This is a genomic window from Streptococcus sobrinus DSM 20742 = ATCC 33478 (genome assembly GCF_000686605.1).
GTDB lineage: Bacteria > Bacillota > Bacilli > Lactobacillales > Streptococcaceae > Streptococcus > Streptococcus sobrinus.
In genome coordinates this window covers 1-41511 of the sequence record NZ_JMLC01000020.1, presented here as the reverse complement: position 1 = coordinate 41511, position 41511 = coordinate 1, and the positions used below count along the sequence as shown (strand labels likewise).

Sequence of the window (41511 nt, the reverse complement as noted above, 5' to 3'; positions counted from 1 at the left end):
ACCTATCAGGGTACTATCTTACATAGTGATCAGGGCTGGCAGTATCAGCACGCTTATTACCACCATTTCCTAAAAGAGCATAAGATGATACCATCCATGTCCCGTAAGGGTAACAGTTTAGATAATGGTATGATGGAATCTTTCTTTGGGACTTTAAAATCCGAAATGTTCTATGGCTTTGAGAAGGACTTTCCATCCATTGAGGCCTTAAAGCTCGCTATCTCAGACTACATTGATTATTACAACAATAAATGCATTAAATTAAAACTAAAAGGACTGAGTCCTGTGCAATACAGAACGCAATCCTTTACTTAAACTATTATGTCCAACTTTTTGGGGTCACTACAATCCTCTAGGATCTTTTAATTTATACTCAATACAAATCAGGAAACAGAGATAGAAAAAAATATCAGCTACTAACGAGACATTGCCTGATTGCAAAAACCGCTAGCCTTGCAAGCCAAGATTTTTCAAATCAAACCTTAGATTTGTTTGCTGATCTGATTCGAGATGTTCAAAGAGCCTTATTTGCTTGCCAAGGCTCCCATGGGGTCCCAAGGTGCCAGTACCTTTGGTTCAGCTTGATAGGCAGCCAATTCTTCCTTGGTCAAAAATTCCTTGCGGACAACGATTTGGTAGGTATATTCGTCCATCCAGGCATCGGTAGCTACGAAGTAGCCATCCTTACCAACCTTTTCACCCCAAGAATTTTCAACCTTCCATTTAATGGGTTGGCCTTGGGCATCCAAATCAACACCGGTCAGAACCATGGCGTGAGTCATGAGACTTTCGCTGTAATCCAAACGGCCAGCCTTATCTTGCTTGAGATCAATATCCAGAGCAGTTTCAAAGTCGTAAAGGTCAGCAGCCATAACACCTGACTGGCGGTTGCTAAATTGACCAACATCTGAACCAAACCAAACGGTTTCACCAGACTTCAGTTGGGCGATAGCTAATTCCTTGAAGCGTTTCATATCCAGATTTAGATAGCGAACTTGACGACTACCAAGGACATTACCCAGTAATTCTACCGTATAGGACCTCCCATAAGGCTTGTCGGCTGTTGGAGCATTAATGATGGATACATAATCGTCCAGCTTGAGGCCAACATACTCTTGGTAAAATTCCTGAGGAGTAATGCCATTGTCCTTGTGATAGTTATCATCCTTATCGCGATAAGCAAAGTCAAACTTACGGGGTGGTAAACCCAGATTAACAGCCAAGAAATTGAAAATCTCTTGCAGGAGTTCTTCCTTCTTAGCTTGAACCACCACCTCATCAGCACCAGTTGCAATCAATTCCCGCAGGATTTGAGCATCCTGATGCAAGAGCTTATTGAGATACTGGTTGAGTTCACGACTGTTGCTAGATGAAATAGATTCTGGATAAACGGATTTTGGTACGACCCCGTATTTTTCAAAGAGGGCGACAACCATATCCCATTGTCCCCCATCTTGTTGCGGAACATCCAGGAGGAACTTAACTTTGCGGCTGCCCAGTTCTTGGTCAGCTGTAGCAATGATTTGTTCCAAGAACCAGTTAGACTTTTCATACTTGTCCCAGAAGAAGGTATGGGCCTGAGAGAGCTCAAAATTTTCCAGCTTGAAATCTGAAATTAATTTGTGGCGGAAGGTGTTGAGGGCCGCAAACATCCAGCAACGACCGGATTGCTTTTGGTTGGCAACCTCATCCTTGGTCAAATCAATCGAGTAGGCAAAGTCATTATTCTGACTAGCCTCACGTTTTTCTAAAGACTTGAGCAGACCAGCATGGCTGACAGCATTTTCAACCGTCCGAAGCTTGAGATTAGCTTCAAAGTCGGCAAACAACTTGTCCGTAAAACTTGTTTCAATTTTTGACATAGGGCACTTCTTTCTAAAGCTCAATGAAAATCAAGGGTTGCCGAGGCAACGAGCTGCAGGCTGTACTGACGTACGGCAAAACGAGTTAACGACGGATAGTTTTGATTTTCGAAGAGTGTAAAAATTTATTTCTCATCTATTATAATACAAGCCAAAGAATATGCAAGCCCTTGCATCAACTCAATCCAAGAGCTGATGACAGCACGCCCGGTACCTTCCAATTATCAACAGAGCTCGACAAGCATTTCAAAATAATAATCAAACATGGTATAATGGCAAAGTGGCCGTTATTATCCCCAGTTTTTCATGAATTTGAAAAAACTGGAACTCACTAGCTTAAGGGACCAGATGAGCAAGAACATTTGGTTTAGGACATTCGTCCATAAACACAACCAGCATCGTCTATTCCCACCTTTTTCCATCACAACAAAAAGAAGTCGCCAATGCCTTTGACAACTTCTAAAAGTGGTCACGATTGGTCACCATTTTAAAAACCTTAGGGGTAAAACCCTTGATACGAAAGGAATCTCGAAAATCTTATGATGAATATGCAAAATATGATGAAGCAGGCTCAGAAGCTTCAAAAGCAAATGGAGCAAAAACAGGGAGAATTGGCTAGCCAAACCTTTACTGGCAAATCAGCCCAAGACCTGGTTGTTGCCAGCTTCACCGGCGACAAGAAATTAATCAGCATTGACTTTAAGGAGGCAGTTGTTGACCCAGAAGACATCGAAACCTTGCAAGACATGACCAGCCAAGCAATCAATGATGCCCTGGAGCAGATTGATGCAGCGACCAAGAAAACCATGGGAGCCTTTGCTGGTAAATTGCCTTTCTGATAGGCTATCAATCAGGTTAGGCACACCCCTGCCATATACAGATAGAAACACCGCCGGACGAGAATCCAGCGGTGTTTTTGTTTATTCTACTTCTTCTCCTTGGCCAATTCCAGACAATAGGATTTCTTGTGGCAATGAGGGCAGGTCAGCTTGCGAGTTCTGGGAGCACGCCCTGCCCAAGCAAATTCTTTAAAACTTGGCTCAAAGAGCTGATGACAATTTGGACAAAGATAGACATACTGCCTTCTGAAATAAATGACTAGCCCAGTAAAGAAGATAATGAAAATTACCATTTCTGTCCATTGCAACCACGAAGGTTGAGGAACAAAGAGCATTAGGGCGATATAAGCCCCTGCAGAAATTATCATTGAAGACCACCACTTCAATTGCAAACGACGCCAATTCTTTTGATTATCCATGACTATGGTCATATCCGAGACTAGCTTTAGGCTTTGGCCAGATTGGCCCTTGAGCGTGTCAAGTAGCTTGACAGAGCTGTCAAGTTGACTTTTGCGTTTAGCCATATCCTGCTTTAGACTAGCAATATTATCCTCCAGCAACATGGTTAAAACCTGACTAAGCATTGCTTCTGCCATAACCTTCTTGATTTGCTCAATTGAGAAATCTAGGTCTCGCAAAAAGCAGATGATTTGGAGTTGTTCGAGATCGCTTTCTGAATAAATCCGCCGACCACCTTGGCTCAATTGGGAGGGCTCAAGAATACCACGCTTGTCGTAATACTGAACCGTTCGGACAGAAACACCAGCCAACTTAGCCAAGTCACCTGTGGAATAAGTCTGAGACATGACTGTCACCTCCTTTTAGATATGATACAAAGATTAAAACAGGCTAGTAAACTAGAGCGGGCACCCTAACAATTCTAGCTTGTTTTCCTTTGTTCATCTGCTATTTTAGGGCATGACCCAGCGTCATTAGCAAGCCCTGACCCTAGGTGATTTTTATTTTTTTCCACTTAATCTTCAAATAAGCCCCCCAAGGCAGCAAAAGGATTGTCGCTTACCACTTCTTCTTGCTGGTCCAGATAACTTTTATTCTCATCTAGTTCTAAGAATTTTTCATAGACTAGGGCAGTCATGCGAGCATCCTCCAGGCTGTCATGATTGCGACCGGAAATTCCTAAAAATTCAGCCACCGTATGCAACTGCAAATTGGCAATACCATTCAAATCCAGACTGCGCCGTTCAAAGGCCTGATCAAAGACATCAACCTTATAATGGTCGGCCAAATCCAGATTATTTTCAGTTAGAAGGGGCAAATCACTCTTAAGGGCATTGTAGCCAATCAGAGAAGTCTCACCAATAAAGGTCCGAAAATCTGCCAAAACCTGCTCCAACTTAGGGGCCTTGGCAATTTTATCGGCCGTAATTCCTGTCAAGCCATTGATAAAACTTTGCAAGGGTACCGAACTGTAGGCATAGCTGTCAAAATGAGCAACTTCCTCATGGCCAGCAAATTTAACTGCCGATACTTGGATAATGTGGCTAACCCCAGCTACGGTGTTGAATTCCAAATCAAAAGCGATATAATTTTCTAATTTTTCCATGATTGTCCTTGAAAAAAAGGCTAGAACGTCTGTTCCAACCTCACCTATAAAACATACTTCACTCTTCGAGAGTCAAAAATAATCAAGAGACAAAACAAATCCACAATTTTGTATTTGAATTTGCTACAAGAACCGTCAGCGCAGTTCTTTATGTCCCTCACTAACTCCAAAAGGAAAACATCATAATCGGCTTTCCTTTTCTTGAATCACGTCGGGCAAAATATTAACGACCAAAGATACGAGCAAAGAAGCCCTTCTTGGCTTTTTCTTGCTGAATCTGAATTTCTTCAACCTGATTGCGAGCTTCATCCAGTTCCAATTTGAGATTTTCGCTATCTTGCATAGCTGTCAAGGTCAGCTGTTGTTGCTGATCCAGCTGTTTATCTTTTTCTGAAATCTGCACATCCTTGATATTAAGCTGTTCATTCATGGAAGCCAGCTGGACATCCTTAGCTTTGAGTTGATTATAGAGACGTTCAATCTCTGCATTCTTCTCATCAACTAATATTTCCATCAGCTCCCGTTGCTTGGTTTCTTCGCTGACCGGCTCATCTTCAAAAATGGTCTTCTTGTAAATTTCTTCCAGCTTGATTAGGCCATCTCGGTTAACAACCGTCACGCCCTTTTCATTTTTCCCGACAAATTCTTCAGGTAAGGATTTTACCCGATTGTTGACGGCTTGGCGACTGACACCAAGAATCTCAGCTAATTCACTGACTGTTTTTTCAATAGCCATAAGGTCCTCTTTTTATCCGAAATTTCTCCTAAAATAGTATCATAATAGGCTTTGGCTGTCAATTTCGATAAAAGGAAAGCATTTAAGGCTTGAAAGTTTAGGAATTATCCAAAGTGACATAGCTTCCTTTAAAATTTTTAAATACACTTTTCTAAAAAGTCACCTTTATCAGCTAAAGTCGCTGGGTTACTTGTTCCATAATCAAATCTCTTACCAAAAAATTCTTGATTATTATCCTGAACTAACTCTAAATTACACCTTCCAGTCTCCTTGTTATACATAATTGTACTACCTAACTTAAAAGTAGCAATACATTCACCATTAAGTAATAAAACTGCTTGTTCTACTTTATCCAGACGCTTTGGATTAATTTTCCAATTACCACTTAATTCTTTTTTTAACCATGTAAAATCTGCATTTTTAGCGTCCAGTTTGTTTGTTTTTAATACTAAGATTTTCATAAAGAAACTCCTTTTCAAAATTATTAAATAATTGATTTACTAATTTAGTATATAAGTATTTTATGGTTTTGTCAATAACTTTATAATATTTTCCGAAAATATTCATTTTATTCCCTTACATGCTATAATAAAGTCATGACAAAAACTGAATTCGATACCATCATCATAGGCGCTGGACCTGCAGGCATGATGGCAGCCGTTGCCTCTTGCTCCTATGGCTTTTCCACACTTTTGATTGAAAAAAATAAACGACTGGGTAAAAAATTAGCAGGCACTGGCGGAGGCCGTTGCAACGTGACCAATAGTGGTAGCCTTGATGACCTAATGGCTGGCATTCCTGGCAATGGTCGCTTCCTCTACAGCGTTTTTTCCCAGTTTGACAACCACGATATTATCAACTTTTTTGAGGACAGTGGTGTCCCCCTCAAAGAAGAAGACCACGGACGTATGTTCCCGACAACTGATAAATCTCTTACCATCATCCAAGCCCTGGAAAATAAAATTAGAGAACTTGGTGGCAGGATTCTGACCCAAACCGAAATAGTCTCGGTTAAGAAGCAGGATACCACCTTTATTCTCAAATCGGCCGAGCAAACTTTTAGCTGTCAAAAACTGATTGTCACAACAGGAGGTAAGTCCTATCCCTCAACTGGCTCGACTGGCTTTGGTTACGAGATTGCTCGCCATTTCAAGATGACAGTTACCCCCTTGGAAGCTGCTGAAAGTCCACTGTTAACCGACTTTCCCCACAAGGCCCTACAAGGAATTTCCCTAGATGATGTGACCCTAACTTACGGTAAACACAAAATTACCCACGACCTGCTCTTCACCCATTTTGGCCTCTCCGGACCAGTTGCCCAAAGGCTATCTAGCTTTGTCTCCGGTGGTGAAGTTGTCCAGCTCGACCTCCTGCCCAAGTCGACAACCCAAGAGCTCGAGAACCTGCTAGATCAGGAACGTGAAAAGTCTGTCAAAAATGCTTTGAAGCCCCTCCTCCCAGAACGACTATCTGACTTTCTTGCTCAAGGTTTTCCAGAAAAAGTTAAACAGCTGACAGCACAAGAAAAAAAGAGTCTGATTCAAAAAATCAAGACCTTACCTATTAAAGTCACAGGCAAGATGTCTCTGGCCAAATCCTTCGTCACCAAGGGTGGCATTAACCTCAAGCAAATCAATCCCAAGACTTTGGAGAGCAAAACCGTTCCAGGACTGCACTTTGCCGGCGAGGTCTTGGATATTAATGCTCATACCGGTGGCTTCAATATTACAGCAGCTCTCTGCACCGGCTGGGTGGCCGGTAGTCCTCATTATTAAGAGGGAGTAATTCGGTCTTTTCTTAAATAAGTTAAAAATTAAGTTTTCTAACAGTTTTAATTAAGCGTGTTTTTAGTAGGATTGAATATAATAATCTCACAATTCTTCTTATTCAAACCCTTTGCAGCCCTAGCGGCTGCTTTTTTTATTTAATTTAGAATACTAGGACAGCAAACACTGGAGCTAGTCTATGCAGGGACATTTGCTTGTTTCACAAGCTTGAAACCTTGTTACTCATCACAGCTGACAAGAACCTAAAAAAGAGCAGCCTCATCAGCCACTCTAATTTCTTATAAAATTTCTTTTAATTGATCGATATCTTCCCGGGTTGTAGACCAACTGGTGGCCAGCCGAATGACGGTCTGGTTATCGTCATATTTTCCCCAGAAGCTATAGACTAATTTTTTCCCTAATGCTTCTAAGCGATTATTTTCAACAATGACAAATTGTTGGTTGGTTGGAGATTGGTAAAAGAATTGATACCCCTTATCCTGCAAAATATTCTTGAGTTGGGCGGCCAGTCGCAGGGCTTCTTTCCCGATTTCTAAATAGAGATTATCGCTAAAGAATTGGTCAAACTGAATGCCCAAAATCCGTCCCTTAGCTAGGAGAGCACCGTGTTGCTTAACCATGGTGTTAAAGCGTTTAGGCATATTGGCATGGGGGAAAACGACTGCTTCACCGATAAGGGCACCCATCTTGGTCCCACCGATATAGAAAACATCTGTCAACTGGGCAATGGTTGGCAGGTCGAGGTCAGTAGCTTCAGCCGCCAGACCATAGCCCAACCTAGCTCCATCTAGGAAGAGAGGAATTTTATAAGAGCGACAAAGTTGAGCCAGTTCTGTCAACTCAGCCTTGCTATAGAGGGCCCCATATTCAGTCGGGTGAGAGATATAAACCATGCCTGGATAAACCATGTGCTCTTGATTTCCATCCGCATAGAAATCCTCCAAGGTCTGTTTGACATCCTTGGCAAAAATTTTCCCATTTTCATGCGGAAGCGTCAGCACCTTGTGACCGGTGTATTCAATGGCCCCCGCCTCATGGACAGAAATGTGACCTGTCTGAGCAGCGATAACCCCTTCATAGGGAGCCAACATGGTATCAATGACAACCTGGTTGGTCTGGGTTCCCCCAGTTAAGAAAAAGACCTGGGCATCTGGTGCCTGACAGGCAGTCTTAATCTTCTGGCTAGCCCTCTCAGTATAGGCATCAAGACCATAACCCGCAAGATTTTCAGTATTTGTTTTGGTCAAGGCCTCCAAGAGTTTGGGATGAACTCCCTCATTATAGTCGTTTTCAAAATGAAGCATAAGATTCCTTTCATCATTGTTCATTAATCTTGCTTGGGCAATCCAGTTGCTCAGACTCCTATTTTAAATCAGAAAAGTCATAGAGTTGTGGATAGTTATGACATTCTGGATTCTTGGGATGACAGATTTCCCGCCCGAAGAGGATCATTGCTTGATGAGCTGGTAGCCACTTTTCTCTTGGTAGAATCTCCATCACTCGCTTTTCCACGTCTAGAGGGCTGGCTGACTGCTCCACAATATCATGGTGCTTGCAAATCCGCTCGACATGAGTATCAACCGCAAAGGCTGGGATACCAAAACCAACGCTGAGAACCACATTGGCTGTCTTGCGACCAACACCTGCCAAACTCTCTAATTCCTTTCGCGTTTGCGGCACCTGACCGCCAAAATCTTGAACTAATTGTTGGGCACATTTTTTCAGGTACTTGGCCTTATTACGATAGAGACCTAGGCGAGAAATATAGTTGGCTAGGTCCGCCTCACTAGCTTCCGCCATAACTTCGGGCGTCGGAAAGGCAGCAAAGAGGGAGGGGGTTACCGTATTAACGGCAGCATCCGTCGTTTGGGCGGACAGCATGACCGCCACCAATAATTCAAAATGATTGGCAAAATTCAAACTGGGCTTGGCATCGGGATAGAGGGCTATAATTTCCTCAATTACCTTTCTGGCCCGTTTCTTTGATAAAACCATTGACACCTCACTTTCTTGTCCCTATTTTACCACAGCTACTTCCTTCTAAAAAATTAAACGCATGAGAGCTAAGCTGACAATTCCGGTCAGAACAGCATAGAGTAGATTTTTCGTCCGAATAGCGACAAATAAGGTTGGCAAACTAGCCAATGCTTCCCAACCATTCAACTTAGGGAGGTGTCCAACCTTGCTACTAAAGAGACTGGATAGGGTCAGAGCAAAAAGAATGGTCACAGGTAGATATTTCAAAAAGTGGACAACAATGTCCGGTAAGCCTCGGTATTTAACCAAGACAAAAGGAGCAACCCGAGGAATCCAGGTCACCACAAAGCCCAATAAAATTGCTAGTAAAACAAAACTAGTGTTTGTCATCCAGAAACACCCCCAAGCTACAGCCGATTAACGTCGACAATAAAACCGCCAAAGAAGAGCTCACAAGAGTCACCAAGAACAGGTACCCGGCGGCCACGGCCAGTAAAATTAGGAAGAGTTTTTTGATCCCTTCGGAAATCATGGCATCAAACTGGAAAACCAAAAGCCCTATGAACATGGCAATCAAAGCAAAATCCAACCCCAGAACTTGGGGATTAGGAATCAGCTTCCCCATCAGGGTTCCGATTACGGTTGATAGGAACCAAGCCGTGTAGCCAATTAAATTATTGCCATGCATCCAAGCAGCGGTAATAGACTTGTTGTGGACATGCTCTCCCAGAAGAACACCGTAACTCTCGTCAGTAATCAAGGTTGCCATAAGAATATTTTGCAAGAAGGGAGTCTTGGTAAAAATAGTCGTAGCATGCAGGCTCATCAACATATTGCGCAGATTAACTAAAAAAACTGTCAGGGTGATAGTCAGCAAATCAGCCCCTGAGACAATCATGGCCACCATGGCAAATTGGGCTGATCCCCCATAAATGAGGAGACTCATCAGACCAACTTCAAGCGCCGACAATCCTGCAGAAGAAGCAACCACTCCAAAAGCAATTCCTATAGAAATATAGCCTAGGGCTGTTGGTATGGCATCCTGCAGTCCTTCTCTAAATCCTTTTTCTTGCATACCGTCAACTTCTTTCAATTTTTAGAATATTCTATCATTGTAACAGATAAGAAAACCCGCGACAAGAGTCTCGGGAAAGAGTCACACGCCATAGGCATGAAATAGATATTTCTGAACAATAATATAGATGCGTTTTTAACTATCTCGATGTTTCTCTATAGTAAAACATCAAAAGTTTTAATTTATGTTGAAAAATCCGAATTACAGAAAGCATTATTTTCTCTTAAAAAATCTCCTGTGCATTTGTCGTGGGAAAGAGTAATGCTTAAGGCTCCCTTTCGACTGGCCTTGGCAAAAGTCAATCACCTGGCCAAAATCAAGGAAAGAAGCTAATCGGTTAAGCTTTCAAATGCCAAACTTGGCTTAGCATTAAGATCCAAGCTGGCAAAGTTTTTCTTTTCAAACTCAATTGCCGCTGCCAGGGCAATCATTCCAGCATTGTCACCGCAGAGGCGTAAGGGAGGAATCCGCACATCAATTTGTTCGGGAATTTCCTCAGCTAGGCGCTCTCTAAGACCCTGATTGGCTGCAACACCACCAGCAACAACTAAGGTCTCAACGTGGTAAAGTTCCAGAGCCTTCTTGGTTTTAGTCAGCAAAATATCCAAAATGGCCGCTTGAAAAGAAGCCGATAAGTCTTCTTTCGTCAGATTTTGCCCCTTTTGTTGGGCATTGTGGTGCAGATTAATAAAAGCCGACTTAAGGCCCGAAAATGAAAACTCCAGATTATCTTCCTTAATCATGGCCCTAGGAAAATCATAAATATCTTGACCTTGGTGAGCCAGGCTGTCAATTTCCTTACCAGCAGGGTAGGTGAGGCCCATAACTCGGCCAACCTTATCATAGGCCTCACCTACCGCATCATCTCTGGTTTCCCCAACAATCTTATAATCGCCAGGTTCCTTGACATAGACCAATTCGGTATGGCCACCTGATACCAAGAGAGCTAATAGAGGATAGGTCAGAGGACCCGCCTCCCTAGCTGCCATCAGGTGACCAGCCATGTGGTTAATAGGAATAAGAGGAAGACCATTGCTCCAAGAAAAGGCCTTAGCTGCCGCCATTCCCACCAGGAGAGCTCCAACCAAACCCGGGCCATAAGTTACTGCTACAGCATCCAAGTCTTGAGCCTCAAGGCCAGCCTCACTCAGAGCATCCTGAATACAAAGAGTAATCACCTCAACATGGTGACGGCTGGCCACTTCTGGTACCACGCCTCCAAAGCGCTTATGACTCTCAACCTGACTGGCAATAATATTACTCAACAGTTCTGATTCATTTTTTAAAAGGGCGACACTGGTCTCATCACAAGAGGACTCAATCGCCAATATATATCTATCTTTCAACATTATTCAACCTCACAACTACCATTTTGCCAGACTTGGCCTCTCATTTTTTAGCAGCTCGCTGCATAATTAAGGCATCCTCAATCGGATTATGATAATAGGCCTTTCGTTTGGCGACACGGGAAAAACCAAACTTCTCATAAAGCTCTTGAGCAGGGATATTGGAGACCCTAACCTCAAGAAAAATATCCTCTGGTCGATTGATCAATTCCCGCATGAGCTGACCAGCCAGACCTTGTCCTTGGTGGGCCTTCTTAACAGCTAGATTAGTTACCTCTAATTGTCCAACCAGATTCTGAATGGATAAAAAGCCAACAATCTCAGGGCCATCATAGACATAAAAATAGTCGGTATTGTTCTGGGCTAAATCCGCCCGCACCTGCTCCAGACTCCAAGGAGATTGGTCATAGACATCATCGAGAATGTCATAAATGGCCTGGGCTAATTCTTCCTCTTTCATTTTAGACTCGCTTGATGTAATCGTCGGAATTATTTTCTTGATGGGTCTTGAGCCAATTTGCCTCTGCCTCAACTCGCTTGAGATAATTGGGAACAAAGGCATGAATATCAACTGCTGGCAGACTTTGTCCCAAACTCCCCAACAATCCTGCAGAAGGCAGAGTTTCAATAATCTTTGCTTGAGGTAAAGCAGCTTCAATCTCTTGACGAAACTTTCCTGCTTCCCCAACAAAGATTACTTCTGGATACGTCTTGGCAAAGTCCAGAACCTCCACCAAACTAGCATGCCGCTCCGGTGAGACCAACTTTCCATCCTCATAAAAACCGACATAAACATTCTGACGCCTTGAATCAATCAAAGGAATGACCAGGCCACTAGCCTCGATGTCACACAAGGCCTGCAAACTCGAAAGACCCACCAAATCTATTCCTAGACTGTAAGCCAGAGTTTTAGCAGTTGCCACTGCTACTCGAAGACCTGTATAGGAACCTGGCCCTTGTGCTACCACGATTCTCTCCAAATCACTGGGGCGCCAGCCAGCTTGAGCTACCAAAAAATCAATGGTGGGCATCAGGCTAATACTATGGTTCTTTTTAACCGTTAAGGTCATTTCAGACACAATGTTCCCCTCCTCCAAAAGAGCCACCGATAGGGGCTGGTTTGAAGTATCAAAAGCTAATATTTTCATGATTTTCCTCTCGTTAAATTCCTTATTATTTTATCATAAAAACCAGTCCATGACACCTTGGGCTCCCTAATCTCAGGCTAGATTCCTTTTTACTAATCCCTCTTTTTATGGTATAATCTCGGTAGTTATAAATGTTCAGGTCAAACTACTACACAAGACAATTTAATAGAAAATCATCAAATCAGTACTAAGACTGATTTGATTGGTCCTTTTAGTGAAACCTGACAATTCAGAAAGGAAAACCATGATTTATAAAGTTTTTTACCAAGAAACTAAGGATCGCAACCCAAGACGCGAAACTACTCAAGCTCTTTATCTTGATATCGATGCTAAAGATGAACTCCAAGGTCGAATCAAGGCTCGCAAATTGGTTGAAGAAAAGACCAGCTACAACATCGAATTTGTCGAACTGCTATCAGATATGCACCTCAATTACGAAAAGGAATCTGGTTCCTTTAGCCTAACGGAGTTCTAATATGTCAAATATCAATTTAAAACCCGAAGAAGTCGGGGTTTATGCCATAGGCGGACTGGGAGAAATCGGCAAGAATACCTACGGTATCGAATATCAAGATGAAATCATCATCGTTGATGCCGGTATCAAGTTTCCAGAAGACGACCTCCTTGGTATCGACTATGTTATCCCTGACTATTCCTACATCGTGGAAAATGTGGATCGGATTAAGGGTCTGGTTATCACCCACGGTCACGAGGACCACATTGGTGGTATTCCCTTCCTGCTTAAGCAGGCCAATATTCCTGTTTATGCCGGACCTTTGGCTTTAGCTCTTATCCGTGGAAAATTAGAAGAACATGGTCTCCTGCGCGATGCCAAACTTTACGAAATCAATGACAACACGGAGTTGACTTTTAAGAACCTCAGCGTTACCTTCTTCCGGACGACCCACTCGATTCCAGAACCTCTAGGAATTGTCATCCACACCCCACAAGGAAAAATCGTCTGTACCGGTGACTTCAAGTTCGACTTCACCCCTGTTGGTCAACCAGCAGATCTTCATCGGATGGCTGCACTTGGTGATGATGGCGTTCTCTGTCTCCTATCCGACTCGACCAATGCAGAGATTCCAACCTTTACTAATTCGGAAAAAGTGGTTGGTCAATCCATCATGAAAATTATCGGTGGCATCCACGGTCGGATTATTTTCGCTTCCTTCGCCTCAAATATTTTCCGGCTGCAACAGGCTGCCGAAGCTGCCGTTAAGAACGGTCGGAAAATCGTCGTTTTTGGTCGCTCAATGGAAAAAGCCATTGTCAATGGGATTGAACTTGGTTATATCAAGGTTCCTGATGGTACCTTCATCGAACCCAATGAACTCAAGAACTACCATGCCAGCGAAATCATGATTATGTGTACCGGTAGCCAGGGAGAATCCATGGCAGCCTTGGCTCGGATTGCCAATGGCACCCACCGGCAAGTCACCCTACAACCAGGGGACACCGTTATCTTCTCCTCTAGCCCAATTCCGGGTAACACCACCAGCGTCAACAAGCTGATTAACACTATCCAAGAGGCTGGTGTTGATGTTATCCACGGCAAGATTAACAATATCCATACCTCAGGACACGGGGGCCAACAAGAGCAAAAGCTCATGCTCCGTTTGATTAAGCCAAAATTTTTCATGCCAGTTCACGGTGAATACCGGATGCAAAAGGTCCATGCTGGTCTAGCTGAAGATACAGGTATTCCAAGAGATAACATCTTCATCATGGAAAACGGTGATGTCCTTGCCCTGACCAAGGATTCTGCCCGTCGGGCCGGTCACTTCAATGCCCAAGACATCTATGTTGATGGTAATGGTATCGGCGACATCGGTACCGCTGTCCTGCGGGACCGTCGCGATCTCTCCGAAGATGGTGTTGTCTTAGCTGTTGCTACCGTTGATTTCAAGACTAAGATGATTCTGGCAGGTCCAGACATCCTCAGTCGTGGTTTTGTCTATATGCGTGAATCTGGCGACCTTATTCGCCAAGGTCAACGCATCCTCTTCAATGCCATCCGGATTGCCCTCAAGAATAAGGAAGCCAGTATTCAAAGCATCAATGGTGCTATTGTCAATGCCTTAAGACCTTTCCTTTACGAGCAAACCGAACGAGAGCCTATCATTATTCCAATGATTCTAACCCCCGACAAAGAAGATGATAAATGAGAAAGGAGCACACGGCTCCTTTTTATTTACCCCATTTTCCAAGGTCTCTTATAATCATCAAGCTCCAAAAGCTGATTTTTGGTAGTTCCTTCGCTTCTAAGTTTCTAGGCTCAGACCTCAAATACTCCGCTGAACTATTTGAGTAAGCCTTATACACGCAAAAAGCCCTCTCATTTCTGAGAAGGCTTGATTATTCTAGCAATAATTGATTATGAGTTAGGATAGATGTAGCTAACTTGACCAGGTGTAACGCTATTGTTAGGGTCGAACCAACCACGGTAATTGTTGATTTCTGGGTTATCCTTGTAGTTAGATTCCAAGACTTGAATTTGACCTTGATCATTAACATCAGTAACATAGGCAACATGGCCATAACCACCGTCAGTCCAACAAATAATCGAACCAACTTGCGGACTATTACCTACGGTATAGCCAGAGTTAGCCGCACTGCCGGCCCAGTCACCACCGTTCCCCCACCAGTCACCAGCCCAACCGGTAACTTGCTTAACACCCCAAGTACATTGACCAACAGGATAAGTATTAGCCCCTGCATCTGTAGAAGCATCGTCAGACTGCCCTTGTTCTGCTGCAGCAGTTGTATCCTGAGCTGGAGCATCCTGTTGACCAGAACCGTCAACTTCAATTGTTTCTCCAGGCAAAATTGTACTTGAAATTGTCATGCCATTATTAGCAGCTAATTGATAGGGATCCATACCACGGCCACTAGCAATAGAAAAGAAGCTATCACCAGCTTGAACCGTGTAAGAATCAGCTTGAACAGTTTGACCGGCCAAACCAACTAAAACCGTTGCAGCTACAAATAGACTTGCTTTTGTCAATTTTTTATTCATCTTATTTCCCCTTTTATTCACAATAAAAATCCCAATCAAATTTACTCAGGACTTTTTAACTATGCTCCTAGTCTAACAGGAAAAAATAACAAGTCCATTAACTGCAAATTAAAAAATTCAACTATTCTAGTGACAAAATCAACTAAAATTGTTAAGCTTTTAACCAAAATGTCATAAAGAAAGCGAGATAAAGTTATCAAAAAGTGCTCAGCTGAGGACCAAGCACTTATCTATATACTAGTCTGGAACTTAATACAAATCTAGGTAATTTTCTACTTCCCATTGGGAGACAAAGGCTGCATAGCTAGCCCATTCCATCCGCTTAGCTTCAACAAAGTTAGGATAGATATGGTCTCCCAGAGCTGCCTTAACCACTTCATCCTCTTGCAGAGCTTTGACTGCATTATGGAGGGTTGAAGGTAGGTCCCGAATACCTGCAGCCTTACGTTCTTCTTCAGACATAACATAGATATTGGACTCAATTGGAGCTGGAGCTTCAATCTTATTTTCAATACCATCAAGACCTGATTCCAAAAGTACTGCCAAGGCCAAGTATGGGTTAGCGGTTGGATCAACTGAACGTAATTCCAAGCGTGTCCCCATACCACGTGATGCAGGAACACGAATCAGTGGCGAGCGGTTTTGACCGGCCCAAGCAATATAAACAGGTGCTTCATAGCCTGGTACCAAGCGTTTATAAGAGTTAACTGTAGGGTTAACAATAGCCGTATAATTATAGGCATGCTCCATCAAACCACCTAAGAAGTAATAAGCATTTTGGGACAACTGCATACCATTGGGATCTTCTGGATCGAAGAAGGCATTCTTGCCATCAGCATCAAAGAGAGACATATTACAGTGCATTCCTGAACCATTGATCCCAAATTTAGGTTTAGCCATGAAGGTTGCATAGAGACCATGTTTACGCGCAATTGTTTTAACAACCAACTTAAAGATTTGAATGTGGTCACAAGCTTGTAAGACATCACTGTATTTGAAATCAATTTCATGCTGACCGACAGCCACTTCGTGGTGACTAGCTTCAACCTCAAAGCCCATCTTAGTCAAAACATTAACGATTTCACGACGAGTATTGTCAGCTAAGTCGGTTGGAGCAAGGTCGAAGTAACCGCCCTTATCATTAACTTCCAAGGTTGGATTACCCTGTTCATCCATCTTAAAGAGGAAGAATTCTGGCTCTGGACCTAGATTGAAAGATTTAAAACCAACTTCTTCCATGTGACGCAGGGCACGTTTTAAGTTACCACGTGGGTCACCAGCAAAAGGTTCCCCTTGAGCAGTATAAATATCACAAATCAAACCAGCGACAGCACCATTTTCACCTCCCCAAGGGAAGACAGTCCAAGTGTTGAGATCTGGATAGAGATACATGTCAGACTCGTTAATTCGTACAAATCCTTCAATAGATGATCCGTCAAACATAGCCTTGTTTGATAAAACCTTGTCAAGTTGTTCGTCAGTGGCAGGAATTTCAACATTTTTCATGGTTCCTGCAATATCTGAAAACATCAAACGCAAGAAGGTAACATTCTTCTCTTTGACTTCGCGACGAATATCATCTGCTGTGATTGCCATAATGGCCTCCTTTTTTCGATAGAAAGAGCCTCAGCTAGCTCTGACAAATAAATTATATATAAAGCCCGTATCTTACATACGAAAGCTACTTGGGTTAACATTGGGTGAAGGAAAACGAGACTGATTTCTCAGCTCATCTTGTAAAATACGACGAACATCAGCATCAGTAAGAGGTTTGGTTTTCTCTTGACTGGCTTGCTGGCGTTTGGCATATTCTTTCTTGATGGTCGCAATGTTCAAGCCTTCATCCAAATAGTCTTTGATTTCTAGCAAAACATCCATGTCATTTAGAGAATAGAGACGGCGGTTACTAGAACTACGATCAGGAGTTAGAAGACCTTGATCTTCATAGTAGCGAATCTGCCTGGCAGTTAAATCAGTCAGTTTCATAACCGCCCCAATTGGAAAAACAGCTAGAGAGCGTCTGAACTCTTTTTCTCGCATAAAAACTCCTTTCGCAAACCATTATATGCTGAAAAAGAAGCTCTGTCAAGTTAAATGTTACATTTTCTAACATTACTATTTCCCAAAACCCTGTAGCTAGTCAGAGCTAGGATAGCAACAAGACAAAAATCTTCTAGGCAGGCAAAAAAGACTAGCCACGCTAGTCCTTATTAGCCATTCTTTTAACAAAATGTTCACGTATTCGATCAATATCCGCATTGACCAGAGTGGCCACAAAGACACCAATAAAAGTCTCAAAAATCCGAGCGAGCGTATAAGTAAAGGTGTCACCTTCTGGAATAGATAGGGTAATAATCAGCAAAGCAGCTACCGCTCCAATAATCCCCGATTTATTATCAATAGCAACATTGGTCATGATGGTCAACATGGTAAATATTGGAACAAAAACCAAAGTCACCCAAAGTGACTTATTAAAGAGCTCACTAATTCCGAAGAAGATAAGAGAATAGACACCCCCAATAGTATTTTCGACAATCTGCGAGGTGCCAAAATGGAGACTCTTATCAAAATTCTCTCTCAGACTAAAGACTGCTGTCAGACAACCAATTTGCAGACCCTCAAATCCTAAAAGAGAAAATAAAGCTAAAACCAAGAAAACAGCTAGACCCGTCTTAAAAGTCCGCATGCCTAAGCGAAATTCATGAGGATTAAAGCGAAATCGTCCCAAAATTAAACTCCCGTCTTCCAAAAATTCACTTCCCATTTTACCATAGTTTTGGAAGATTAACAAAATTTTCAGAAAATTCATTTCTTGGAATTGACTTCCTCTCAATTCAAGAATTCCCACAGCACTAATCCCTCTCTTATTATTGAGTTAACTGAAAGATTTTATCCGTCAACAATGCTAGAATGGGAATTTCCGACCTCGTTTACAAAATCGTTAATCTAAACGACTAAATTGATAACCAAACTATCGCTAGACCGACTAATCATACTTAATCATCCCACATCGAGCGGCTCTTTAATTTTTCTTCGTAAGGTGTCTCCGAAATAAAAACTTTAAAGGGCTTACTAAGAGCTTTAAAATCAATTCCTTGTTCCAATAACTGCTGATCATATTGATTTTTGATGGCTATAACCTTAGGAACTAAATCTTGACCCTTAGGTGTCAAGGATAAGAGGGAAAATCTTCGGTCTTCAGCAGAAATTTCTTTAATCACTAACCCTTTTTTAATCAGCGAACTAACTAAACGACTAGGACTTTTTTTCTCACAAATCAATAAATTACCCAAATCCTTTAAGGACAAAGAACCAAATTCTTGCAGAACAAGGAGTACTTCACTCTGGTTAGGGGTTATATGCAAGGGAGATAGTAAATTGATTAACTCTTTATTGACAATATTTTCGACACTCTTGAACAAATACCTAAAGCGGACTGCTTCGTCTATTGACATAAGATCTCCTTCTTTTTTAGTTTCTTACTATTTTACACTAGATTAAGTAAATTATTGACAAAAATATGCTAAAAGACTAAACTAATTTTTATTAAATGACAAGTCATTTAATAGAAAAATCTAAAAGGAGAACCTATGGATACAAAACAGCCGTCTCGTAAGATTAACCATGCCTTTGTCACTGGATCAACTGGCCTATTAGGAAATAATCTAGTCCGAGCTTTATTAAAGGAAAATACTCAAGTTACTGCCCTCGTTCGATCACTAGACAAGGCAAAAAAGCAATTCGGCAATCTTCAAATCCGCTTTATTCAAGGTGACCTACTCAGGCCAGAAACCTATGTGCCTTATCTAACTGACTGCGATAGCCTCTTTCACACGGCAGCTTTCTTTCGAGACAGTCATAAGGGAGGCAAACATTGGCAAGAACTCTATGAGACTAACATTAAAGGAACAAAGAATCTTTTACAGGCTGCCTATGATTCTGGAATTCGTCAAATTGTCCACACATCTTCTATTGCTGTACTTACTGGCGAGCCTGACCAACTAATCAATGAAACTATGTCTCGTTCCGCCGATACAAAAAACGAATACTATCGCAGTAAAATTCTCAGCGACCAAGTCGTTCGTGACTTTCTCAACCTACATCCTGACCTTTTTATTGCCTTCGTTCTTCCAGGTTCCATGTACGGGCCAGGCGATATGGGGCCAACCTCCACTGGACAATTGATTTTAAATTATATGCAGAAAAAACTACCTGGGGTTATGAAGGCCAGTTACAGCGTTGTGGATGCCAGAGATGTTGCGGATATTCATATCCGAGCTATGAAATATGGACGCAGGGGTGAATCTTATCTAGCTGCTGGTCAATACATGACTATGCAGGAATTGATGAATACTCTAGAAGAGGTTACAGGAATTCCTGCACCTAGAAGACAAATTCCTCAGCCCTTGCTAAAAGCTTACGCTACTTGGAATGAAATCTACCACAAGCTAACTGGCAAACCCGTCTTAGTCAGCAAGGATCTAATCGAGCTATTTGCCGAGGAGTACAAACGAACTCACTTTGATCCTACTAAGATGGAGACAGAGCTAGGTGGACACTTCCGACCAGTCCAAAACACAATGATTGATACCATCAAATGGTATCGAAACAATGGATATCTGGATTAAACAAAAATAGTATCAGCTTTCAAAAAACTGACACTATCTTTTACTATTTTATCTTCCACTTACAAAATCAAGTTTTTGTAGAGGCTAACAGGCTTAATCCTATTTATCCGTCAAAGCAGCGAGGCCTGGCAAGACTTTACCTTCTAACAGCTCCATACTAGCTCCTCCACCAGTAGAAATCCATGAGAATTTGTCTGCACGGCCGAGGTTGATAGCTGCGGCAGCTGAGTCACCACCACCGATGATTGACTTAACGCCAGGCTGTTTAACAATAGCATCCATAACACCGATTGTACCAGCTTGGAAGTCTGGATTTTCAAAGACACCCATAGGACCATTCCAAACAACTGTCTTAGCACCTGTCAAAGCTTTGTCAAATTCAGTGATCGATTCTGGACCGATGTCAAGACCAAGGAAGCCAGGGTCTACTGCTTCACCTTCAGTATCTTTCACTTCGGTGTAGTCAGCGAAGGCGTTAGCTTCTTTAGAGTCAACCGGCAAGACCAATTTACCATTTGCTTTTTCAAGCAGAGACTTAGCCACATCCAACTTATCTTCTTCGACCAAAGAATCACCGATTTCGATACCTTGTGCCTTGTAGAAGGTATAAGTCATACCACCACCGATAAGGACCTTATCAGCTTTTTTAAGCAAGTTTTCGATAACACCAATTTTATCTGAAACTTTAGAACCACCAAGGATAGCTACGAATGGACGTTCTGGTGTTTCAACAGCTTCTTGAATATAAGCAATTTCGTTTTCTAGAAGGAAACCAGCAACAGCCTTTTCAACGTTAGCAGAAATACCAACGTTTGAAGCGTGAGCACGGTGAGCTGTACCGAAAGCATCATTTACGAAGATACCATCACCAAGGCTTGCCCAGTACTTACCAAGTTCAGGATCATTCTTAGATTCTTTCTTGCCGTCAACATCTTCAAAACGAGTATTTTCAACCAAAAGAACTTGACCATCTTGCAAAGCATCGATTGCTTCTTCCAATTTTGGACCACGAGTCACTCCTGGGAAGACAACATCTTGTCCCAATTTAGCAGCCAAATCTTTGGCAACTGGTTCAAGAGATTTACCTTCTTTGTCAGCTTCTTCCTTAACACGACCAAGGTGAGAGAAGAGAACTGCACGACCGCCATGTTCGATGATATATTTAATGGTTGGCAAAGCCGCAGTGATACGGTTGTCGTTTGTGATAACGCCATCTTTTACAGGCACGTTGAAGTCAACACGAACGAGGACTTTCTTGCCTTTCAAATCAACGTCTTTAACAGTTAATTTAGCCATTGATAGGACTCCTTAAATTTTTATTTACTCCATCATTATAACATAATTTCAAGCCTATTTCTAAATTAGCTTGGAAAAAGTGATATTTCTCACTAGGAGAGGTCAAATCAGGGTTCGTCAAAAAAAGTAATACCTAGTTAAAATCAAAACCTGAAATTGTTTTTAGGTAGAAAAACTTTATTGTAGGTTAACCGGCGAACGAAGTGAGCATAACCTGATATTTTTGCTGTAGTGGAATTATCAGTGAGATGAAGATGTCACTGATAACGGATTTTTAGGCCAGTAAAATCAACTAGACTAACTTCGATAAGACAGTGTTATCGACTGCTTTATCCCCGTGTTGATGAAACTCCATAAGGCATAATAAATCATTCACTGGATAATTTATTCTTCCGTCTGCACCACCTACTAAAATAGTTCACTGGACAATTTTAGGTCGCACGCGGAACAAGTAAACTCGATAATAGTTGACTTGTGAAGTTAATGAGGAAGATAGGAAACTTACAATAGCAATTTCCGTAGTTCTGCCCCAAGTTCAGAAATTTGGAAGTGAAAAAAATATCAAAAATCAGATTTTGAAATTTGATGAGTACTGCACCCTAATAAAGGGGAACAAAAAAAGACCAGCCGAGGCCAGTCCTTTCAATCATTAAATAATAACTTATTTAGCGATTTTTGCGAAGTATTCAAGAGTACGAACCAATTGTGAAGTGTAAGACATTTCGTTGTCGTACCATGAAACTGTTTTAACCAATTGAGTTCCATCTGCTGCTTCAGTTACTTCTGTTTGAGTTGCATCAAACAATGAACCAAATGACATACCAACGATATCAGAAGAAACGATTGGGTCAGTATTGTAACCGTAGCTTTCAGTTGCAGCAGCCTTCATAGCAGCGTTAACTTCGTCAGCAGTCACCTTCTTGTCAAGAACTGAAACCAATTCAGTCAATGAACCTGTTGGAACTGGAACACGTTGAGCATGACCTTGCAATTTACCGTTCAATTCTGGCAATACAAGACCGATAGCTTTAGCAGCACCAGTTGAGTTAGGAACAATGTTTGCTGCAGCAGCACGTGCACGACGGAAGTCACCCTTACGGTGTGGACCGTCAAGGATCATTTGGTCACCAGTGTAAGCGTGGATAGTTGTCATTGTACCAGCTTTAACACCGAAGTTCTTGTTCAAAGCGTCAGCCATTGGAGCCAAACAGTTTGTAGTACATGAACCAGCTGAGATAACTGTTTCAGAACCGTCAAGAACGTCATGGTTAGTGTTGAAAACAACAGTCTTAACATCTGATCCACCAGGAGCAGTGATAACAACCTTCTTAGCACCACCAGCATGCAAGTGCTTTTCAGCTGCTTCTTTAGTAGCAAAGAAACCAGTTGCTTCAAGAACGATTTCTACGCCATCGTTTGCCCAGTCAATTTGTTCTGGATCACGTTCAGCAGAAACTTTAACGAATTGGCCGTTAACTTCGAATCCACCGTCTTTGACTTCAACAGTACCGTTGAAACGACCTTGAGTAGTATCGTATTTCAACAAGTGTGCAAGCATTGCTGGATCTGTAAGATCGTTGATACGAGCAACTTCAACACCTTCAACGTTTTGGATACGACGGAATGCAAGACGTCCGATACGACCGAAACCGTTAATACCAACTTTAACTACCATGTGTGATTTCCTCCTTATGAAAATCATAAAAAAATTTATTAAGGGCAAGCCCTTCTACGATTGTGAAAAGGTTAACTTGTGAGGTTCCACATACCCCTTCAACAAGATTATTATATAACCTTTTTCTGTAAATTGCAACCACTTACCATTTTCAGAAAGTTACAAATCTTAGGCCAAAAAGTAAAAAAACTAGCAAGCTGAGCTTACTAATTTTCTTATTTTTTAAGCTTTGTCAGGTTCAAATCTGCTTAAGCTTGGCCTGAATTTTTCTTGATGATTTCTTCTTGAACAGACTTTGGCACATCTTCATAGTGGTCAAATACCATCATGAAGGTACCACGACCTTGTGATGATGACCGAAGAACAGTTGCATAACCGAACATTTCGGCAAGTGGTACATAAGCACGAACGATTTGGCTGTTACCATGAGCTTCCATACCATCAACACGTCCACGACGAGCAGTTACGTGACCCATAACATCACCGAGGTTTTCTTCAGGAACGGTGATAGTAACCAGCATCATTGGTTCCAAGATAACTGGTTGGGCAGTCTTAGCTGCTTCCTTAAGTGCCAAAGAAGCGGCAATCTTGAAGGCCGTTTCAGATGAGTCGACATCGTGGTAAGAACCATCATAAAGTTTCGCCTTGATGTCAACCAATGGATAACCAGCAAGAACACCGTTAGCCATAGCTTCTTCCAACCCTTTTTCTACGGCTGGAATGAATTCACGTGGGACAACACCACCGACGATGGCATTTTCGAACTCGAAGCCTTTACCTTCTTCATTCGGCGTAAATTCAATCCAAACATCACCGAATTGACCTTTACCACCAGATTGACGTTTGAAGAAACCACGGGCTTGGGTAGAAGCACGGAAGGTTTCACGGTAAGATACCTGAGGAGCACCAACGTTAGCTTCAACCTTGTGTTCACGTTTCAGACGGTCAACAAGGACATCCAAGTGCAATTCACCCATACCAGAGATAACAGTTTCACCAGTTTCTGGGTTGGTTTCAACACGGAAGGTTGGGTCTTCTTCAGCCAGTTTTTGCAAACCGATTGCCATCTTATCTTGGTCGGCCTTAGTCTTAGGTTCAACCATGAGTTGGATAACAGGTTCTGGAACTTCAATTGATTCAAGAATAACCTTGTGTTTTTCATCGGTCAATGAGTCACCAGTTGTCGTATCTTTCAAGCCGATAGCCGCAGCGATGTCACCTGAGTAAACAGTTTCGATTTCTTTACGGCTGTTGGCGTGCATTTGCAGGATACGTCCGATACGTTCACGCTTATCCTTAGTAGTATTCATGACGTATGAACCTGAGTTCATCACACCTGAATAAACACGGATGAAGGTCAAACGACCAACGAATGGGTCAGTCATAATCTTGAAGGCAAGCGCTGCGAATGGTTCATCATCAGATGCTGGACGTTCTTCTTCTTCGTCTGTATCTGGGTTAACACCCTTGATTGCAGGAATGTCAAGTGGGCTTGGCAGGTAGTCAATAACGGCATCAAGCATCATTTGTACACCCTTGTTCTTGAAGGCAGAACCACAAAGAACTGGGAAGAATTCAACGTTGATAGTTGCCTTACGGATAGCCGCTTTCAATTCTTCGTTAGTGATTTCTTCACCTTCAAGATATTTCATCATCAGGTCTTCATCAGTTTCAGCTACTGCTTCAATCAGTTTTTCACGATATTCCTGAGCTTGTTCAAGGTATTCAGCTGGAATATCTTCTTCAAGGATATCTGTACCGAGGTCATTCGTATAGACTTCAGCTTTCATCGTAATCAAGTCAATGATACCAGTGAAGTCATCTTCAGCACCGATTGGCAATTGGATTGGGTGAGCATTTGCTTGCAAACGTTCATGTAAAGTTGATACTGAGTAAAGGAAGTCAGCACCAATCTTATCCATCTTATTAGCAAATACGATACGTGGAACACCGTATTCAGTGGCTTGACGCCACACAGTTTCAGTTTGAGGTTCAACACCTGATTGAGCATCAAGAACGGTTACAGCACCGTCAAGAACACGGAGGGAACGTTGTACTTCAATGGTGAAGTCCACGTGTCCTGGGGTATCAATGATGTTAACACGGTGACCATCCCATTGGGCAGTTGTTGCCGCAGATGTGATAGTGATTCCACGTTCTTGCTCTTGTTCCATCCAGTCCATTTGTGAAGCCCCTTCGTGAGTTTCACCGATTTTGTGGATACGACCAGTGTAGTAAAGAATACGCTCTGTAGTTGTTGTTTTACCGGCATCAACGTGAGCCATGATACCAATATTACGAGTTCTTTCCAATGAAAATTCGCGAGCCATGAATGATTCTCCTATAAATCTATAATTTTTGGAAAAAACGGATAGGCAGGGACCTACCCGTTTTATTTATTCGCTTAGGTTTGGATACGAGACTTAGCAAACTCGGGCTAAATGCCTTTGTTCCTTAAATAATTGAGCACAGGCTAAACGCTGTGTGAATCTTATTTAATTGAGTTCAGACTACATTGTTTTTAGCCGAATTGAACTCGACTCGAGAGCGACCAGTCCAAAAAGATATAAATTCCTAGAAACTGAAGTTTCTTCGTCATTTTTCCTATTTTGTCCTTGCTCTCTTCGTCTCTGTCTCTTAATCTTACCAGCGGAAATGTGCGAAGGCACGGTTGGCTTCTGCCATACGGTGAGTATCTTCGCGTTTCTTAACAGCAGCACCTGTGTTGTTTGAGGCATCCAAAATTTCTTTTGCCAAACGGTCTTGCATAGTATGTTCACCACGGGCACGTGAAGCATTTACCAACCAACGAAGGCCAAGTGTAGTTCGGCGTTCTGGACGAACTTCAACTGGGACTTGGTAGTTAGACCCACCGACACGGCGAGCACGGACTTCAAGTACAGGCATGATGTTTTCCATCGCTGTTTCAAAAACTTCAAGAGCATCGTTGCTAGTTGCGTCTTTGATTTGGTCAAAGGCACCGTAAACGATGGTAGCAGCTGTACCACGTTTACCGTCAAGCATAACACGGTTGATAAGACGTGTTACAAGTTTTGAATTGTACAATGGATCTGGCAATACTTCGCGCTTAGGCGCTTGATTTTTACGACTCATTAGTTCTTATCCCCCTTCTATTATCCTTTAGGACGTTTAGCACCGTATTTAGAACGGCCTTGTTTACGGTCGGCAACACCTGCAGTATCAAGGGCACCACGGACGATATGATAACGAACCCCTGGAAGGTCTTTAACACGTCCACCACGGATAAGCACAACACTGTGTTCTTGCAAGTTGTGGCCGATACCTGGGATATAAGCTGTGACTTCGATCAAGTTGCTCAAACGTACACGAGCGAATTTACGAAGGGCAGAGTTAGGTTTTTTAGGTGTCATAGTACCAACACGAGTGGCAACACCACGTTTTTGTGGTGAAGAAACGTTTGTTGGAACTTTTTTGTGTGAGTTGTAACCAACGTTAAGTGCTGGTGAGTCAGATTTCTCAACTTTAGATTTACGCGGTTTACGTACCAATTGGTTGATTGTAGGCATCTACATTTTCTCCTGTAAAATTTTATTTTTGGTTGATAGGGCACTTGGTGACAGCCCCTATCTGTGTGCACTTTTGCAACATTTGTCAGCACGTCTCTGTACACTTTGGAGAGACCAAAAGTAAAAAGTACCGCTTATTATAATATCAAGATTGGCAGGCTTTGTCAACGAAAAATGGCCGACTTTTTCAATACTGTCAAGCATTTGTAACTTTCCAAATGAGGACTTGCGAACTTGGACAGACCAACTCCAGAGTGACAGTACTTTCTGTTTGGGAATTAGCCTTGATATCCAATAAAATCAAAAGTTCCCAAGGGAAGAAGCTGTGTTAATCAAAAATTTTTTAACTATCAGAAAGTCAGCAACTAGGGCCATCTGATTAGTTTCTTCACTGGCCTGATAAAATTGGCCAAAGCGACCAAGTTTATCGAGCCTTGCACTGCTGCAGGCAGGATTAGGGTAGAGCGAGACCAACGATTGAGGCTTCTTTTATTTTCAAGGGACTGAGTTTTCTGGCTTACAAAAGAAAAACCAGTCTGACTACAATCAGACTAGTTCCTTTTATCGAAAGATATTTCCCAATTCTACCTTGACTAGGTTATTTTTGACATCAATCTCAGAGACGGTCAGGAGGGACTTGTAATCAAAGAGGTGTTCCCGTTCTTTTTGGGCATTCTCGGCGAAGACGGCAACTCCCACCAGTTCACTTTCAAACTCCTTGAGGAGACTAATCATCCCGCTGATGGTTCCTCCTCCTTTGAGGAAGTCATCGACAATTAAAACGCGACTGTTGGGCTTGAGGCTACGTTTCGAGAGGAACATTTTTTCAATCCGGTCACTCGAACCGCTGACATAATTAACGGAAACGGTTGAGCCTTCGGTAATTTTCAAATCCCGCCGGACGATAACAAAGGGAACATTGAGGACATTAGCCACAGCATTAGCCAAGGGAACCCCCTTAGTGGCTACGGTCATGACGGCATCAACTTTTTGACCTGCAAAACTGCTGGCAATAATCCGACCCACGCTCTGTAAGATGCTAGGGGTGCTGAGGAGGTCGGACAGATAGATATAGCCACCTGGCAAAATCCGATCGCTTTCAGACAGTCGTTGACAGAGTTCCTCAACAATCGCCTTAGCCTCCTCAGAAGAAATACTTGGAGTAAAAATCACGCCACCGCTGGCACCTGTGACCGTTTCAATATGGCCGATGTCACTATTTTCAAAAGCCCGCTTGATAATAGCAATATCTTCTGAGATGGAAGACTTGGCAGCTTCATATTTTTCGGCGAAAGTATTAAGGCTGGTCAAACTGTAAGGATTATTGATGAGGTAGTTAGAAATAACCACCATCCGTTCACTTCTTCTTAATTTCATTCTTTCCCCATTTCTTATTGTTTTGTTAATATTGTATCATAATACCAGCAAAAAACGAACATTTACGCCGTAAATATTCGTTTTATTCTTTATTTTATAATTTTGGTTTGTAGAAGGAGCGATTTTCCAAGGCGAAGACCCGACTGGTCATCTCACCCTCTTCGACCTGAGCCAGAGCTGTTGTCATCATCATCATTTCAGCATCAATATTATCAATCATATGAATGATTTCAGCTTCCATAATCCGAGGCCGAACAGGACTGCCGTATTCTAGCTGGCCGTGGTGGCTGAGGACGACGTGGCGGAGGATGGTGACATCCTCTCGGTCATCTTCAATCCCCAGCTCAATAATGGCCTTGGTGATTTCTTCATTAACCAAGGCGATGTGACCGATGAGATTGCCCCGAACGGTGTACTCTGTCCCATCAACTCCAGAGAGCTCGATACACTTGGCCAAATCATGAAGCATGATACCAGCAAAGAGCAGGCTCTTATTGAGGTTGGGATAAATGTCGCCGATGCTATCGGCCAGGCGAACCATGGTCGCTGTGTGGTAGGCAAGACCATTTTCAAAGGCGTGATGGTTAGTCTTGGCCGCTGGATAGGTAAAGAAGGCCTTGTCGAACTTGCGGTAGAGGGTGCGAACGATTCTTTGCCAGGTGGCATTTTCAATCTTAAACATCATACCCTCAAGGTAGTCGCGGATCTCGGTGATATCAACTGGGGATTTCTCACGAAAATCAGCTGGGTCGCTTGGTTCCCCTTCCTTAACATTACGCAAGGTAATTTGATTGACCTGAGGGGTGCCATTATAGACCTCCCGTCTGCCTTGCATGTGGACAACCTTTCCAGCTGTGAATTCTTGGACATTGTGGGGCTGGGCATCCCAGAGATTCCCTGAAATCTCCCCAGAGTCATCTTGGAAGGTCATGGCTAGGTAATCCTTGCCCGCCCGAGTCTTTCTTAGCTCGGCCTTCTTGATCAGATAGAAGCCTTCAAAAAGCTCATCTTTTTTCATTTGATTAATTTTCATGCGAGTCCTCGCCTTCTTCTACTTGAGGGATATTGAGTAAGGATTGGGTTCTAGAATCCTGATAAGCTTCAACCGTATCCAGAGTCCTAACAATGGCCTTGGTCCTAGTCGTCAAGAGGCTATCAACGGTTTTACTAGCTGTATTGAGCTGCTTTTGCGCCTTTGTCAACATGTTTCCAAACTTACCAAACTCAGTTTTGACATTGCCCAAAATTTTCGAAATATCGTCAGCATTCTTTTGCATATTGAGGGTCTTAAAGCCAACGGAGAGAGAATTGAGCAGGGCAGACAGGGTTGAAGGACCTGCCACGACAATGTTTTCTTCCCGTCTTAGGCCATCAAAGAAGGCCGAATTTCGGACCACTTCTGAATAGAGACCTTCTGTCGGCAGAAACATGATGCCAAAATTGGTGGTTTCTGGCGGCTTGAGGTATTTCTTTTGAATGTCCTTAGCGAAGCGTTTGATACTGGCCAGGAGCGACTTGCGATAGGTCTCAATTTGTTGGCTGTCGCTGGATTCGTAGGCCTCTTCCAGACGATAGTAGTCTTCCAAGGGGAACTTGGAGTCGATGGGCAGGTAGACATAGTCACCATTGTGGTTGCCGGGCAGCTTGATGGCGTATTCGACCCGATCGCTGGAGCCCTTGACCGTGGCAAATTCCCGCTCATACTGGCTGTCGGTCATGATATCTTCAATGATTTGTCCCAGTTGCAACTCGCCCATAATCCCACGAGTTTTGGTATTGGACAGCACCTTGTTGAGGGTGCCAACATCTTGGGCCACTGTTTTCATTTGTCCCAGACCCTGGTTAACGGATTCCAATTGTTTGGAGACCGTAGCAAAGGAGGCCTGCAGGCGGCTTTGAAGAGTCTGCTCCAGCTTTTCTTCCACGGTCGCTCGCATTTGGTCCAGCCGTTTTTCGTTGGATTCCTGCATTTCCTTGACTGCCTTGGTCAAGCTCTGGTTGATTAATTCTAGTCGCTGGTCCGAGCGGTCCCGATTATCGCTGAGATTTTTATGGAGGACATCTCGAATATCAGCTAGCTGTTGGTAGGTTTCCGTCTTTTGCCGACTCAACTCCTGATTGAGGGCCAAAACCTGGTCCTTCTTGGCCAAATCCAACTGATAGGAGACCTGTTCAGACAGGTTATCAGCATTGTCATCCAGCTTCTTGGCCAGCTGATTCTGGAGATCAGTCAGCTTGATGACCAGATAAAGAGAGAGACCTAGACTAGCTAGGCCAATTAGCATTACAATTAGGCTCATGTTTTATCCTTACTTTGAATGACAATAAGATAGCCCTCATCCAGGCTAACCTCTATTGCTTGATGGCTAAATTCATTGCTAGAATAGATCTTCTTTTGGAAATAATTGCCCGGGGTCAACTCGTATTTAGCACCCGTGATGGTTAGTGGGGCAATAGCTTCTGTCATAAAGGAGACATAGGCCATCCTTTCAACTGGAAAAATCTGATGCCGACCCGCCGGTAGATAGCTGATGACATTCTGCTCATCCACTAGGCTAATTTGCCCCATAAAAGGAGCAATTCCAGGGTCGCTAGGCAGGAAGATATTGCTGAGGGCGTGGTCCAGGCGACCACCAAAGGCTCCATAGATGGTCAGCTGGGCTTGGGGATACTGCCGCAAGACCGTCTTGACCGCCAGCTCGGTATCCGTGTCATCCTTCTGGCTGGGTGCCTGAATTAAACGACTGGCCTGCTGACGAATCTGCTTTAATTCTTCTGCCGTTACCGAATCAAAATCACCAATGGCTAAATCCAAGGGAAGCTCCTGGTCCAAAAGCCAGAGACAGGCACGGTCAATACCGACATAGAGGTCAAAGCCCTCAGGTACCTGACTTCTGCAGCCACCAGACAAGAGAGCAATCTTCTTAGGCATCCAAGGCATCCCGCAAGGTTTGAACCTGACTGGTCAAATCGCTAGCCTTAAAGAGATAGGAACCGGCAACAAAGACATTAGCTCCAGCTTCCTGACAGGCCTTGATGGTCTTGTCATCAACCCCGCCATCAACCTCAATGTCAAAAGCATAGCCACCCTCTTCTCGCCAGGTTGCCACCTGTTTGACCTTGTCCAGCATCTCCGGAATAAAAGCCTGACCACCAAAACCAGGATTAACGGTCATAATCAGCACCTGATCAACTAGACTAAGGACTGGCTCCAGAGCTGAAACCGGCGTCCCTGGATTGATAACAACACCAGCCTTGAGGCCAGCCTTTTTAATCTTTTGTAGGGCTCCATGAATATGCTTGGTGGCTTCGACATGGATGGTCATAATGTCAGCCCCAGCCTGGGCAAAAGCATCCACATAACGTTCGGGTTCAACCACCATCAGGTGACAGTCGAAGACCAGCTTGCTGTGTTTCCGCAGGCTGGCAACGACATCAGCCCCGAAGCTGATGTTGGGAACGAACTGGCCATCCATAATATCAATATGAACGTAGTCGGCACTGGTTTCATCAATCCGTTTAAGTTCTTGGGCGAAATTAGCGTAATCAGCAGCTAGAATTGAGGGAGCAATTTTATTGACCATAGAAGCATAATCCTACTTTCTTTTGATGACTTTCTTATAGGTTTCTCGACGATTTTCAATCTCACTAAGGAAGACCAGGTAATCATCGTAACGACTGGCCCAAATCTGATTAGACTCTAGGGCAGCCTTGACCGCACAACCCGGTTCATGGGTATGGGTACAGGAGCGGAACTTGCAGTCCTGACTGATCCTTTTGAGTTCAGGAAAGGCCTGATTGAGTTGGGCACTATCTGACACCTCATAATCAATGGAAGAAAATCCCGGTGTGTCGGCAATTTTGCCCCCATGGACCTTATAGAAGCTGACAGCTCGAGTCGTGTGCCGGCCCCGGCCCAAACTATCGGAAATGCTATTGGTCTCCAGTTCAAGCTCGGGAGCAATTTTATTGAGCAGGGTTGATTTTCCTACGCCAGTTTGGCCCATAAAGACCGTGACTTGGCCTTTTAACTTGGGCAGGAGCTGATCCAAGGACCAGAAAAATTCATAACCGATAGCCTGATAGTGCTGGCCAATTTTCTTCAGCTGAGCGTCGTCTGCGAGGAGGTCCATTTTAGAAATATAGATCAAGGGTTTAATCTGCTTATGCTCGAGGAGCACCAAGAAGCGATCCAACAGATTACTATTAAAATCAGGCTCCTTGGCCGACATGATAACCACTGCCTGATCGATATTAACAATGGGAGGGCGGACTAGGCTATTTTTTCGCTCATGAATTTTTAAAATATAGCCTTCAGAATTTTCTTCGGCTGAAAAGTCAACCCAATCACCAACATAGGGAGTTTGGCCCTTCTTGCGGAAATTTCCCCGAGCCCTGGTCTGAAAAATTTGGCCATCAGCTTCCACATAATAAAAGCCCGCTAAAGCCTTAATAATTCTACCTTGCAAATGAACTCCTTTGTGAATTTTATGGGCTTATTATACCATAAAAGCAAGGGCCAGATGTGACTAAACTTTATTTGTCAAGGATTGAACCTGACTTTTTGCTAATTAAGCTGGGTAAGGCTCTAATTCAAGGAAATAAGAGCCTGGTTCTCCAATGTTCCAGTCCTGTCTGGAAAAAATCGAGATAAATTAAAAGATTACTTTAAAAAATTTCAAGCTAGAAGATTACCTGCTCACTAAATCTGCCATATTATTGTCGCCAACTTAATCTTGCAATTTTCAGAAAATCCGCTATAATGGTCTTATATGCGGAGGTGGTGGAACGGCAGACACGCATGCTTCAGGCGCATGTGCCCGTACGGGTGTGAGGGTTCAAATCCCTTCCTCCGCATTATGACATCGAAGCTGATGTCTTTTATTTTTACTTAATGAAAATCAGCACTAGCCTATGGCAAAACGAATTGATGAAGACTAAGGTTGTTTTTCAAAGAGGCTTTTTGGAAAGGTGGCCCAGCTTGGTACGGCACCGGACTCGAAATCCGGCAAGTGGACTTTACGTTCACGCGCGGGTTCAAATCCCGTCCTTTCCTTAGAATGACAAAAGCCAGCCCGCTTGGGTTGGCTTTTTGTTATGTAGTTTGCTTTGACAAGAGAAGGAGCCAGAGACTAAGCAGAAAGGTTAGCGCTGTAAGGCCTCCTGTGACATACTTTTCTAAAAAACTATGGCTGACGAAGAAGTTAAAGAGGGTCGTTATCCCAAGAAGCAATGTTGCTATTTTGACAAAAATGGCACTCTTTTTATCAAAATTGCCTGCGCTCATCACTCTGCCGTAGACAAGATAGGCATAAGCGAAGGTTGACCAAAGCAGCAATAGGATTAGATTGGCTGGCCTTAACCAAATAGGAAAGACTGTGTAAATTCCACCGAAAAACAATTTGCCGAGCGGAGCCCCAAATAAAATGAGCAGATGCAGTATGGCTTGAGAAAACCAGACTAGGGCACAAACAAAGGATAAAATTTTTCGTCTTGTCATTAGACTCTCCTTTCTGACCATTACTGAGGTTGATGCCTATTTCACGCCCGCATCCAAGAGGGCGTCAGCTAAACGGCCAAAGTCCTGAATGGAGAGGGCTTCGCCACGGATATTCGGTTTCAGCTCTGCCATTTCAAGGGCAGCTTGGAGTTTGGATTTGGTTGCTTCTTCCTTACCGAAGCGATTAGTCAGATTATTCCAGAGGGTCTTGCGGCGATGGACAAAGCTGGCCTTGGCCACATCAAAGAAGAAATCCTCATCCTGGACGGCAATCAGAGGAGCCGGACGCTTGGTCATCTTGAGAATGGCGGAATCGACATTTGGGGCTGGGACAAAGACCGTGCGAGGCACGATAAAAGCCACCTTGGCGCTCATGTAGTACTGGACAGCGATGGATAGGCTGCCGTAGGCCTTGGTGTTAGGTTCCGCCGAAATGCGATCGGCCACCTCTTTTTGCATCATGACCACAAACTCCGCAAAAGGAATCTTGCTCTCAATCAGATGCATGAGAATGGGCGTAGTGATATAGTAGGGCAGGTTGGCTACTACCTTGATGGGCAGGTTGGGATTGGCAAAATTCTTAATCTGGGTCTGCAAATCTGATTTGAGAATATCTTCATTGATGACGGTGACATTATCAAAATCCCGCAAAGTGTCTGCCAAAATCGGAATCAGGCGGTCATCAATTTCAAAAGCCATAACCTCAGCAGCCTGCTCCGCTAAAAACTCGGTCAAGGCTCCGATACCGGGGCCAATCTCAACAACATTGACATTTTGGTCAATCTCAGCCGTATCAACAATCTTCTGCAAAATATTGGTATCGGTCAGGAAATTCTGACCAAAGGATTTTTTAAAAGTGAACCCGTGCCGCTCCAAAATGGCCCGAGTCACACTGTAGTCTGCTATTTTCATACCTTGTATTATACCATAAAGATGGAGATAGGCTTGTCAGGTTGGGGCAGACTTTAATCAATAAATCTGGTAAAGTCTTTGACGGGACGTCTGGCATGGGGATACCCTGGTGTTAAGGCTTTTCCAACCGGCAACATTAGGATAGGTTCCCAATTCTCTGGAAGCTGGAGATAGGCCTTTATGGCTGTGAAATCAGCTCCTCGCATAGGAACACTATCATAACCAAAACTTCTCACCACATGCATAAGATTCATAGCAAAAAGACCAACGTCCAATCGAAGTCCTTCCAAGTCCTTATCCTCTGGATGAAGTTTAAAATAAGCCTCTATTCGGGATAATTTACCAGCAACTTCAGCCCTAGAGATGGCTCCTCGTTGAAGATGAAACTCTTGCCACCAATCTAAATCATAGGCCAATTTATCGCCAAAGACTAGAAAGACCGCTGAGGCATCTTTAACCTGAACCTGCCCTGCTGCTAATTGAGCTAAATGGGCCTGTTTTTCCTTGTTACGAACAACAACGACTCGCCAAGGCTGGAAATTGTTTCCCGACGGAGCCTGACTAGCGTGCTCCAAGATTGATTGTGCTAGGCTTCTAGGGAGAGTATCTCTAGGATTAAAGTGCCGAACCGAATGACGACCATCTAAAAAATCTAAAAAAGTTTCCATCTGATTTTCTCCTTGTCTTCTAAGATAAATTCATTATAATAGAGCCAAATACAAAAAAACAGTAGTCACTTTTTTGTGACTATCAGGAAGAGATGCTTATGCAAACAAGAAACAACTGGAACTGCGGTCTGACGAGAGTCATGGACAGCCTAGCAGGAAAGTGGAAACTACAAATCTTTTGGATCATTTCCCAGAAGCAGCCCGCCCGATTTAATCAATTAAAACGGGATGTTAAGGGGATTACAAAAACCATGTTAACTCGCTCCTTAGGTGATCTTATCAAAGAGGATTTTAAGACTTGGCCACTGCACACCCAGTATTCACTCAGCTCCAAAGGACAAGAGCTTCTAAGACTCATGATAGTCTTAAATGACTGGGGCAGGGAAAATTTATAAGCTGAAGAGACAAGTACACTGACAAACTTTCAAGCACCTCCTGTCACGCTGTAGTCTGCGATTCTCATGTACAAATTCCTCTATTTTTAAAAATACCGTCTGACACCTTTCCTGTAGCTGTCATAAGCCTGACCAAACTGTTGCCTACACCACCTCTCCTCTGACAAAATAACCCAATGGCCGGATACCTGAAAAATAAGCGTCAACAGCCCAAAAATCAGAGATTGAGCCAGCAAAGACATTCCGATTAAAATCACGAAATAGGACAGGTAAATCGGGTTGCGGGAAAATTTATAAATACCCTTTTGGTTAAAGCCTGCTTGATCAGGGAAGGCAAAGTGAACCATGGTAACAGCACACAAAATCAACCCCAAGATATAACTAAAAAGTCCTAGATAAAAGCAGACAGAACCGTCACTTTTGATTGGTAACAGCAGGGACATCACAGCAAGAGCCAGAGTCGCCAGCTGATAAACGATATAGGCAATTCGCTCATTTCCCTTGACAGGTGCAAAATGAGCAGCTCGCTTCAAAGCCTTTTTATTCACAAAAGAAAGCAGACCAAACCGAACCCCAATAAAAGGCAAGAACAAAATAGTTAACATATTTATTCTCCTTTAATCTAGCTACATCTCACTGAGTTTGCTTGTCACACTCAATTTGCGCATAGTAGCTCTGATACCCAATTTCTTTTCTAAAAAATTGGTATTGAGGCGTTTTTTCTTGGCTTCTCGTGGTAAATATAAATAAAGGCATTCGCTGCCAACCACAAAGGCTTCATCACCAAAATCTGTTTCTGTCAAATCTGCTAAAGTTTCTTTAGACCAATCATCATTGGTAAAAACAAGGTGGATACGTGACGCATCATAAGTCGCATCAAAAGGATCCTCCTGAGCAGCTATCGTCAACTGTTCTGGTAATTTGATAATCACAGACAAGTCAGCACCAAGCTGCTTTAAAATTGTATCATGAACTAATCTTTTGATAGCCTCATCGGACAAGTCTGTATTCAAGATAATATTACCACTTTGAATATAGGTTTTAACTGATAAGAAACCGACAGCCTCTAAGATTTCTACTAAGTCAGACATTTTCGGAATTCGATTTTTCCCCGTCGGTGTAACACCACGAAGTAAGATAATTTTCTTGGCCATAGTATCATCAACCTCTTTTCTCCCCTATTCTACCATACCCCTATTCAAAAAATTACCCTCATTTGACAGCGACCCCAGAAAGGTATACAATCCTAGCCAGATTAAAGAATAGGAGAATCCCATGAAAACCATCAATGCTACCTTTTTCATTAAAGAAGAAAGTCGCCAAGACTTCCTCCATGCTTTCGCACCTCTGATTGCTTCCTCTAGGCAAGAAGCTGGCAACCGCGGCTACCAACTCTATCAATCCCTTGATGATTCTAATCAATTCTTGATTGTTGAGAAATGGCAGGATCAAGCAGCTATTGATAGCCACAACCAAACACCTGAATTTGTTCACTTCTTTGAACAGTTACCGGATTTCTCATCTGCTGAAGCCATCGTCTCAGTGATGGAATAATTGATTTGAGGCTAAACTAAAACGCTCATTGGAGCGTTTTTTATATTACTGTCTAAAATAGAGGCCTGTCATGAGGCTGACTTTTGGTAGGTAAGCAAAATCGTTTGCCACAGCCATCCTACATTCCTCCCCTTACTCCGATAGCGAAGCAAGGAGTTGGCCGTAATACTGGGGATCTCCTGTAGAAAAATAGCGATACCAAGCTTCAATCGTCGTTGCCGAATATAAATCCAGTTTTTCGATAATGTATTTGGCCCAGAGCAGGGGACCTGCTGAACTTGCCGTGATGAGATTGTTATCGCTGACTGCCAGATCATCTCGATAGTAGGCTTGTCCACTATAATTTTCACTCATACTGGATAAAAAGAAGGGAGCATTGCTGGTGTGAGGACGATTATTGAGTAAGCCCTTATCTACTAAGCCCAAGGTAGCCCCGCAAATAGCCGCAACCAGCTTGCCTGACTGCAGAAAATCTGCTGCCAAAGTCAGGACATTTTCTTGCTCCTCATCCAACCAAGTATCAGCACCGATGAGTACTAGAGCAGCTGCATCTTCCATAACCACTTCATCGAGGGTGACATCAGGAATAAGAGTCAGGCCACCCGACGTTTTAATCGCCTGCTTGGTCTTGCCAACCGTTTTTACAGTCAGCTGATGGGCAGCCGTCATGTTTTGTAAACTTAGGACTTGCAGGAGATAACCATGCTCCCAGTCAGCCATGGTGTCTAAGAGATAGAGATACATATATTTCATGAGGCCCTCCTTAACATATTAAGATGTAATTTCCTGGGTGATGCCTTAATAGTTTTCAAGTGTTTTTATATTCTTCCTTTACTTATCTCAGCAATGACATTTGCAGCCGTTTGAGATATAAAATCAAGGGTAAATATACCAACCTTTTCAGCACGTGATTTTGTTTCTCTCCAAACCTTAGGACTCCTGACAGAATTTAAAAACTGATGACCTTGATACGTTAATCCATTTACAAGGCCCATTTGAAATTGATTATTCCCATAGATAGGTTCCCAGTTCAAAAATTCAGCCTCTTCTAACTTATCACAATGGTAAACAATAACAGTTAAATCGTATTTTTGGGCTCTATTGAATTTATCAGACGAAGAAAACACAAACAGATTCTGTGGTTGATGTAACTCTTCAATATCTAACAATATATCTCGAGCAATTTCTGGATCAAATTTCATTATTTTTCTCCTTCATATTTTCGTACACTTCAACATTTTACTTAGATTGTTAAGGTATAACACTCACCTAAAAAGGTAAGTCCTCATCCTGCACTTTTTCAGATTTTGAAAATTTATTTTCATAAAAATTTATCAAGAATAATCCAACAGTTGCACAGGCATTAACAGCGAAATAAGCGTACAGTGGTTCGTCAATGAGATATTTATCAGAATCATGTCCATGAAATGAAGTTTTATCGCTCCGCAGATCTTCGATTGCTTTTGAAACTGTTGTAAGGGAACTTCCGATACTTTTCATTTCGTCAGGCATTTCTAAACTAGGATCAAGCTCAAACTTCTTTAAAATAGCTTTCACTAATTTCCCATTCGTTAAATTAGAAGTATTGATATCCAAAAATCTGTTATCCTTCAAAATTTCCTTCATGATACTCTCAAGAACTGAATTAGCATAACCAACTGACTCTGCAGGATCTTTTTCAATATTTTGAAAAGCCTTTTCAAAACTTACTGAAGCATTTTTATAGTCAGCCTTCAACTTATTTCTAAAAGTTGGGATTGACGGAATAAAATCCGGAGTTTCAAGTCCTAAATCAATAGCCATTTTGATTAATTTGTCAGGTATATCTATAGCAATATTTTCTAACGTTTTAGCTAAATTGATCTTATCCTTCTTATTTCCATCAGTAAAATAAGAAATATCAAAATCAGCATGTCCAAATCCATCATAAACTTCTTGATTCATTTTTATATATCGTTCAACTTTTTCGTAACTTTTAAATGTATTCCAAATTTCTTTTTCTACTTTTTCCAATAATTTCATTCTATAAACCGGTGAAATATCCATCATCTGCTGTTAAATCCTTCCATCACTTCTTCCACTTCCGCCAAGGTCAGCCCAAACAAGTCCAGTCGCTTGAGGAGCTGTTTGCCGTTGCAATAGCCGATACGGAGCTTTTCACCCAGATATTCGCGACGTTTTCGGCTATCAGAGCCCATGAGCAAGCCCAGCCGCATCAAATCAGATTTACTGATGTCAAAGTGATTCTCATCATCGTAGTGCCCCAGCACGCCAGACAGAGCTTTTTGCAAATCGTCAAAAGAAGCATGCTCAACACCGAGCGAGCGGCCTTTCGTTTTGGATTTTGGAGCCGCCTCGTCACGGTTAAGAAAAGCGTGCTTAGCAGTCGGCACAGCCTGCATAATGAGCTTACGGATGCGCTCACCATTGTAGTCAGGGTCGGTAAAGACGATGACCCCCCGCAGGTCATTGAGGTAGGCGATCCGCTCCAAGTCCTCGTCCGTGACGGCAGAACCCTTGGTTTCGTAGGTATCAACCTCATAAAAGCGTCTCAGATTGGCGGTATCGCTCTTACCCTCGACCACCAGAACTTCTTGAATTTTAATTTTTTCAGTCAAGGTTAAAAATCCTCATGGCATTTTCGGTAGTAGCGTCAGCCACTTCCTGGCTGGTCAAGCCACGCAGCTCCGCAATCTTGTCAACAACATATCGAGTATAGGCAGTCTTATTTTCCCGACCCCGCTTAGGAACAGGAGCCAGATAGGGAGCATCAGTCTCCACCAAAATCTTATCCAGGGGCAGACCTTGAGCAGCTTCTTGAACATCCAGAGCCTTTTTAAAGGTGACCACTCCCGAAAAGGAGATGGTCATGCCCAGGTCAACAAACTTCTGGGCCATGTATAGAGGACCCGAATAAGAGTGCATAATGCCGCCACGAGGGCCAATGCCAGCCTCCTTGATGACCTGATAGGTGTCCTCAAGGGCATCGCGGGTATGAACAACAAAGGGCAAGTCGTGATCCTTAGACAGCTGAATCTGCCGCTTAAAGACTTCAATCTGCACCTCTTTGGGGTCTTCCATCCAGTGGTAATCTAGACCGATTTCCCCCAGGGCAATGACCCGAGGATTAGCCAGATTTTGGACAATCATGTCTTCAACCTCTTGGTTGTAAGAACCAGCTTCAGTCGGGTGCCAACCGATAGTCGAATAGAGCTCAGGAAACTGGGCTGAGAGCTCCAAACTCCGCTTGATGGTGGATTGGTCAAAGCCGACAATATTCATCCTTGTCACGCCAAGCTCACGGGCTAGAGCAATCTCTTGCGCTTCTTGTCCGGCAAAATTTTCCACGTTTAGATGGGTGTGTGTATCAAAAATTTCCATCATTTCTCTTTTAGTTCCTCGTCTTTCCAAAAGATACCTAAATAGGCTTGGTTGAGCCATTTCTAATTTTTCATATTTCCTCAAACTTCCCCAAGTTTTCCCATGCTTTGGTTAATATGTGGTTAGTTTTTAGAGATTAATTTGGTTAAGTTTTTCCCTAACTTCATCATGTATGGTTTCAGTCACATGACTGTACATCCTCAAAGTAATTGATCCATCAACATAACCCACATACTCCATAATAGTTTTAATTGGAATACCTGCCTACTAAGGAGAGAACTAAATTTAATTCGTTTTTACTGATGTAATGCTCCTGAGCCTTCCTCAGTTTGTCATAATTGGCCTTTACTTTCGGAATAACAACATTTTTCGAGCCCTATCGGACTTTATTCTACAACAGACATATCACAAAGATTATTTTTTATGAAAATTGGTCATGGTTTGATATTGCTTTCCCCAGTCACATAAAGTTTTAAGGACCGGTTCAAGAGTCTGACCTATTTCAGTAAGGGAATATTCTACTTTTGGCGGAATCTCTGGATAAATGGTTCGCTGAATAATTCCCTTTTCCTCCAATTCTTTTAATTGGTCTGTTAATGTTTTAGTCGTTATGCTTCCTAACAAACGTCTTAGTTCATTAAAGCGTACTGTTTTCTTTTTATAAATATTCCAGAGTATTTTCAATTTCCACTTGCCGCTTAATATGTTCACACCAAGTTCCATGGGACAGGTATTTTCCAGCATGATGGATTTAGCCATTCTGTACACTTCCTTCATTGGCAGATATAGTAATTGATACTAGATATCAAAAATGTGCCTACTTGTTCTCAAACTTAGGACATGCTACCATTTCATTATAACAAAAGAAACTGGAGAGGAAAACGAATGATGATTATTGCCACGACAAACGCATGAAGAAAATAACGTTTTCAGATAATAGATTCATAAAAAAGAGTCCACCTCCGGAGTTATAATAGACTTAGGAGGTGTCTTTATGTCTGAGATTATAGAATTTCTTATCACTGTCCGTGATGAGCGTGACAATTGGAAGATCAAGCATAGCTTGGCTGATATTGTGCTGCTCATCTTCTTTGCCCGCCTTTCAGGTGCAGAATTCTGGGAAGAAATAGAGGATTTTGGAAATATCTATGAAACTTCCTTACGTAGTGTACTTACCTTGGAAAACGGTATTCCATCTCACGACACCCTGCAACGTGTTTTTGC

At 42.7% G+C, this 41511-nt stretch carries 48 protein-coding genes and 2 tRNA genes; 11 read left to right on the top strand and 39 right to left on the bottom strand.

All coding sequences use genetic code 11. From position 1 onward, the window contains the following. A partial coding sequence (locus BS63_RS0107500; protein WP_028798525.1) for an IS3 family transposase occupies nucleotides 1-315 on the top strand: 315 nt, incomplete at its 5' end. 209 nt (nucleotides 316-524) lie between these two features. Here the strand turns inward: BS63_RS0107500 and pepC are convergent. After that, a complete protein-coding gene (gene pepC, locus BS63_RS0107495; RefSeq protein ID WP_002959289.1) occupies nucleotides 525-1862 on the bottom strand; it encodes an aminopeptidase C in 1338 nt (445 codons plus the stop codon). Nucleotides 1863-2401: 539 nt separating this feature from the next. Here pepC and BS63_RS0107490 point away from each other — a divergent pair. Next, complete coding sequence (locus BS63_RS0107490) at nucleotides 2402-2701, top strand: YbaB/EbfC family nucleoid-associated protein (protein ID WP_002959292.1); 300 nt, start codon at nucleotides 2402-2404, stop codon at nucleotides 2699-2701. 86 nt (nucleotides 2702-2787) lie between these two features. Here BS63_RS0107490 and BS63_RS0107485 read toward each other — a convergent pair whose 3' ends face one another. From BS63_RS0107485 to BS63_RS0107470, 4 genes are all read right to left on the bottom strand, one after another. Further along, nucleotides 2788-3507: a MerR family transcriptional regulator gene (locus BS63_RS0107485; RefSeq protein WP_002959293.1), complete on the bottom strand. Its 720-nt coding sequence runs from the start codon at nucleotides 3505-3507 to the stop codon at nucleotides 2788-2790. 167 nt (nucleotides 3508-3674) lie between these two features. Further along, on the bottom strand, nucleotides 3675-4265 hold the full coding sequence (locus BS63_RS0107480) for a 3'-5' exonuclease (protein WP_002959295.1): 591 nt from the start codon (nucleotides 4263-4265) through the stop codon (nucleotides 3675-3677). Between the two features lie 223 nt (nucleotides 4266-4488). Further along, a complete protein-coding gene (locus tag BS63_RS0107475; protein ID WP_002959297.1) occupies nucleotides 4489-5001 on the bottom strand; it encodes a DUF536 domain-containing protein in 513 nt (170 codons plus the stop codon). Between the two features lie 137 nt (nucleotides 5002-5138). Beyond that, on the bottom strand, nucleotides 5139-5462 hold the full coding sequence (locus BS63_RS0107470; protein WP_002959302.1) for a hypothetical protein: 324 nt from the start codon (nucleotides 5460-5462) through the stop codon (nucleotides 5139-5141). 135 nt (nucleotides 5463-5597) lie between these two features. Between BS63_RS0107470 and aao the strand changes: the two genes are divergently transcribed. Next, nucleotides 5598-6776 (top strand): aminoacetone oxidase, encoded by a 1179-nt coding sequence (gene aao / locus BS63_RS0107465; RefSeq protein ID WP_002959304.1) that lies wholly within the window; start codon nucleotides 5598-5600, stop codon nucleotides 6774-6776. Between the two features lie 290 nt (nucleotides 6777-7066). Here aao and BS63_RS0107460 read toward each other — a convergent pair whose 3' ends face one another. The 7 genes from BS63_RS0107460 to tsaB all read right to left on the bottom strand — a co-directional run bounded on the left by BS63_RS0107460 (nucleotide 7067) and on the right by tsaB (nucleotide 12334). Then, entirely contained in the window at nucleotides 7067-8092 is a 1026-nt protein-coding gene (locus BS63_RS0107460; protein WP_028798524.1) for a threonine aldolase family protein, read from the bottom strand. Between the two features lie 58 nt (nucleotides 8093-8150). Beyond that, the gene (gene nth / locus BS63_RS0107455) at nucleotides 8151-8783 is read right to left on the bottom strand and encodes an endonuclease III (protein ID WP_002959306.1); all 633 of its coding nucleotides are present in this window, start codon (nucleotides 8781-8783) and stop codon (nucleotides 8151-8153) included. 45 nt (nucleotides 8784-8828) lie between these two features. Next, entirely contained in the window at nucleotides 8829-9155 is a 327-nt protein-coding gene (locus tag BS63_RS0107450; protein WP_002959307.1) for an AzlD domain-containing protein, read from the bottom strand. Then, nucleotides 9142-9840, bottom strand: a complete 699-nt coding sequence (locus tag BS63_RS0107445; protein WP_002959309.1) for an AzlC family ABC transporter permease — start codon at nucleotides 9838-9840, stop codon at nucleotides 9142-9144. The genes BS63_RS0107450 and BS63_RS0107445 overlap by 14 nt, the downstream gene beginning before the upstream one ends. A gap of 329 nt (nucleotides 9841-10169) precedes the next feature. Beyond that, nucleotides 10170-11189 carry a tRNA (adenosine(37)-N6)-threonylcarbamoyltransferase complex transferase subunit TsaD gene (gene tsaD / locus BS63_RS0107440; protein ID WP_019786757.1) on the bottom strand — a complete coding sequence of 340 codons (1020 nt, stop codon included), beginning with the start codon at nucleotides 11187-11189 and terminating at the stop codon, nucleotides 10170-10172. A gap of 40 nt (nucleotides 11190-11229) precedes the next feature. Continuing rightward, nucleotides 11230-11646, bottom strand: a complete 417-nt coding sequence (gene rimI / locus BS63_RS0107435) for a ribosomal protein S18-alanine N-acetyltransferase (protein WP_002959313.1) — start codon at nucleotides 11644-11646, stop codon at nucleotides 11230-11232. A gap of 1 nt (nucleotide 11647) precedes the next feature. Next, nucleotides 11648-12334, bottom strand: coding sequence for a tRNA (adenosine(37)-N6)-threonylcarbamoyltransferase complex dimerization subunit type 1 TsaB (gene tsaB / locus BS63_RS0107430; protein WP_002959315.1), 687 nt, complete (start codon nucleotides 12332-12334; stop codon nucleotides 11648-11650). Between the two features lie 244 nt (nucleotides 12335-12578). On the opposite strand from tsaB, the gene BS63_RS0107425 reads away from it, so the two are divergent. Next, nucleotides 12579-12809, top strand: a complete 231-nt coding sequence (locus BS63_RS0107425; protein ID WP_019768566.1) for a DNA-dependent RNA polymerase subunit epsilon — start codon at nucleotides 12579-12581, stop codon at nucleotides 12807-12809. Nucleotide 12810: 1 nt separating this feature from the next. Next, nucleotides 12811-14502: a ribonuclease J1 gene (gene rnjA / locus BS63_RS0107420; protein ID WP_002959318.1), complete on the top strand. Its 1692-nt coding sequence runs from the start codon at nucleotides 12811-12813 to the stop codon at nucleotides 14500-14502. A 209-nt stretch (nucleotides 14503-14711) separates the two neighbouring features. Here rnjA and BS63_RS0107410 read toward each other — a convergent pair whose 3' ends face one another. The 5 genes from BS63_RS0107410 to BS63_RS0107390 form a co-directional block, all read right to left on the bottom strand. Beyond that, nucleotides 14712-15353: a COG3942 and LysM peptidoglycan-binding domain-containing protein gene (locus BS63_RS0107410; RefSeq protein WP_002959320.1), complete on the bottom strand. Its 642-nt coding sequence runs from the start codon at nucleotides 15351-15353 to the stop codon at nucleotides 14712-14714. Nucleotides 15354-15602: 249 nt separating this feature from the next. Beyond that, nucleotides 15603-16949 carry a type I glutamate--ammonia ligase gene (glnA, locus tag BS63_RS0107405; RefSeq protein WP_002959322.1) on the bottom strand — a complete coding sequence of 449 codons (1347 nt, stop codon included), beginning with the start codon at nucleotides 16947-16949 and terminating at the stop codon, nucleotides 15603-15605. Between the two features lie 72 nt (nucleotides 16950-17021). Continuing rightward, on the bottom strand, nucleotides 17022-17393 hold the full coding sequence (locus BS63_RS0107400; RefSeq protein ID WP_002959324.1) for a MerR family transcriptional regulator: 372 nt from the start codon (nucleotides 17391-17393) through the stop codon (nucleotides 17022-17024). 160 nt (nucleotides 17394-17553) lie between these two features. After that, nucleotides 17554-18162, bottom strand: coding sequence for an FUSC family protein (locus BS63_RS0107395; RefSeq protein ID WP_002959326.1), 609 nt, complete (start codon nucleotides 18160-18162; stop codon nucleotides 17554-17556). 187 nt (nucleotides 18163-18349) lie between these two features. Next, nucleotides 18350-18808, bottom strand: a complete 459-nt coding sequence (locus tag BS63_RS0107390) for a MarR family winged helix-turn-helix transcriptional regulator (RefSeq protein WP_002959328.1) — start codon at nucleotides 18806-18808, stop codon at nucleotides 18350-18352. 135 nt (nucleotides 18809-18943) lie between these two features. Between BS63_RS0107390 and BS63_RS0107385 the strand changes: the two genes are divergently transcribed. Next, entirely contained in the window at nucleotides 18944-19981 is a 1038-nt protein-coding gene (locus tag BS63_RS0107385) for an SDR family oxidoreductase (protein ID WP_028798522.1), read from the top strand. Nucleotides 19982-20080: 99 nt separating this feature from the next. On the opposite strand, the gene BS63_RS0107380 is transcribed toward BS63_RS0107385, so the two are convergent. The 11 genes from BS63_RS0107380 to rsgA all read right to left on the bottom strand — a co-directional run bounded on the left by BS63_RS0107380 (nucleotide 20081) and on the right by rsgA (nucleotide 32346). Further along, on the bottom strand, nucleotides 20081-21277 hold the full coding sequence (locus BS63_RS0107380) for a phosphoglycerate kinase (RefSeq protein WP_019768573.1): 1197 nt from the start codon (nucleotides 21275-21277) through the stop codon (nucleotides 20081-20083). Between the two features lie 661 nt (nucleotides 21278-21938). Next, nucleotides 21939-22952: a type I glyceraldehyde-3-phosphate dehydrogenase gene (gap, locus tag BS63_RS0107375; protein ID WP_002960944.1), complete on the bottom strand. Its 1014-nt coding sequence runs from the start codon at nucleotides 22950-22952 to the stop codon at nucleotides 21939-21941. 248 nt (nucleotides 22953-23200) lie between these two features. Continuing rightward, nucleotides 23201-25282: an elongation factor G gene (gene fusA / locus BS63_RS0107370; RefSeq protein ID WP_019774991.1), complete on the bottom strand. Its 2082-nt coding sequence runs from the start codon at nucleotides 25280-25282 to the stop codon at nucleotides 23201-23203. Between the two features lie 313 nt (nucleotides 25283-25595). Beyond that, entirely contained in the window at nucleotides 25596-26066 is a 471-nt protein-coding gene (gene rpsG / locus BS63_RS0107365; protein ID WP_002960941.1) for a 30S ribosomal protein S7, read from the bottom strand. 20 nt (nucleotides 26067-26086) lie between these two features. Next, nucleotides 26087-26500, bottom strand: a complete 414-nt coding sequence (rpsL, locus tag BS63_RS0107360; RefSeq protein WP_002999284.1) for a 30S ribosomal protein S12 — start codon at nucleotides 26498-26500, stop codon at nucleotides 26087-26089. A gap of 561 nt (nucleotides 26501-27061) precedes the next feature. Further along, entirely contained in the window at nucleotides 27062-27877 is an 816-nt protein-coding gene (gene purR, locus BS63_RS0107350; protein ID WP_002960937.1) for a pur operon repressor, read from the bottom strand. Between the two features lie 94 nt (nucleotides 27878-27971). Then, nucleotides 27972-28910 (bottom strand): 3'-5' exoribonuclease YhaM family protein, encoded by a 939-nt coding sequence (locus tag BS63_RS0107345; protein WP_002960936.1) that lies wholly within the window; start codon nucleotides 28908-28910, stop codon nucleotides 27972-27974. After that, nucleotides 28900-30177, bottom strand: coding sequence for a DNA recombination protein RmuC (locus tag BS63_RS0107340; RefSeq protein ID WP_002960935.1), 1278 nt, complete (start codon nucleotides 30175-30177; stop codon nucleotides 28900-28902). Before BS63_RS0107340 ends, BS63_RS0107345 begins: the two co-directional genes overlap by 11 nt. Beyond that, nucleotides 30174-30809, bottom strand: a complete 636-nt coding sequence (locus tag BS63_RS0107335; RefSeq protein WP_002960934.1) for a thiamine diphosphokinase — start codon at nucleotides 30807-30809, stop codon at nucleotides 30174-30176. Before BS63_RS0107335 ends, BS63_RS0107340 begins: the two co-directional genes overlap by 4 nt. Beyond that, nucleotides 30802-31461 (bottom strand): ribulose-phosphate 3-epimerase, encoded by a 660-nt coding sequence (gene rpe / locus BS63_RS0107330; protein ID WP_019768579.1) that lies wholly within the window; start codon nucleotides 31459-31461, stop codon nucleotides 30802-30804. The genes BS63_RS0107335 and rpe overlap by 8 nt, the downstream gene beginning before the upstream one ends. 12 nt (nucleotides 31462-31473) lie before the next feature. Beyond that, a complete protein-coding gene (gene rsgA / locus BS63_RS0107325) occupies nucleotides 31474-32346 on the bottom strand; it encodes a ribosome small subunit-dependent GTPase A (protein WP_002960932.1) in 873 nt (290 codons plus the stop codon). Nucleotides 32347-32651: 305 nt separating this feature from the next. Between rsgA and BS63_RS0107320 the strand changes: the two genes are divergently transcribed. Beyond that, nucleotides 32652-32734 (top strand) — tRNA-Leu (locus tag BS63_RS0107320). 108 nt (nucleotides 32735-32842) lie between these two features. Next, a tRNA-Ser gene (locus BS63_RS0107315) sits at nucleotides 32843-32933 on the top strand. Nucleotides 32934-32972: 39 nt separating this feature from the next. Here BS63_RS0107315 and BS63_RS0107310 read toward each other — a convergent pair. The 3 genes from BS63_RS0107310 to BS63_RS0107300 are packed head-to-tail and all read right to left on the bottom strand — an operon-like array spanning nucleotide 32973 to nucleotide 34957. Then, a complete protein-coding gene (locus BS63_RS0107310) occupies nucleotides 32973-33377 on the bottom strand; it encodes a hypothetical protein (RefSeq protein WP_028798520.1) in 405 nt (134 codons plus the stop codon). A gap of 36 nt (nucleotides 33378-33413) precedes the next feature. Beyond that, the gene (rsmA, locus tag BS63_RS0107305; RefSeq protein WP_002960930.1) at nucleotides 33414-34289 is read right to left on the bottom strand and encodes a 16S rRNA (adenine(1518)-N(6)/adenine(1519)-N(6))-dimethyltransferase RsmA; all 876 of its coding nucleotides are present in this window, start codon (nucleotides 34287-34289) and stop codon (nucleotides 33414-33416) included. A 53-nt stretch (nucleotides 34290-34342) separates the two neighbouring features. Then, nucleotides 34343-34957: a nitroreductase family protein gene (locus tag BS63_RS0107300; protein ID WP_002960929.1), complete on the bottom strand. Its 615-nt coding sequence runs from the start codon at nucleotides 34955-34957 to the stop codon at nucleotides 34343-34345. A gap of 98 nt (nucleotides 34958-35055) precedes the next feature. On the opposite strand from BS63_RS0107300, the gene BS63_RS0107295 reads away from it, so the two are divergent. Next, nucleotides 35056-35352 carry a winged helix-turn-helix transcriptional regulator gene (locus BS63_RS0107295; RefSeq protein WP_002960928.1) on the top strand — a complete coding sequence of 99 codons (297 nt, stop codon included), beginning with the start codon at nucleotides 35056-35058 and terminating at the stop codon, nucleotides 35350-35352. A gap of 86 nt (nucleotides 35353-35438) precedes the next feature. Here the strand turns inward: BS63_RS0107295 and BS63_RS0107290 are convergent, their stop codons facing one another. Both BS63_RS0107290 and BS63_RS0107285 read right to left on the bottom strand, forming a co-directional pair. Continuing rightward, nucleotides 35439-35957: a methyltransferase family protein gene (locus BS63_RS0107290; protein ID WP_002960927.1), complete on the bottom strand. Its 519-nt coding sequence runs from the start codon at nucleotides 35955-35957 to the stop codon at nucleotides 35439-35441. 21 nt (nucleotides 35958-35978) lie between these two features. Beyond that, nucleotides 35979-36506, bottom strand: a complete 528-nt coding sequence (locus BS63_RS0107285; protein ID WP_002960925.1) for a DUF1697 domain-containing protein — start codon at nucleotides 36504-36506, stop codon at nucleotides 35979-35981. A 121-nt stretch (nucleotides 36507-36627) separates the two neighbouring features. Between BS63_RS0107285 and BS63_RS0107280 the strand changes: the two genes are divergently transcribed. Further along, complete coding sequence (locus tag BS63_RS0107280; protein WP_002960924.1) at nucleotides 36628-36906, top strand: putative quinol monooxygenase; 279 nt, start codon at nucleotides 36628-36630, stop codon at nucleotides 36904-36906. Nucleotides 36907-37038: 132 nt separating this feature from the next. Here the strand turns inward: BS63_RS0107280 and BS63_RS0107275 are convergent, their stop codons facing one another. From BS63_RS0107275 to BS63_RS0107250, 6 genes are all read right to left on the bottom strand, one after another. Next, entirely contained in the window at nucleotides 37039-37659 is a 621-nt protein-coding gene (locus BS63_RS0107275; RefSeq protein WP_002960923.1) for a DJ-1/PfpI family protein, read from the bottom strand. A gap of 65 nt (nucleotides 37660-37724) precedes the next feature. Continuing rightward, nucleotides 37725-38108, bottom strand: coding sequence for a DUF2513 domain-containing protein (locus tag BS63_RS0107270; RefSeq protein ID WP_002960921.1), 384 nt, complete (start codon nucleotides 38106-38108; stop codon nucleotides 37725-37727). 67 nt (nucleotides 38109-38175) lie between these two features. Further along, nucleotides 38176-38955, bottom strand: a complete 780-nt coding sequence (locus tag BS63_RS0107265; protein WP_002960919.1) for an abortive infection family protein — start codon at nucleotides 38953-38955, stop codon at nucleotides 38176-38178. Further along, nucleotides 38952-39524, bottom strand: a complete 573-nt coding sequence (gene rnmV / locus BS63_RS0107260; protein ID WP_028798518.1) for a ribonuclease M5 — start codon at nucleotides 39522-39524, stop codon at nucleotides 38952-38954. Before rnmV ends, BS63_RS0107265 begins: the two co-directional genes overlap by 4 nt. Further along, nucleotides 39517-40287 carry a TatD family hydrolase gene (locus BS63_RS0107255; RefSeq protein ID WP_019785297.1) on the bottom strand — a complete coding sequence of 257 codons (771 nt, stop codon included), beginning with the start codon at nucleotides 40285-40287 and terminating at the stop codon, nucleotides 39517-39519. Before BS63_RS0107255 ends, rnmV begins: the two co-directional genes overlap by 8 nt. A gap of 414 nt (nucleotides 40288-40701) precedes the next feature. Then, a complete protein-coding gene (locus BS63_RS0107250) occupies nucleotides 40702-41046 on the bottom strand; it encodes a winged helix-turn-helix transcriptional regulator (RefSeq protein ID WP_002960915.1) in 345 nt (114 codons plus the stop codon). Between the two features lie 235 nt (nucleotides 41047-41281). On the opposite strand from BS63_RS0107250, the gene BS63_RS0107245 reads away from it, so the two are divergent. Then, nucleotides 41282-41511 (top strand): transposase family protein (locus BS63_RS0107245; RefSeq protein WP_032798589.1); only part of this gene is annotated, 230 nt, incomplete at its 3' end.

Coding starts and splice junctions, on each gene's coding strand:
- BS63_RS0107395 (WP_002959326.1), bottom strand. CDS start 18,162: ATGAATTTTCTGAAAATTTTGTTAATCTTCCAAAACTATGGTAAAATG.
- BS63_RS0107300 (WP_002960929.1), bottom strand. CDS start 34,957: ATGGAAACTTTTTTAGATTTTTTAGATGGTCGTCATTCGGTTCGGCAC.
- nth (WP_002959306.1), bottom strand. CDS start 8,783: ATGGTTTTATCAAAGAAACGGGCCAGAAAGGTAATTGAGGAAATTATA.
- BS63_RS0107485 (WP_002959293.1), bottom strand. CDS start 3,507: ATGTCTCAGACTTATTCCACAGGTGACTTGGCTAAGTTGGCTGGTGTT.
- BS63_RS0107410 (WP_002959320.1), bottom strand. CDS start 15,353: ATGAATAAAAAATTGACAAAAGCAAGTCTATTTGTAGCTGCAACGGTT.
- BS63_RS0107280 (WP_002960924.1), top strand. CDS start 36,628: ATGAAAACCATCAATGCTACCTTTTTCATTAAAGAAGAAAGTCGCCAA.
- rimI (WP_002959313.1), bottom strand. CDS start 11,646: ATGAAAGAGGAAGAATTAGCCCAGGCCATTTATGACATTCTCGATGAT.
- BS63_RS0107425 (WP_019768566.1), top strand. CDS start 12,579: ATGATTTATAAAGTTTTTTACCAAGAAACTAAGGATCGCAACCCAAGA.
- BS63_RS0107310 (WP_028798520.1), bottom strand. CDS start 33,377: ATGACAAGACGAAAAATTTTATCCTTTGTTTGTGCCCTAGTCTGGTTT.
- BS63_RS0107390 (WP_002959328.1), bottom strand. CDS start 18,808: ATGTCAATAGACGAAGCAGTCCGCTTTAGGTATTTGTTCAAGAGTGTC.
- tsaB (WP_002959315.1), bottom strand. CDS start 12,334: ATGAAAATATTAGCTTTTGATACTTCAAACCAGCCCCTATCGGTGGCT.
- pepC (WP_002959289.1), bottom strand. CDS start 1,862: ATGTCAAAAATTGAAACAAGTTTTACGGACAAGTTGTTTGCCGACTTT.
- rpsG (WP_002960941.1), bottom strand. CDS start 26,066: ATGAGTCGTAAAAATCAAGCGCCTAAGCGCGAAGTATTGCCAGATCCA.
- BS63_RS0107265 (WP_002960919.1), bottom strand. CDS start 38,955: ATGATGGATATTTCACCGGTTTATAGAATGAAATTATTGGAAAAAGTA.
- gap (WP_002960944.1), bottom strand. CDS start 22,952: ATGGTAGTTAAAGTTGGTATTAACGGTTTCGGTCGTATCGGACGTCTT.
- BS63_RS0107490 (WP_002959292.1), top strand. CDS start 2,402: ATGATGAATATGCAAAATATGATGAAGCAGGCTCAGAAGCTTCAAAAG.
- BS63_RS0107380 (WP_019768573.1), bottom strand. CDS start 21,277: ATGGCTAAATTAACTGTTAAAGACGTTGATTTGAAAGGCAAGAAAGTC.
- fusA (WP_019774991.1), bottom strand. CDS start 25,282: ATGGCTCGCGAATTTTCATTGGAAAGAACTCGTAATATTGGTATCATG.
- BS63_RS0107290 (WP_002960927.1), bottom strand. CDS start 35,957: ATGTTAACTATTTTGTTCTTGCCTTTTATTGGGGTTCGGTTTGGTCTG.
- BS63_RS0107385 (WP_028798522.1), top strand. CDS start 18,944: ATGGATACAAAACAGCCGTCTCGTAAGATTAACCATGCCTTTGTCACT.
- BS63_RS0107475 (WP_002959297.1), bottom strand. CDS start 5,001: ATGGCTATTGAAAAAACAGTCAGTGAATTAGCTGAGATTCTTGGTGTC.
- tsaD (WP_019786757.1), bottom strand. CDS start 11,189: ATGTTGAAAGATAGATATATATTGGCGATTGAGTCCTCTTGTGATGAG.
- glnA (WP_002959322.1), bottom strand. CDS start 16,949: ATGGCAATCACAGCAGATGATATTCGTCGCGAAGTCAAAGAGAAGAAT.
- rsmA (WP_002960930.1), bottom strand. CDS start 34,289: ATGAAAATAGCAGACTACAGTGTGACTCGGGCCATTTTGGAGCGGCAC.
- BS63_RS0107255 (WP_019785297.1), bottom strand. CDS start 40,287: ATGGAAATTTTTGATACACACACCCATCTAAACGTGGAAAATTTTGCC.
- BS63_RS0107275 (WP_002960923.1), bottom strand. CDS start 37,659: ATGAAATATATGTATCTCTATCTCTTAGACACCATGGCTGACTGGGAG.
- BS63_RS0107250 (WP_002960915.1), bottom strand. CDS start 41,046: ATGGCTAAATCCATCATGCTGGAAAATACCTGTCCCATGGAACTTGGT.
- BS63_RS0107450 (WP_002959307.1), bottom strand. CDS start 9,155: ATGACAAACACTAGTTTTGTTTTACTAGCAATTTTATTGGGCTTTGTG.
- BS63_RS0107445 (WP_002959309.1), bottom strand. CDS start 9,840: ATGCAAGAAAAAGGATTTAGAGAAGGACTGCAGGATGCCATACCAACA.
- BS63_RS0107285 (WP_002960925.1), bottom strand. CDS start 36,506: ATGGCCAAGAAAATTATCTTACTTCGTGGTGTTACACCGACGGGGAAA.
- BS63_RS0107335 (WP_002960934.1), bottom strand. CDS start 30,809: ATGCCTAAGAAGATTGCTCTCTTGTCTGGTGGCTGCAGAAGTCAGGTA.
- BS63_RS0107400 (WP_002959324.1), bottom strand. CDS start 17,393: ATGCGAGAAAAAGAGTTCAGACGCTCTCTAGCTGTTTTTCCAATTGGG.
- BS63_RS0107345 (WP_002960936.1), bottom strand. CDS start 28,910: ATGAAAATTAATCAAATGAAAAAAGATGAGCTTTTTGAAGGCTTCTAT.
- purR (WP_002960937.1), bottom strand. CDS start 27,877: ATGAAATTAAGAAGAAGTGAACGGATGGTGGTTATTTCTAACTACCTC.
- BS63_RS0107480 (WP_002959295.1), bottom strand. CDS start 4,265: ATGGAAAAATTAGAAAATTATATCGCTTTTGATTTGGAATTCAACACC.
- rpe (WP_019768579.1), bottom strand. CDS start 31,461: ATGGTCAATAAAATTGCTCCCTCAATTCTAGCTGCTGATTACGCTAAT.
- rnjA (WP_002959318.1), top strand. CDS start 12,811: ATGTCAAATATCAATTTAAAACCCGAAGAAGTCGGGGTTTATGCCATA.
- BS63_RS0107340 (WP_002960935.1), bottom strand. CDS start 30,177: ATGAGCCTAATTGTAATGCTAATTGGCCTAGCTAGTCTAGGTCTCTCT.
- BS63_RS0107460 (WP_028798524.1), bottom strand. CDS start 8,092: ATGCTTCATTTTGAAAACGACTATAATGAGGGAGTTCATCCCAAACTC.
- BS63_RS0107295 (WP_002960928.1), top strand. CDS start 35,056: ATGCAAACAAGAAACAACTGGAACTGCGGTCTGACGAGAGTCATGGAC.
- BS63_RS0107470 (WP_002959302.1), bottom strand. CDS start 5,462: ATGAAAATCTTAGTATTAAAAACAAACAAACTGGACGCTAAAAATGCA.
- aao (WP_002959304.1), top strand. CDS start 5,598: ATGACAAAAACTGAATTCGATACCATCATCATAGGCGCTGGACCTGCA.
- rpsL (WP_002999284.1), bottom strand. CDS start 26,500: ATGCCTACAATCAACCAATTGGTACGTAAACCGCGTAAATCTAAAGTT.
- BS63_RS0107270 (WP_002960921.1), bottom strand. CDS start 38,108: ATGAAATTTGATCCAGAAATTGCTCGAGATATATTGTTAGATATTGAA.